Below are 54,685 nucleotides of genomic sequence, written 5' to 3' on the forward strand. Positions count from 1 at the left end.
GCCGGGTCTGCAAAGGGTACCTGGCTAGGGATAGCGGGCAGGGCGCGGGGAGTGTTGAGGCTCGCGTCCAACTCGCCCGGTTCCAGGCCGCAGAGCAGGTTCAACTGGTCAATCGCCTCGACGATTGACGCTTGCAGCGGCAGGCGTTGGGCCCGGGTGTTTTCGGCCTGTGTCAGGACCTGCTCCAGCTGTAACTGCGAGGCCACGCCACGGCTGCGTCGCTGCTGGGTCAGGTCCAGCGCCTGTTCCTCAATCTCGACACTGGCGTCCACCAGTGCCAGTCGCGCCTGCTGGTCACGCACGTCGGCATAGGTCTGCACCACCTCGGCTGCCAGTTGCACCTGGGCATCGGCCAGTTGCGCCTGCGAGGCGTCGTTTTCCGCCTGGGCCGCCTCGATTGCACGCCGGGTGCCGCCGAACAGGTCGGCCTCCCAGCTGGCATCAAACCCGGCGAGGTAAAGGCTCAATGGCCCGCGACCACCGCCACTGCTGCCACCCAGCGCCGAGGTGTCGGGGGAGCGCAGCTTCAGCATCGCTGCATCGCCGGTGATCTTGGGCAGGGCGTTGGCGTTGGCGCCACTCAGACTGGCTCGCGATTGCTTGAGGCGCGCCTGGGCGGTCGCCATGTCCGGACTGTTTTGCAGGGCCTGGGCCACCAATTGGTTGAGCTGCGGATCGCCCAGGGCTTGCCACCACTGGGCGACCGCGGGCGTACGCGGCAGGCCTATGTCGGCGTGGGGCAAGTGCCCGGCCGCGAGGGTCTTTGGCGAGGCATCCGGCGCGCCCTGGTAGTCCGGCCCCACGGTACACGCCGTCAGCAGGCCGACGGTGAAGAGCAAGGGAAGTGAGCGATAACTCATGTTCGTTGGCCTGCCTGCGCCGCGCGCTTTTTCAGGATGAAGATCAGGGGAAGGCACGCCAGCATGGCGAGTCCCAGCACGTAGAACGCGTCGTTGTAGGCCATCACCGCCGCTTGTTGGGCGATGTCGTTGGCCAGATGACTGAGGGCCTGCAGCGAGGCGGTGGACGGGTCGCCGGTTTGCGCCAGGTAGCTGGCGGTATCGCTCGCCATTTGATCCTGGGTCAACTGGGTGTTGGCCTGGATGCCTTCGCGCAACATGTCGTCGTGGAAGTGGCTGCGCCGGTCCATCAGTACGCCGAGCAGCGCCAGCCCCAAGGTACCGCCGAGGTTGCGTGACATGTTGTAGAGCCCGGCCGCGTCACCCGCATCGCGGGTTTCCACCGAGCGCATCGACAGTTGGCTGAGGGGCATCATCACCAGGATCTGCCCGAAGCCCCGCAGGATCTGCGACCAGTAGAAATCATGGCCGACGCTCTGGGCGGTGAGCTGGGTGTCGAGAAAGCAGCTGGCCCAGTACATCAACAAACCCACGCCGACCATCATCCGCAGGTCCAGGCGGCCAAGCATTCGCGGCAGGATCGGCATCAGCAGGAACGCCGGAATCCCCGACAGCAACATGATCGAACCCGACTGTTGCGCGTTATAGCCCGACAGGATGCCGAGGAACTGCGGCACCAGGTACGCCGTGCCATAGAGCCCGGCGCCGACCGCCGTGGCGATCAGCAGCACGCTGCCGAAGCTGCGGTTGAGCACCAGTTGCAGGCGCAGGATCGGCGTACTCGAGCGGACTTGCCCGACGGCAATCAGGAAGAAGCCGATCACCATCGTGATGCTCAACCAGATGATCAACTGCGAATCGAACCAGTGTTCGCGCTGGCCTTCTTCCAGCACCACGGTGAGTGAACTCAGGCCCATGGCCAGGCCAATGATGCCCAGCCAGTCGGCCTTGATGAATTGCTGGAGGTTCATGCGGTCGCTGGGCAGGCCGGTGATCAGCAAGGTGATCAAGGTGATGCTGACGGGCAGGTTGATGAAGAAGCACCAGCGCCAGTTGATATTTTCCGTGAGCCATCCGCCAATCACCGGGCCCAGCAGCGGACCGAGGATCACCGTCATGCCGAACATCGTGGTGCCGATTGCCAACTGATGGGCAGGCAGGCGGGTGCGCACGATGGTCTGCGCGGTCGGGATCATCGCGCCGCCGGCAAAACCCTGGCCGATACGCCCGGCGATCATCGCGCCGAGGCTTGAGGAGAGCCCGCAGAACATCGAGAAAAACGTGAACATCAACGCGGTGCCGATCAGGAACCGGCGCAGGCCGAATACCCGGGTCAGCCAGGCGGCGAGGGGAATCATGACGATTTCCGACATCAGGTAACCGGTGGCGATCCACGTGCCCTCGGTACCGGTCGCGCCGATCTGGCCCTGGATCTGCGGCAGCGCCGAGTTGGTGATCGAGATGTCCAGGGTCGCCAGCAAGGCGCCCAGCGAGCCGGCGGCAACCGCGATCCAGTCGGTCAGCGAAGCGTTGCGCGGTTTGTCCGCGGGCACTTCGGTCAAGATGGCTTCAGCCATGGTTGGCGTCTGCCTTGTGGGTGCGGGTGTCGACTTCCACGGTGGCGGACAAGCCGGGCACCAGTGCCTGGCGCACGTCGTCATCCGGTACATCCAGGGAAATCCGCACCGGCACGCGCTGCACGATCTTGGTGAAGTTGCCGGTGGCGTTGGACGGCGGCAGCAACGCGAACTGTGCGCCGGTGCCGGGGGACAGGCTGTCGATATGGCCCTGAATATCATGGCCTGGCAGTGCGTCCACATGCACGGTGACGGTCTGCCCGGCGCGCATCTCGCCGATCTGGGTTTCCTTGTAGTTGGCGGTCAGGTAGATCGCGCTCACCGGCACCACTGTCAACAAGCGTGTGCCCGGCTGCACGTATTGGCCGACGCGTACACCGCGATCAGCGACGCGGCCATCGAGCGGGCTGCGAATCACCGCGTCGTCCACGTCCAGCTGGCTCTGGGCTTCGCTGGCCTTGGCCACGCCGAGTTGCGCCTGGGCTTGCTTGAGCTGGGCTTCGAGGGTGCCGTAGCGGGTCTGGCTGGAGCGCAACGCGGCCTGCTTGGCGGCCACGGTGCTGCGGGCCTGGGCGAGCTGGTTGTTGAGCTGCGCCAGGCGTTCTTCCGGCTCGGCCCCGGAACGCGCCAGCGGCGCATAACGTGCGACTTCGGTTTGCGCGTGCTGGGCGTCGGCCTGGGCGCCTTGCAGTTGGGCCCGTGCTTCGGCGATGGTCGAGTCCTGTTGCACCAGGTCGGCCTGGGCCTTGGCAAAGTCAGCCTCGCGGGCCGCAATCGTCGCCGAGGCTTCGTCACTCACTGCCTGGTATTTGCGCGCATCCAGGCGCACCAGCACGTCGCCACGCTTCACGTTCTGGTTGTCGGCCACCAGCACCTCGGCGACGTAGCCGTTGATTTTCGGCGCCACGCTGATGCTGTCGGCTTGCAGATAGGCGTCGTCGGTGGTCTCGATAAAGCGCCCGGTGAGCCACCACCAGGCGCCCCACGCCAGCCCGGCCAACAGCGCCACGCCGGCGAGTGACAGTAGAATCCGTCGGGCTTTGCCACGTTGGCCGTTGACGGTGGTTTCAGGAATGACCTGAGGAGAGGGAGGTGCAGCGGACATCAAGTCACTCCAGTTTTATATCAGTTGGAATAAATTCGTTTTTTCGCGAATTTTTGTCAACTGGTATATTTTGGTTACGTTAAAAAAATGGAGTGGCACATGGCACGACACAAACCGGCCGCCGAAGGGGGTTATCAGCGGGGTGAAGAAACCCGCGCACGCATTATCGAGGCGGCTGTCGAGGTATTTGGCGAGCGTGGCTACGACGGCGCGTCCACGCGAGACATCGCGAATGCTGCCGGCGTCAATGCGCCCGCGATCCAGTACTACTTCGATGGCAAGGAAGGCGTGTACCTGGAATGCGTCGAGCACTTGATCACGCTGTTGTGGCAAAAGATGGCGCCTACCGTTGAAGCCGCAGAAGGTGCGCTGGCCGATCCCGGGGTCGACGATCAGAGGTTGATCGACGCCTCACTGGGCATTCTCGGCGCGGTGGTTTCAACGATCCAGGACAGTCCCCAGACCACCGCGTGGCGAGCGTTTCTTGATCGCCATCAAGCCGGGCTCTGCCCTGAAAGCGCGACCATGGCGTTCGAGGAACGCTTCAAGGCGCGCATCGCCAACGTGATCCGCCTGCTGATCGCGCGCGTTGCCGGCCTTGCCGTTGACGACGAGCGCACGGTGATCCACTCGATGGCGCTGTTCACCCAGGGCCTGGCGTTTCGGGTGCAGAAACCCAAGCTGCTCTCCGCCTTGAACTGGACCGAAGTGAGCCAGAAGGAAATGGAACTGGTGCGGGATGTGGTGCTGATGCAGGCGCGGTTTACCCTGGAAGGCCTGGTACGGCATCGGGACCGGCGCTGACTTCAGCGCTTGCTGAAGGCCAGCCGGGCCGCGAACAGCACGAATATCATGCCGGTGGTGCGGTCCATCCACTTGATCACCTTTTCACGCCGCAGCACACCGGCCAATGGCTGCGTGGCACCGATCAGTATCAGTGACCAGGCCAGGCTGATCACCACGTGGATGCTCACCAGCCCGAACGTCCACGCCACCAGCGGATGCCCCTGGGGAATGAACTGCGGCAGGAAAGACACGTAGAAAATCCCGATCTTGGGGTTGAGGACGTTGCCCATCATGCCTTTCAGGAACCAGTTGGCGCCGGGCTTTCCATCGGCCTCGACGGACGCCAGCGAACTGCGCGGACGCACCAGCATGTTCAAGCCCAGCCACGCCAGGTAAGCCGCGCCGCAGTACTTCAAGACGTTAAAGGCCACCTCGGACACGGCAATCAACGCGCCCAGCCCAAAGGCCACCGCTGCACCCCACAGCAGGCAGCCGGCATTGATACCCAGGGTGGCGCGCAAGGCTTGTTGCTTGCCCTCCACCGTTGCAGTGCGCAATACCAGGGCCGTGTCCAGTCCGGGCGTTAACGTGAGCAACGTGGCGGCGAAGGTGAAGGCGAGCAGGTTATCGGTGATGGACATGGGCAGGCGACGCCGAAACAGGAAAGGGCCTTAGCATAAGCCTGCCAGGCTTTAAGGTGGTGTACAACTTTACAGGGCGGACCGACTAATACTTCGCACACTTCAACGGTAACGGCTTGCCAACGCTGGGGTACCACACATCGCGGGTGCTACGGCGATCTGCGTAGAGCACGAATGCGGTCAGGTACTTCGTGATGGTCTCTTCAAAGATTGTCTTGTAGTGGACTTTAATGACTATCGGGACTCTTACTATGTGTGAGTAGGTGCCTGCATCAGGGCTGTTCGGTGTGGAAGGCTCGTCCGGCGCTTCTTGTGCAACCAAGCTTCCATCAAAAGGGCAGAAGTGCTCGATATCGACGCTGGAGTGGACTTTTGCAACAAGTTGCTCTAGCGAGACAAAAGGAAAGTCCATGCTTGAATGCCTTGGGATTGTCCATTTTCGAGTCCCCAGCTGGGCGGCCACTTTGCTTTGGCTCAATTTGAACGGCTTGAGCGCTGAGTAAGTACCGGCGGAGGATGGATCCATCAAATCAACCGTCACGTCACGAGCGGGGATTTCAGATATGTTTTTTAGCGCGAGCGAAAGATAAGATCTGCCGTTATCCTCAAACATATTCAGAAAGTGGACCTTTTCTGCTTCGACAAGCGTGGGGTGAGTTGCGATCAGGTACACGTCCTGCGGAGAGTTTTTGTTGAAGTAACAGCTGATGTTTACGGTGCCTCCCTGTTGGATGTTTTCGATATTCGAACTGCAGTCTCTATGGGTGGTCTGGTCAGCATAGGCGTTAGAGAAAATGCCCAGAACCAATACTCCGGCATACCGCCTGGTTTTATTTCGCATTTATATTTACTACGCCTCCGGATACGTTTTGAATATTATGACTGCCGTTTCCGTGGGTGGTTTGGTTATTGCTCGTAGTGGGCGGCTGTTTGGCGCGTGTGCGCGACTGATTAGTATCGTTTAATAATGAGTGGAACACGTCGAGCCGGCACGAGTTGGACTCTTTGATTGCATCAAGGACTTGGTCTTTTAAAACGCCTTGATGCTGTTGTGTGTCGTAGTCAGCCTTGAGGTTCAGCCCGAGGTCAGCCAGTGCGCGTGATAGTTTTGACAGCTGCGCATTAACTCCGCCTGCCACCTTCAACTCGCTGCTTTCGCCTTTGTCCGAAAAGCTAGCGCAAATCGTGGCGGCTGTGTCGGTTATTAACTTGATCTTTTTATCGTTCAGGTCAGATGTACTTGTTTCGCCCCCCAGGCAGGTGGTAACAACAGCAATACATGTCAATCCGATCAAACCAGTTGTTTTTTTCATAGAGCATAAGCGTCCCGATACGTGTCTGTAGTAGGTCGGCCAGGTCGCTTGAAACTTTAAGCCGTCAACGAGATGATTCAACAAGTCGCCACGGAAGCCGTGGCGTGCCATCGACGCTCGATTCCTGTGAGGCGCCCTCAGCGTTATGCAGCCAGCAGATACAACTCGTGTTTCGCCTGCTGGATCAAGCCATGATGATGATGGTTCATGTCTTCGATACTCTCCTCAAACGCCAGGGTGTTGTACAAGAACGTGACCCTGGAGTCTTCCACGCCGGAGTATTTGGCGATGCCATCGTTGAGCAGGTCTTGCATGTAGGCATCTTTTTTATGCGACTCGAACTTGCCCTGCGCGCCGCCCACAAGGGCAATCCAGCGGATGGAAGAGTAGGGCAGTTGCTTGCCGTTGCCGTAGGTCAAACCGTAGTTCCAGACCCGGTCAACGTAGCCTTTCAAAATCGCTGGCATGGAATACCACCAGACCGGAAACACGACAAAGGCCATGTCTGATCCGGCCATCTGGTCAAACAACTGATAAACCTGCTCGCTGTATGGCTTATCCGAGTTGCTGAAGTCGGGTTCGTCTTCCTCGCGCAGTACCGGGTCGAAACCGGCGCGGTACAGGTCCAGTTCGCGCACGTTGATTTCCTTTTCGGCAGCGGCGGCTTTAAGTGCGGTCACGACTTGCGAGGTGAGTGAATTTTCCCGTGGGTGAGCCCAGATAATGTGTGCTGTTTTCATGATGTCGCCTCTGTTCAAGTTGCTGAAGTGCAGAGACTAATGCAAGATTATTGTTCTGATAATGGCTGTAAAAATAACTCAGTATTGAAGAGTATTCATCAATGAAGCCAAGGCTTGCCGACCTCATTACGTTCTCTGCCGTGGCCAGGCACCAGAGTTTCAAGAAGGCCAGCGTCGAACTGGGCGTCTCGCCATCGGCCATCAGTCATTCGATTCGTCAGTTGGAGGAGCAACTGCAATTACGTCTGGTCAACCGCACTACCCGCAGCGTTTCATTGACGCAAGTGGGGCTTAAGCTGTTTGAAAATCTTGCACCGGCCATCAAGGGCATCGATGAAGCGGTTGAGGGAATTATGCCCTTTCGGGAGTCCCCGACCGGGTCGTTAAAAATAACCGCAGCACGCCAGGCCGCCAGGCTGTTTTTATCGAAGCTATGTACTGACTTCGTGCGCGAGTATCCGAATATCAGTGTCGAACTGTTTGCTGAAGACCGTCTGCTGAACATCACCCAGGATGGGATGGACGCTGGGGTGAGACTCGGTCATGTGGTCTCGGAAAATATGATCGCGGTGCCGGTCAGCCCGAGCCTCAGGTTTGCCGTCGTTGCCAGCCCTGACTACTTGCAACGATCCGGGCACTCCGCGCCGCGTAAGCCCCAGGACTTACTGAAGCATGACTGCGTTGCCTTTCGTTTTCCGACATCCGAGCGCGCCTACTCGTGGGAGTTCGAGAAGAACGCCGATGTGATACGGATCGACGTCAACAGCAATATGGCCGTCGATGACATGGACGTGGCGCTGGACGCCGTGTTGAACAGCGCCGGTATTGGCTACTTCCATGAGGAGCAGATCCAAGCGCTCGTTCAAGCCGGCAAGCTGGTGCGGTTGTTGGAGGACTGGCTCCCGGAGCGGCCCGGTTTTTTCCTGTATTACCCCAGCACCAGAAATCGCTCGTTCGCCTTCAAGACCTTTCTCGCGTTCTTGAAGGCAAACGTTCAGTCAAAGTGACTCACGCCACCTGGTTACGCCCCGACGACTTGGCCCGATACAACTGCTGATCCGCACGCTTGATCAGCACTGTGGTGTCGCTGTCCGAAGCTTCAACGAGCCCGACGCCAATACTCACCGTGACCTGCCCAACGGTCTCGAAATGCGCTCCGGCAATTGCCGCGCGAATCTTCTCGGCCACCACGTCCGGGCTGTCCGGCGCTTCGACTTCCGGCAACAGCACCGCAAACTCTTCACCGCCGTAACGGGCGACGAAGTCGGTGGCGCGGGTGGCGTCCTGAATCAGCTGCGCGAGCTGGCGCAGTACATCGTCCCCGACGGCATGCCCATGGGTATCGTTGATCCGCTTGAAATGATCAACGTCGATCAGCAGCAAGGCAAATGCGCGCCCGCTGCGCTGGAACAGCAGGCTGTACTCCGCCAGTTTTTCATCGAAGCGCCGACGGTTGTAGACGCCTGTGAGGGCGTCATGGCTGGCGAGGTTCAACAGCTCGGCATTGGCCTGGGTGAGGGCGGCAGTGCGCTGGGCGACGGTGGCTTCCAGGGACGCATTGGTGTCCTGCAGCTCGCGCTCCTTGCCAAGCAGCGATTGGGTCATGCCCTTGATGGAGCGCCCGAGCTGGGCGATTTCCAGTACGAAATGGTCTTGAGGGAAATACGCGCCAGGCTGTTGGTTTTGGACCTGCTTGGCTGAGCGCGCGAGTTCTTCGATGGGCCGGCTGAGGTACGACGCCAGGTAATACGCCACGAGGCCGAAAATCACCGCGGCAATGACGCCCAACAGCAGCAGTTTGTAGAGCAATACGCGGGCAGGGTGCAGGGCGATTTCCAGCGGCTGGCGCATCACGATGTACCAGGTCACGCTGGAATTCGACGGGCTGGGCACCGCCACGGCGCTGGTCACGTAGCCGTTGTCGACCGACCAGCCGGTGTCATTGGCCAGGCGGTCCTGGGGCAGTTGCTGGCCGGCCAGTTGTTCCGGGTAGAGCACCTTGCCGTCGTTGTCGATGATCAGCGCCTCGATGTCCGGCGTATTGCCTTTGGCCGCTTCGACAATTTGTGTCACCCACGTCCAGTGGGCGTGAGCCCCCAGTACGCCGATCACCTGGCCCCCGGCATTGCGAATCGGTGCGGCAAAGTCGATGAAGCGCCAGGGCTCACCGTTGGAGCCCGGCAGCAGCTTGGCAAGCAGTACCGCCTCGTGGGGATCGCCGGTGTAGTTGCCCTGCAAACCCGCCTGGAACCAGGGCCGTGCCGTTACGGATTGGTTGACCAGCAGCCCATTCACCGCCTGGCGCACACGCCCGTCGGTGTCGGCGACGCCCATCCATGCGTACTCGGCGCGGGACTGGGTGCGCTGTTCCATGGAGGTCAGTATGTCCGGATCGTCCAGGTTGCCCCGTCTGAACAGCGGTGCGCGGCTGAGCAGCGACACTTCGAGCTGGCGTTCACGCAGCTGCACCGCCAGTAGCGCGGCGGTGGAGCGGGCAGTGCTCAACAAGGCATTGCCACTGGCCAGTTTCAGTTGCTCGGTAGCGATGTGCCCAACGTAGAACCCTACGCTCACCAGGGTGAGCAGCGACAAACCGGCAAACCAGAGGGTCAGGTGACTACGCAGGCTGGCTTTGATCATTGGGGGCTATCTGAAAGGAGTGTGACTACATGGTAGTCGTACCATTCGGATAGTTGCCATAGCCTGATGATTTATACGCGCATTGATTTCCCACCTGCTTTCCCATGACGGCCATGCCAGAATATGGCGCTTAGCCACTTAGGGAACTCAAGGATGAAAACGCTGTGTGCTGCGCTGTTGTTGACGGTTGTAACCGGTCTGGCCCAGGCCAATGAGGTTCGGATCGGCTTCCAGGAAATAGTGATTCCCGACGCGGAGCACGGCAGGCCGTTGCAGGTGGCGGTGTGGTACCCGACCCATGCTTCCGGCACACCAGAACTGATTGCTGACAATCCGGTGTTTGTCGGCGCGCCGGCCTTGAAGGACGCCGCACCGGCCGCCGGCGAGCATCCGTTGGTGGTGATCTCCCACGGCATCTTCGGCAACTGGATCAACCAGTCCTGGCTCGCCAGTGCGTTGGCCGGGCAGGGTTATATCGTCGCCTCGCCCAACCACCCCGGCACCACCAGCAAGGACCGCACACAGCCGGCCGCTTCCGAGCTGTGGAAACGGCCCCTCGATATCCATCGGGTGATTGATGCCGTGATTGCCCAGCCGAAACGCTTCGGCGCGGTGGCCCAACGCAAGATCGCCGTCGTCGGGCACTCCCTCGGTGGCTGGACCGCACTCGAAGTCGGCGGTGCCCGCTTTGATCCGCAGCGCTTTACCGAGGACTGCAAGTTGCATCCGGAAATTGCCCCTTGCAAGGCCTACGAACAACTTGAGGTTGGTCGCACCGAGCAGGCGAGGCAGCGACTGGCCGGTGACTTGAGCGACCCGCGCGTGGCGGCCATTGTTTCCCTGGACCTGGGATTCGCCCGCGGCTTCAGCGATGCCAGCCTCGCGGCGCTGAACCGCCCCACGCTGGTGATTGCGGCGGGCACACCGTCGCCGGAATTGCCCGCCGCACTCGAGTCGGCCGACTTGGCCAAGCGCCTGCCGCAGAAGACTTCGCGCTACGTGGAAATCAGCGACGCCACGCACTTCAGCTTCCTGCCCATCTGCAAGCCGGGCGCGGTGGAGCGGATTGAACAGAGCGACCCCGGCGAAGGCTTTATCTGCCTGGATGCCAAGGGTGCTCGTCCCAAGCCGCAGATCCAGCAGCAGGTGCTCAGCCTGATCAGCGAGTTCCTGCAGCAGTCCCTGCGCTAGCCGTCAGATATCTTCGGACAACACACAGCCTGTGGCGAGGGAGCTTGCTCCCGCTGGGGTGCGCAGCAGCCCCGGCAATCCGCCAAACGCCACTGCTCTGTCAGAAAACCACTAACCCGTGGCGAGGGAGCTTGCTCCCGCTGGGGTGTGAAGCGCCTCCAACGACAGGACCGCTACGCAGTCCAACGGGAGCAAGCTCCCTCGCCACAATGGTATTTGCATCGGATCACTTCCCAACCCGCCCCGGAATCGCCACCCGACTTGTCGCCTTCACCTCCCGCAACGCCAGGCTCGACTGAATCGACGCAATCCCCAACTGCCGCCGCAACACGCTCTCCACAAAATCGCTGTAGGCGTCCAGATCCTCCGCCAGCACCTGCAGCAGATAATCCGCATCCCCGGTGATCTTGTGGCAGGACTGCACCTGCGGCAGCTCCTTGATCACGGCCTCAAAGTCCTCTGGCGTATGGTCGGAATGCACGGCAAACCGCACATGCACAAACGCCATGATCTCCAGGCCCAGCATCTTGCGATCGAGGTTGGCCTGGTAGTCCTTGATCACGCCTTCTTCCTCCAGCCGCTTGCGCCGTCGCCAGCATGGAGTGAGGCTCAATGACAGGCGCTCGCTGAGTTCTGCGTTGGAAATACTCGCGTCTTCCTGCAGCAAGGCGAGGATGGCGAGATCGGTGTCGTCAAGTGCGACCTGTCTGGTTTTATTTTTCTTCATGGCAGCTCTTTGGGGTAAAAATTCCCGATTACGCTAGCATCGGCGCACGTAAAAGCAAAGAAAGCCCACCGCAGCCAGAACAAAATAATCACCTGTCTTTCACGGGTGGATGTCTTTCATGTTGACTGTTTTCAGCGACTCTCATCGTTTGCACCATGGCACCGAACTCAAGGATGGCGTGCTCAAGCCGTCCTTCGAACAACCCAGCCGCGCCGACACGGTGCGTGACCGGGTCAAGCACGTGGGCCTGGGCGATATCATCGTCCCGCGCACCTTCGACCGGGCCTGTTACGTCAATGCCCACAGCGAACGCTACGTGTCCTTCCTGGAAACCGCCTGGGCCGAATGGACGGCGATTGGCCGTGCCCATGACGCCTTGCCGCTGGTGTGGCCGGTGCGGGACCTGGCCAATGAGCAGGTGCCGGAATTCATCGACGGCAAGCTCGGGTTTTTCGCGATGGATGCCGGTTCACCGATCACCAGCACCACCTGGGAAGCGGTGAAGACCAGCGCCGATATCGCGCTCACCGGCCTGGCATTGATTGATGAAGGCCACGACAGCGCCTTCGCCCTGTGCCGGCCACCGGGCCACCATGCGGCGCGGGAATACATGGGTGGTTATTGCTACCTGAATAACGCAGCCATTGCCGCGCAACAGGCGATCACCCAAGGCGCCAAACGGGTCGCGGTGCTGGACGTGGATTTCCACCACGGCAACGGCACGCAGAACATCTTCTACAACCGCAATGACGTGATGTTCGTCTCGCTGCATGGCGATCCGTCCGTGTCGTATCCCTACTATTCGGGCTTCAGTGCCGAGCGCGGTGCCGGGGCGGGCGAGGGGTTCAACCTGAACTACCCGCTGGCGAAAAACACCGGGTGGAGCACCTACAAAGAAGCGTTGCTCGACGCCTGCAATCAACTCAGAAAGTTCTCGCCGCAAGTGCTGGTGATTTCCCTCGGCGTCGACACCTTCAAGGACGATCCCATCAGTCATTTCCTGCTGGAAAGCCGCGACTTCCTCGGCATCGGCGAGATCATCGCCAGCGTCGGCGTGCCCACGCTGTTTGTGATGGAAGGCGGCTACATGGTCGATGAAATCGGCATCAACGCGGTCAACGTGCTGCACGGTTTCGAGAACAAACACGCCTGACCCCAATGCCATTCCAACAATAAACAACGCCTGACTTTTTTCTGCCAAAACTCAAAAACATAACAAGAGGTTTTGTGATGAAAACAACCGTGCCCGGGCTGATTGAAAAGCCCGCTTTGCAACGCACCCTCAACAACCGCCATATCCAACTGATGGCCATGGGCGGTGCGATCGGCACCGGCCTGTTCATGGGCTCGGGCAAGATCATCGCGCTGTCCGGCACCTCGATCATCCTGATCTACATGATCATCGGGCTGTTTGTGTATTTCGTGATGCGCGCCATGGGTGAGCTGCTGCTGTCCAACCTGAACTTCAAGAGCTTCGCCGACTTTGCCGGTGCCTACCTGGGGCCGCGTGCGGCGTTTTTTCTCGGCTGGTCGTACTGGCTGAGCTGGAGCGTGGCGGTGGTGGGGGATGCGGTGGTGGTCGGGGGCTTTTTCCAGTACTGGTTCCCGCACGTGCCGGCCTGGATACCGGCGATTGCAATGCTGCTGACCCTGTTTGCCCTGAATGTGCTGACGGTGCGGCTGTTCGGCGAGGTGGAGTTCTGGTTTGCGATCATCAAGATCATCGCCGTGGTGACCCTGATCAGTGTGAGCGTGGTGTTGATTGCCAGCTCGTTTGTGTCGCCCACCGGCGTCACGGCTTCCCTGAATCATTTGCTGGATAAACAGGCGGCGTTTCCCAATGGCGTGTTCGGCTTCTTTGCCGGGTTCCAGATGGCGATCTTCTCGTTTGCCGGTACCGAGTTGATCGGCACGGCGGCGGCCGAAACCCGTTCGCCGGAGAAGACACTGCCCAAGGCAATCAACTCGATTCCGCTGCGGATCATCCTGTTCTACGTGCTGGCCTTGGCCTGCATCATTGCGGTGACATCCTGGGAGCAGGTGTCGCCCAGCAAGAGCCCCTTTGTCGAGCTGTTCCTGGTGGCCGGCTTTCCCGCCGCCGCCGGGATTGTGAATTTCGTGGTACTGACCTCAGCGGCTTCTTCGGCCAACAGCGGGGTGTTTTCGGCGAGTCGCATGTTGTTCGGCCTGGCGGACCTGGGAGACGCACCCGGGATATTCCGACGACTGTCGAAAAACAGCGTGCCGTTTATCAGCCTGGCGTTTACCACCTTCCTGATGCTGCTGGGCTTGTTGCTGCTGTTTATAGTCCCGGAAGTGATGACGGCCTTTACCATCGTCTCCACCGTTTCGGCGATCCTGGTGATCTTTACCTGGTCGACCATCCTGGCGTCCTACATCGCCTATCGGAAAAAGTGCCCGGAGCTACATGAAAAATCCCTCTACAAAATGCCCGGTGGCGTGCCGTTGGCGTGGGTTTCACTTGGCTTCATGGCGTTCGTACTTTGCCTGCTGGCACTTCGCCCAGATACCCGCCTGGCCCTTTGCGTGATGCCTGCATGGTTTATATGGCTGGCGGTTGCCTACCATTTCTCGCATTTTCGCCACCGACTTCGGCCTGATCAGCGCACGGCGCAGTAGCGGTTGTCGTACAACCGCAGGCCATTCAACCCTCGAACAAGGCCGGCTTGTACGGCCTTTTCATGACGGTTTTTTCATCGGTACATGACAAAAATTTCACAATCTGCGCCATCGGCCCCATGCCACAATCCGCAGCGTTTGCAGGGCCGCAACGGTATTCGCTCGAAGGACAGTAAAAAAATAATGTTCACAGGGGCGCAGTAAATGAAACTCTCTACATTAGCGTTGGCCATCACGGCGGCTGTCCTTGCACAACACGCCAGCGCGGACGGCTTTGGTCTTGGCTCACTCGGCACGGGTGACGGCCATAGCGGCTTCCTCGAAGACAGTCATTCTTCGATCAGTTCGCGCACCATGTACTACAACGCCGACGTTCACTCCGGCACGGCGAACGACCTGCGGGAAGCGGCTCAAGTACTGCGTTTCGACTATAAATCCGGTTACACCCAGGGCACCGTCGGCGTAGGTTTCGACGTGATGGCTTTCGGCGCGTTGCGTCTGGACGGTGGCGATGGCCACGCAGCGGGCAATGGCCTGTCGGGTAACGGCAACAGCTTCTTCCCGGTGAAGAACAATGGCACCGAGCCTGCTGACAGCTTCGGTCGCGCAGCCGGCAACGTTAAATTCCGTATTTCCCAGACTGAATTGCACGTGGGCGGTGGTTTGGCGCCGATCCTGCCGATCCTGGTGTCCAACGACAGCCGTGCCGCGCCGCAGACCTTTGACGGCGGTATCCTGACCTCCAAGGACATTCCCAACGTCACCTTCACCGGCGGCGAGCTGAACAAGGCTGAAGGTCGTGCATCGAGCAACTCCACGGGCTTGAGCGTGGCCGGTGCCACTCGCGACAGCGACAGCTTCCGTTTCGGTGGTGTCGACTACCAGCCGTTTGGTTCTTCTGACAACGTCATCGCTAAAAACCTGACGTTGCAGTACTACTACGCCAACCTGGAAGACTTCTACAAACAGAACTATTTCGGCCTGGTCCACGTATTGCCGTTGGGCAATGACCAGTCGTTCAAGACTGACCTGCGTTATTTCGACAGCACCAGCGACGGCAAAAACGGTTCGGCCGGCTATGCGTTCAACAACAACGGCGGCTATGCCAAGCACGCCGGTGAAGTCGACAACAAAACCTACAGTGCTGCCTTCACCTATCAGTTGGGCGGCAGCCAGTTGATGCTCGGCCATATCGGCGTGAGTGATGACGGTGGCTTCGTCTGGGTCAACCAGGGCAGCATCGCCGATCCAACCGCCCAAGGCGCGGCCGGTTCCGACTTCTACCTGTTCACCGACGCGGTGGTTGGCCAGTTCTCCCGTGCGGGCGAGCAGGTCAATTTCGGTCAGTACCTGTATGACTTCAGAACCCTGGTGCCGGGCCTGAAAGCCTCGATTGCCTACCTCAACGGCAGCGACATCAAGGCCAAGGTTGCCGGTGGCAGCGATCAGTCGGAACGCGAAACCGATTTCCGTCTTGATTACGTCGTGCAGGAAGGCCCGCTGAAAGGCTTCGGTACTACGTTCCGTACCGGCAGCTACCACGGCCATAACACCGGCACCGCCGACCAGGATCAGACTCGCCTGATCTTCAACTACACCTACGCGCTGTTTTAATCAGTCTTCGGTAACTGCTCCAGATGAAGGCCGCCCATTGGGCGGCCTTCTTTATTGGCGTGGGGTTCCAGCCAGAGCAGGGCGCTACAGTTGTTTTTACACAAGGCAACGTTTAACCATGCGCGGCAATTCCCAACCTACAAGTCAAGACAAGAACCGTTTCCATGAAAGTCAGTGCACGCAACGTATCCAAAGGCCAGGTCAGCCAGGTCCAGCACGGCGCGGTCAATGCCGAAGTGGTGTTGACCCTGCCCGGCGGCGAGCAGTTGGCGGGCGGTTCGAAGGTGTTTTCCATCGTGACCCGCGACGCGGTGGCCGAGTTGGGCCTGAAGCCGGGCGTGAGCGCTACGGCGTTTGTTGTTGAAAAGGGCTATTGCGCTAAGGCGCCAGCCGGGTGAACACATAATCGTGGTTCTTCACCAGCGCCTGATGGCAGGCAAAGCACGTCTCATGCTGCGCCTGGTCTACCGGCTTGCCATTGATGAACCGTCCAAAGCCCCAGCCTCCGGTCGCTGCGTATTTCTTCGAGTCCTTGACCATGAACTGCACGGTGGTCGCCGCGCCGGGAATCGACGCGGTCTTGAACTCGGGCGATTGCACGTGCTTCCAGGCCAGTTTCGCCAGCACGGTGCCGTCGGGGAAGGGCAGCGTGCCGTCGCGGTACGCCTTGAGCGCCACTTTATTGCCCAGCACCACTCGCAGTTCATTCAGCGGGTCGGCTTCCAGGGCCGGCGCGATCAGCTCCCATTGACGGTAGCCGTCGGGAATGGTCACGCCGTAGATCGGCGAAGGCTCGCTGATGGCCGGGCCGCCAAAGGCGAACCCGGTAGCGGTGGCCACCACGGCAGCTGTTGCAGCGACGAGTGCAGCAAGATGCAGGCGCTTCATCACAGGTGGTCCGCATCGATCACAGCCTTGGCAAAGGCTTGCGGTGCTTCCTGCGGCAGGTTGTGGCCGATGCCGCCGCTGATCAGCCGGTATTCGTACTTGCCGGTAAAGCGTTTGGCATAGTCCTCTGCGGCCGGGTGCGGCGCGCCGTTGGCGTCGCCTTCCATGGTGATGGTGGGTACGTTGATGGAGGGTGCAGTGGCCAGTTTCTGTTCCAGCGCAGCGTATTTTTTCTCGCCCTGCACCAGCCCCAGGCGCCAGCGGTAGTTGAAGATCGATACGGCGACGTGGTCGGGGTTGTCCAGGCCCTTGGCGCTGCGGTCGAAGGTGGCGTCGTCGAATGCCCATTTTGGCGAGGCGATCTGCCAGATCAACTTGGCAAAGTCGTGGGTGTTTTTCGCATAGCCGGCGGCGCCGCGATCGGTGGCGAAGTAGAACTGGTACCACCATTGCAACTCGGCCTTGGGCGGCAATGGGTTCTTGCCCGCGGCCTGGTTGCCGATCAGGTAGCCGCTGACCGATACCAGCGCCTTGACCCGCTCAGGCCACAACGCCGAGACGATGTCGGCGGTGCGCGCCCCCCAGTCATAGCCGCCGAGCACGGCCTGCTTGATCTTCAGCGCGTCCATGAAGTCGATCAGGTCGACGGCGAGGGCGGCCGGCTGGCCGTTGCGCAGGGTCTTTGCCGACAGGAAATGGGTATCGCCATAGCCGCGGGCGTAAGGCACCAGCACCCGGTAGCCCTGGGCAGCCAGCAGCGGCGCTACCTCGGAGTAGCTGTCAATGTCGTAGGGCCAGCCATGCAGCAGGATCACCACCGGGCCATCGGCCGGGCCGACTTCGGCGTAGGCCACATCCAGCAAGCCGGCTTTCACATGCTTCAACGGGCCGAGCGCGCTGTGGGCAGTTGCGCTGGCAGCCGCCGGTGCTTGCGCGTCCTGTGCACTGGCGACGCCGAGGGCACCGAACTGCAACAGCGCAAAGGCCAGCAGCGACGCGCCCATCAGGCGGCGGGGTGGGATGTTCAACTGTGTGTGCATGGTGAGTCTCCGGCGGCGGGTGGTGTGCCTGGCTCACAGTTGAACGTAGTTGTGTATCCCGTCTGTTTCGAGAAAACCCGTGGGTTAAAGGTTTTGTATCGCAGCGGTGTTTGGACACACTGCGATACAAAGGTCAGAGGGCCCGCCGGGCCACATACACCAGGCTCGGCGCCTGACCGGGTACATCGTCCAGCTCATCGATGTACTGCATGCCGATTTTCTCCAGCACCTTGATCGACGCTGTATGCGCCGGACGCACCACGCCGTACACCTGCGGCTGGTCCAGTTCGACAAAGGCAAACTGCAACGCCGCCCTGGCAATCTCGGTTGCAAAGCCCTGGCCCCAGGCGTTGACCGCAAAGCGGTAGCCCAGGTTGATCCGCTCAACGTCGTTGTAGGGGTACAAGGTGATGCCACCAAAGCCGATCACGCGGTCCGGCGCCTCTTGTGTGGCAATCGCCCATTGGCCGAAACCATGTTCTGTCCAGTGCAGCAGCCAGCGAGCCAGGGCGGCCTCGGCTTGGCCCAGGTCCGTCAAGGGGCCCGCCGGGTTGTAGCGGTTGGTCTCGGGATCGCCATAAATGGCAAATACACTGGCCACATCGTCGGCCGCTGCGGGCCTGAGAATCAGGCGTTCGGTGGTAATCGGGTGGGTATTCATGGGTGGACTCTGATCCTTGGAGCGAGCGAGAAGGTGTTCACCTATATTTATCCTGCTTTCGGCGCTCTAGCACGCTTGATTCAGTTGTTAGGGCTACTGGCAGGATGCCACAATGGCACTTTGTCGCGGCAGTAAGATCAGGCGGACCAAATGAATGGCCTTGGGCGTGGGCAGGACCAGGATTGCTTCATCGAGGAGCAGGTACGAACAGATCGATTGCACCAGCTGTTTCGCCAGTCATTCTCTGCAGTGTTCGGCAGTTATATGGCGGCCGCCATGCTGTGCTGGCTGTGCTGGGAACGTTTTGATCACCGGGTAATGCTGGTCTGGCTGGTGGTATTGGCGGGGACGTCGTTGCTGCGGGTGTGGATGTTCATGGACTGGTTTCGCTGCCCCAACAGTGAACGCACCCCCGCGCGCTGGGAGCGGCGCTACTGGGTAACGCTGATGTTGTCGGCCGGGGTGTGGGGCATCGGCGCATTCGCCCTGATGCCCACCGACGACCGCCTGTCCCAGGCCCTGGTGATGTTGTTCACCGTGGGCATGTCGGTCAGCGCAGTCTCGTGTTATTCAGCCTATCGCTACATGACCCTGGTCTCCATGGGCCTGGTGCTGCTGCCGTGCACCCTGTGGCTGCTGTTTCAACCGTCGTCGATGCAAGTCGGCATGGCCCTGGCGGTGCTGGTGTTCTCTTCGTTTGTCGGTGGCGCCACGCGCAAGCTGTCGGATGCCCTGGAAAAAGCCTTTCGCCTGACCCGGCAAATGGAACGAGCCCACAACATCTCCGCCCGCGCCGCGCAAACCGACGAACTCACCGGCCTGATGAACCGCCGGGCGTTTTTCGAGCATGCGCAGTTGCTCTACGAACAGTGCCGGCATAACCAGCAGCCGTTGTGCGCGCTGATGATGGACATGGACCACTTCAAGGACATCAATGACACCTACGGCCACCAGGCCGGGGACCAGGTGCTGCGCCAGATCGGCGGGGTGATCAGCGCGTCGTTTCGCCAGGCCGATGTGTACGGGCGGCTGGGGGGCGAGGAGTTTGCGGTGTTGCTGCCGGATACGTCGCTGGAGACCGGGCGGGACATCGCCGAGCAGTTGATCAAGGCCATTGCCGGGCTGACCAGCGAGCCGGTCAAGGGGTTGACCGCAAGCCTCGGCGTGGCCTGGGCTCGCGCGGTGGACCAGGACCTGCACGGCCTGATGAACACCGCAGACAAGGCGCTGTACCGCGCCAAGGCCCTCGGGCGTAACCAGGTGGCCGTCGCGGAATAGGCCTCAGCCCTTGAGCAGCGCCTTGGCCAGCACCTGTGAGACCTGGTCGGCCGAGTAGGGCTTGGGCAGGAACACCAGGCCTTCATAGCCGCTTTCCGCCAGTTCCTCGCTGTAGCCCGAGGTCAGTACCACCGGCAGGCCGGGCCGGCGGCGTCGCAGCTCCCTGGCCAGGGCCACCCCGGTGATGCCGGGCATCACCACGTCGGAAAACACCGCATCGAACCCCAACGCGTCTGCGCCGGCCAGTTCCAGCGCCTGTTCGGCATTGGTTGCCCAGGTGGTCTGGTAGCCGAGGTCCTGGAGGATCTGATTGGCAAAGCGGCCCACTTCCAGGTTGTCTTCCACCACCAGGATATGGCGCTGGGCGCATTCGGTGATCAGCCCGCAGGTGTCCGGGGTGTCACGTTGGAAGCTCTCTTCAGGTACCACTTGCGGCAAGTACAGGGTAAACACCGTGCCCTGGCCAACCTGGCTGGCCACATCGACGTTGCCGCCCGATTGCTTGGCGAAGCCGAACACCTGGGACAGTCCCAGGCCGGTGCCCTTGCCGACTTCCTTGGTGGTGAAGAAGGGTTCGAAGATGCGCTCGAACGTCTCCCCGGGAATCCCGCTGCCGGTGTCGGTGAGTGAAATGGCGATGAACGCCTGGCGTGAACCGGCGTCACCACGGATGCTCGGCAGTGCTTGATCGGCGTCCAGTCGCAGGGTCAGGCTACCCTGGCCGTTCATCGCGTCCCTGGCGTTGAGGGCGATGTTGATCAGGGCGGTTTCAAACTGGCTGGAGTCGGCGCGGATGTAGCACGGCTGCCCGGGCAGTTCGACGTGCACATGAATCCGCGCGCCAGTCACCGTCTCGAGCATCTCGCCGATGTTTTTCACCCGCAGGCCTGCATCGAACACTTCCGGGTTCAGCGGCTGGCGCCGGGCAAATGCGAGCAACTGGCTGGTCAATTTGCCGGCCCGGTCCACGGTGTCGGTGACCGCGCTCATGTAGCGCTGGCGACGCTCTTCGGACAGGCTCGGCATCCGCAGGAAGTCGACGGATGAGCGAATGATGGTCAGCAGGTTGTTGAAGTCGTGGGCCACGCCACCGGTCAACTGGCCGATGGCTTCAAGCTTTTGCGATTGACGCAAGGCGGCTTCGGTCTGGGTCAGCAGGGTGGTCCTTTCGGTGACGCGCTGCTCCAGGCTTGCATTCAGCTCGGCCAGGCGCTGGGACAAAACCACGGTGGCGGTGGTTTCGGTCACGGTGTCGAGCATGCCGACCACCTTGCCCTGTACGTCGCGGATCGGGCTGTAGCAGAAGGTGAAGTACGCCTGCTCCGGCGCGCCGCCGCGTTCGATCGTCAGCGGGAAGTTTTCGATAAAGGTGGCTTCACCTGCGAAGGCGGCATCCGCGATCGGACTGATCTCGGGCCAGGCTTCCTGCCAGATCTCGTTGAATGGCCGCCCGAGGGCATCAGGCTTGTCGCCGAGAATCGGGATAAACCCGTCGTTGTAAAGCGTGATCAGCGCAGGCCCCCAGACGATCGCCTGGGGGAAACTGGAGGCAAGGCACAGGGCGACGGTGGTCTTCAGTACGTCCGGCCAGTGTTCCAAAGGCCCCAATGGCGTATTGGCCCAGTTGTGATGCCGGACCCGTTCGGCCATTTCGCCGCCGCCTTGCAGCCAGTTTGTCATTCGGTGAACGCCTTCTTGCCACGGTTCGCTGAGGTAGGGATGCCAAGCTACAGACATCCCGGGACTCAGCCAGTTCAGCGGGATTATCCACTAGATGGCACTTTAGTGTCTCGGCCGGATAATGCTTCGCTGAGCTCCCTTCAGGCCACCGTAATCGTTACCGCGATATTGCCGCGGGTGGCCTTGGAATACGGACACGTCTGGTGGGCACGGTCCACCAGTGCCTGCGCCGCCGAGTGTTCGATACCCGGCAGGCTGACCCGCAGGCGCGCCTGCAGGTAATAGCCATCTTCCGGGCTGTTCACCAGGTCCACTTCGGCACTCACCGCCGTGTCGGCGGGCAGGCGGATGTGAAGGGTTTGTGCGGCTTTGCCCATTGCGCCGATAAAGCAGGCGGACCAGCCGGCACCAAACAGTTGCTCGGGGTTGGTGCCGGCCGCCTTGGAGCCGGGCGGCGACAGCTTGATGTCCAGGTGCAGGTCATCGCTGTGGGACGCGCCTTCACGCCCGCCGGTGGTGTGGGTTTTGCCGGTGTAGAGCACGGTGCTGTTCTGGGACATGACGGTTTCCTCGCAAGTGGCCCGGGGTGGGCCGGTGTGCACAGGAAACCGCGCCGGCGTATCCGCAATGTGTCATCGCCGGGGCCCTGCACCTCGCAGTGTGTCGCCTCGCCGGGAAGATACGTTGGGATACAAACCGTTATTGCTGCTGCACGCCAAACAAACCGGTCCAGTAGATGCCGGCATCACTTTTCGGGTCCATGGCGTAGGCGGCGCCCATTTCGCGGAACTGCGGGTTCATCAGGTTGGCACAGTGCCCGGGGCTGGCCAGCCAGCCGTCGACCACCTTGCGTGGGGTGTCCATGCCGGCAGCGATGTTCTCGCCGATCTGCTGGCCGATGTAGCCTGCCAGTTCAGCCCGGTCACCCGGGGTGCGGCCATCGTGGTCCAGGTGATCGAAGAAGTTGCCGTTGGCCATGTTGCGCGCGTGGCCGGCGGCGGCGTTGGCGAGTGCTTCGTTCCAGCTCAGGGGCGTGGTGGCGGCAAAGGCCTGGGCGCCACATTGGCGTGGTTGCTGGCGGGCGGTGTTGATCAGGTCGAGCACCTTCTTGCCTTCGGTCTGGGTCTCGCCCAGGCCGCTGGTCAGCAGCGGGCGGGCCAGCACGATGCGCCAGTCCTGGCCGCTGTTGCTCACGCCGATATCAATGAACTGCGGGTCGAGCACCACCCGGCAAAAACTTTCGCGCACGGCTTTCATCGCGGCTTCGGCGTTCCTGGGCCCGGACAGGCTGATGGCCTGGACGTTGACCATCGGGTACGCCGCCCGCGCCAGCGCCTGCTGCAAGTCGCCGACACTGTTGACCGGCAACACCAGCCGCGTGTCGCTGGCCAGCGGTGGCAATTCCTGGGAACCCTGGTTGCCGCAGCGCTGGACCTGGCTGCGGTATTGATTGATCGAGTCGACCAACAGGCTTTCTTCACCCGCCTGCGCCTGGGCGGTAAACACCAGACTGGCGGCCAGCGTCGTAAGACCCATCATCAATGACAGAACGCGCATGGACGTTTCCCTTGAGCTTGAAAGTGCCCATGATGCGCGATGAAGGGGCATCCATGCACCCGTTGGTCCGAACTTTTTGCCTCAGTTCTTGAATGCCGAGTGTTTACGGCCCTGATCGCACAAGGCGAACACCACCACCAGCAGGGACGAGATCGCGAGGATTATCACAACGCCATCAGTGGAGTGAGTGGCCGACGCCGCCACCATCGACAACGCCCCTAATGGCGCCAGGCCACCTGCGATCGCAGTGCCGATTTCCCGCCCGGTGCCAAAGCCCGAGGAGCGGGTCTGGGTCGGGAACTGGCGGCTCAGGAATGAACCCTGCGGCGCAAACATCATCGGCGCGAGGATGCCGGTGCCCACGCCAATGGCGACGTAGATCATCAGGCTTTCACCGGTATTGAGCAGCGCAAGGAACGGGTAGGCAAACAGCAGCGACAGCAGGCCGCCGAGCATCAGCACGGTCTTGCTGCTCCACTTGTCGCACAACCAGCCGAAGCATGGCACGGCGACGATGGCGATCAGGCTGGCAATGGTCACCGACAGCGACGTGACGTGCACATCGACACCCTTGAACTGGGTGAGGTAAGCCAGGGAAAAGGTCTTGAAGATGTAGCTCAACGCGTTGTAGCCAATCGCCACGAAGAACACCACGGCCAGGCCCTTGAGGTCGTTCTTGAACAGCGCCTTGAGCGGCGACGCCTTGGCCTTTGCGGTTTCCTTGCTCAGTTCCTTGAATTCCGGGGTTTCCGGGATGCTGTTGCGCACCCACAGGCCCACACCCACCAGCGCGATGCTGCAAATGAACGGAATCCGCCAGCCGCCGGCCAGCAGGAATTCATTGCCGTTGATGGTCAGCAGGTACACGGTCAGCGAAGACAGCAGCAAACCCAGGTTCAGCCCCAGCGCCGGCCATGCACCCTGGCTGCCGCGCTTGCCTTCCGAGGCGTGCTCGTAGGAAGTGACCGCCGCGCCGGACAATTCGGCCCCGGCGCCCAGACCCTGGATGATACGGATAAACACCAGCACGATCGGCGCCCAGATGCCGATGGAGGCGTAGCTGGGGATCAGCCCGATCAGTGTGGTGCACACGCCCATCATGCAGAAGGTCAGCACCAGCACTTGTTTACGCCCGAACTTGTCGCCCAGGTAGCCGAACAGAATGCCGCCGAACGGGCGCGCGATGAAGCCGATGGCAAAGGTGGAAAACGCCATCAGCGTAGCGGCTTTCGGGTCGCTGTTATCGAAGAAAATCTTCGAGAACACAATCGCCGCCATGGTGGCGTACAGGTAAAAGTCATACCACTCCAGCATCGAACCGAAGATCGTCGCGGCCGCGACTTTGCGCAGGCGTTTCCTGGTTTGCTCGGGGGTTTCAACGTCCGGGGTGCGGGCTGTAGCCGTCATTCTGTACTTCCTTATGAGTCATTATATTTATTGTCAAAGTGAGGCGTGGTGCGGTGCGTCAGTGGGGCTTGAACATGCGGTCGGCGATCATCGAGCCGATGGGAATCGCGGAGGTGGCAGCGGGTGAGGGTGCATTGCACACGTGGAGCATTCGCGGGGTCTGGGCGAACAGGAAGTCGTGCACCAGGGTGCCGTCGCGCATCACGGCCTGGGCGCGGATGCCGGCTTCATAAGGCAGCAGGTCTTCGATGTTGAGCGATGGGCAGTACTTGCGGCACTGCTCCAGGTAGCCGGACTTGAACAGCGAGTTTTTCATCTCGACGCTGCCCGAACCGAGGTTCTGCCAGATGGTTTTCCAGAAACCCGGGAAGCTCGCGTACTGCGCCACGTCGCGCCAGTTCACCGAGAATTTGCGGTAGTTCTCGCGACCCAGACCGAGTACGGCATTCGGGCCAACGGTGACGCTGCCGTCGATCATGCGGGTCAGGTGCACGCCGAGGAAGGGCAGCTCCGGGTCGGGAATCGGGTAGATCAGGTGGTTGACGATGGTGTTCTTCGATTCCGGCAAGCGGAAGTATTCGCCACGGAACGGGATGATCTGGTGGTCGATCTTGACGCCGGCCATCACGGCCAGGCGGTCCGATTGCAAACCTGCACACACCACCAGATGCCTGGCCTGCCAGCTTTCGCCCCGGGTGCTGACGGTGACTTTGTCGGTGTCCTCGACGATCGCAGTGACGGTGCGTTCCAGGCAGATTTCCCCGCCGGCGCGACGAATCACCCGGGCCATGGTTTCGCAGACTTCGCGGTAATCGACAATGCCGGTGGCGTCGAGAAACAGCCCGCCCAGCCCGACGATGTTCGGTTCGCGCTGGCGCAACTGGTCGGCGTCCAGGCGTTCGACTTTCATGCCGTTGAGCTGCGAGCGGGCGTACAGCGCTTCCATCCGTTGTACTTCCAGATCAGTCGAAGCCACCAGCAACTTGCCGCACACCTCGAACTTGATCCCGTGCTCGGTGCAAAACTGCTTGGTGGCTTCGGCGCCACGTTTGCACAAGTCGGCCTTGAGGCTGCCCGGCGCGTAGTAGATGCCGGCATGGATCACGCCGCTGTTATGGCCGGTCTGGTGTTTGGCCAACAGGCTCTCCTTCTCCAGGATCACCAGCGAGGCGTTGGGCTGGCGCTTGAGCAACTCCATCGCGGTGGCCAAACCGACGATGCCGCCGCCGATGATGCAAAAGTCATAAATCATTGTTTTGGGTACCTACGCATTTCAGTCTGCTTATCAGGTTGTCAGACTAATGGTTCTGTTAAAAAAACAGCGCGCCATCGGCACGCTTTAAACGGGTTCGGATCGGTCAATTGATAGCGGGCAGTTCCAGATGCAGGCGCCTTGCTGCGGCGCGCAAGTGAGCCTCGGCACAGGCGGCAGCGCCTTGGGCATCACCGTCGACGATGGCCTGGTAGAGCGCAGTGTGTTCCTGGGTGGCATCGGCCGAGCCGCTGACAAAGCGGGTGGCGGAGTTTTCCCAGGCGGTCTTGCGGGCGCTGGCCAGTTGGCTTCTGAGGAAGTCATGGAAGGCCACGAAATAGTCGTTCTTGCTGGCCTCGGCGATGGCGCGATGGAATTCCACATCGGCCAGGGCGGCGGCGTCGAAGTCGGCGCGCTTGTCGTGCATTTCCTGCAGGGCGGTCTTCATGCGCTGCAGGTCGGCGGCGTCGCGGCGTTGGGCGGCAATCGAGGCGGCCTGGGTTTCGATCCACAGGCGCACTTCGAACATTTGCGCCAGGTCCGGGCGGCGACCGTTTTTTTCCGGGAAGCGGAACACGGTGCCGGCCGGGGTTTGCGAGATAAATGAGCCCAGGCCACGCCGTGCGGTCAGTACGCCGTCGGCCTTGAGCTGGGCAATCGCTTCGCGCACCACCGAACGGCTGACATTGAGTTGTTCAGCCAGTTGCTGTTCGGTGGGCAGGCGCGCTTCGGGCGCCAGTTGGCCGGAGTCGATTTCTGCACGAATGGCGCTGACAACGCGCATAACGAGCGAATCAGGGCGCTGGAGCTCAAGCATAAGAAAACCTTGGTAATCAGGTTGTCAGACAATAGTCGTTACGATTTTACCTTGTCAAGACAGGTGTTACGCGGAACCGGGCGCGTAGGGCCAGGAAAAGACCTACACCAATCAGTGCCAATGCCACGCCGAACGTGGCTTGCATCCCACTTCCCACATCGCCGGGAGTGGCTGTGGAGAGGTCACCTGAAACGTGCGCAAAGACAGCACCCAATGCCGAGGCGCCCGCGATCAGCCCCACATTGCGCGACAGGTTGAGCAAGCCGGCGACTACGCCACGGCGGTCTGCCAGTACGTCGCTCATCACGGCGGTGTTGTTGGCGGCTTGAAACTGGGCGTAGCCGAGGGTGAGGATGATCAGCGGGGCGACGTACCCGGCAACCCCAAGGTTCAGCGGCGCCAGGGAGAGCAGCAGGCACCCCGCCAGCATCGCCAGCAGCCCGGCGATGGTCATCGGGCCGCAGCCGAAACGGTCGGTCAAACGTCCCGCAGGGATGCCCGTCAATGCCGAAACGCAGGGCCCGACTGCCATTGTCAGGCCCATCCAGGCAGGGTCGAGGCCTGCACCGTGGGTCAGGTAGAAGGGCCCGACCACCAAGGTCGCCATCATCACCGCCGATACCAGCGCGCTCATGGCCAGGCCAGCGCTTAGCGTTGAATCCCGTAAAGTCGACAAGAAACTGAACCCGGATTGCGCGGGCTGTAGCCCATGGCGGTCGACGCGCAGATAGCGCCGGGCGAGGGCAAATGTCAGCAAACCCAGCGGCACGGTGATGAAAAACAGCGCGCGCCAGCCAAACCCCGCGATCAACACCCCGCCAAGGCTTGGCCCCAGCGCGGTACCCATGGCCGACATCGTGCCCAGCAACCCCATGGCGCGGCCGGTGCGTTCCTTGGCCACGGTCTCGCCCACCAGCGCCATGGTCATCGCCATCATGATCGCCGCGCCCAGGCCTTGCAGGGCGCGGGCCGCAATCAACAGCCCGAGGGACGGAGCCATGCCGCACAGGGCCGAGGCAACGGTGAAGAGCAATAACCCGGCCAAGAGCAGGCGGCTGCGGCCCATCAGGTCGCCCAGGCGCCCGACGCTGACGATCACCGCAGTAATCGCCAGCAAGTAGGCGAGCACCACCCACTGCGCCGCCTGGAACGATGCATCAAACGCCTGCACCAGGCTCGGCAGGCCGACGTTGGCGATGCTGGTGCCCAAGGACGCCAGCAACATGGACAGTGACAGGGCGACGAGAGCGCCATGGGGTGCAGGTGATTTCATCAAGAGGCTCCAGGGTTTGACCGCTGTCAGAAATCTACGCCGTCACCTAACATGGCGGAAGGCGCAGCATTTGCACTTTATACGTGCGCCAAACGCCCTATGAGGTTTGCCGTGTCGACACCTGATTTCAATCTGCTGGTCACCCTGGATGTGTTGCTCGCCGAAGGCAGCGTCGCCCGTGCTGCTCAACGCTTGCGCCTGAGCCCGTCGGCGATGAGCCGGGCGCTGGCGCGACTGCGGGAAACCACCGGCGATCCGTTATTGGTCCGTGCCGGCCGCGGCCTGGTACCCACGCCGCGCGCTCTGGCGTTGCGCGAACAGGTCAGCCAGTTGGTGCAGGACGCCGAAGCGGTGTTGCGACCCGCTGCGACGCTGGATGTGAGCCAACTGGTACGCACCTTCACCTTGCGCACCAGCGACGGATTTGTTGAAAACTTCGGCCCGGCGCTGTTGACGCGGATCGCCCGGGAAGCGCCTGGCGTGCGGTTGCGCTTCGTGCACAAGCCGGACAAAGGCAGTACGCCGCTGCGCGATGGCAGTGTCGACCTGGAAACCGGCGTGGTCGACAGCAGCGCCAGCCCCGAGGTGCTGACCCAGGCGCTGTTCCGCGACCGGTTTATCGGCGTGGTGCGCAAGGGCCATCCGCTCAGCCAGGGCGAAGTCACGCCGCAGCGCTTCGCCGAAGGCCAGCACATCTACGTGTCCCGGCGCGGCCGTGATCAGGGCCAGATCCATCAAGCCCTTGAAGCGCTCGGGCTGACCCGGGACGTGGTGACCATCGTCGCCGGCTTCTCTACCGCCCTGGCCCTGGCCCGCAGCACCGACCTGATCGCCAGCGTGCCGGAGCGGCATACCGCCAACCTGCACAGCGACCTCTACCGCTTTGCGCTGCCGTTCGTGTTCCCGGACTTCACTGTATCGATGCTCTGGCACCCGCGCCTGGACGCCGACCTGGCCCATCGCTGGCTGCGCGGTTGCCTGCGGGAGGTATGTGCGCAATGAGCCGAGCCCGGACATCCAGCTCCCCTGTGGCGAGGGAGCTTGCTCCCGCTGGGCTGCGAAGCAGCCCCAAAACCTGCATCCTGTTTCCCGCGAAAAGAACGCGGCGCGCTTAATGGGGCTGCTACGCAGCCCAGCGGGAGCAAGCTCCCTCGCCACAATGGGTGCTTGCGGGTCCACGGCGGCCCTTCAGCAGGTACAATCCGCCGGGCCTTAAAATGAAACACCAGGAATTCAAATGTTCAGCCTTACCCATTACGAAACCCCATGCCCCGAGCCGATCAACGCGCAGATCCTGCAGATGGTGGTCGACTACCTGACGGACATCAGCATGGTCGCCATCCCGCCAAGCAACCTGCTGTACAACGTCTACCAGTACGCCATCGGCTACGAGGTGCACCTGTACCTGGAAGCGCTGGGCGGGTCCAAGGGCATTGCGGTGGAATTGATCGTCGCGCTGGACGCGCAGGAGCAGGTGATCGGCTTCCTGCTGTACCTGCCGGTGAAGGACGATCCCGAGGCGTGCGGCGTGGCTTACATGGCGGTGCACGCCAGCCATCGGCGCAAAGGCGTGGCGCGGGCGATGATGCAGGACATGCTTGCCCGCTACCCCCATGCCGAACTGACCTGCGCAGTGGAGAAGGTCCCGGCGTTCGAGTCCATGGGCTTTCAACTGCGCGGTGTGCGCGGTACCCAGGTGTTGATGAACACCCGCGACTACAGCACTGACGGCTTGATGGGGTTGCTGGATGTGGCGTCGATCTACAGCTCGCTGGAGGTGCGGCAGATCCACACCTACCTCCTGCAAAAGCACGGCAAGCGGGCGATGGTCGATGCCGAAAAACAGCGTGATCGTCACTTCGACCAGATGACCCACAAGGCTCGGATGTTCGTGCACGCAAGGCTGGGCTAACGCGCTCCTCGACTCACCATCGACTTGATGCTCGCAAACAGCTCCTCTTGCGCCTCCAGCGGGCTGATCTCCCCGCTGGCCGCAGCATGGGACAAGGCGTCCGCCGCGCCCAGCATTGCGCGTAAACCGGGCTGGCCAATCACACCGTCCACGGCAAAGGGGGCGAGGGCATCGCGACACTTGCCGAGGAAAATCACGTCGTACTCGCGTTTGATGGTTTCCAGTTCCGGGCTGCCGGCCAGGGCCGCAATCACTCCCGGAATTTCCCGCCCCTGCAACAACACACAGTCGACATAGCACGAGGCAATCACCCGGGCGCGATCATCCAGGGTGGGTTCGCTGGCCTCGATTGCAGCGGCAAACACCTGGTTCTGCCGCGCGTCGAAATCTTCATACAGCGCGGCCAGCAGCCCCGCGCGATCGCCGAAATGGTCATACACCACCGGCTTTGTAACGCCGGCCAATTCGGCCAGATGCCCGAGGGTCAGCGCGTCGGTGCCTTCTTCGCGCACCAGTTGCCAGGCCACGTCGAGCAACTGGCGTAGCCGGTCATCCCGGGACAGGCGACGGCGAGGGGCAGGGGATTGATCGCTTGACATGCTTATATACCAAAAGTAACTTACCAACGGTAACTTAGCTCAAGCCTACTCAATTTGCCTGCTCATCGCCACCCCCCGAAGGAGTCATTGCCATGCATGCGCTGATCGTTGTTGCCCATCACGACCCACAATCCCTCACCCACAGCCTCGCCAAACAGGCTGCTGCCGGCATCACTGCCGCAGGGCACACCTTCGAGATCGCCGACCTCGCCGCTGAAGGTTTCGACCCGCGTTACAACGCCGCCGACCATAAAGTGCACCGCACCCGCGCCACGCCGCCGGCCGACGTACTGGCCGAACAGGCCCGACTCGACCGCGCCGACGCCTTGGTGCTGGTGTTCCCGATCTTCTGGTGGTCGATGCCGGCCTTGCTCAAGGGCTGGATCGACCGGGTATTCGTCAACGGTTGGGCGATCGACTACAGCCTTGAAACCAAGGTGGTGAAAAAACTCGGCCACTTGCAGGTGCACTTACTGGGCGTTGGCGGGGCGGACGAAGGGGTGTTTGAACGCCACGGCTATGCCGACGCCATGCGCACGCAAATCGACCATGGGATCTTTGATTACTGCGGTGCGAAAGTGCTGACATCCGAGCTGCTGCTGGACTCGGAAAGCGGCGCTGCCGAACAGCATCTGGAGACGGCGACGAAGTTGGGGCGACAGCTGTTCGTCACCCTGGAGCCTTGCGAATATGAAGCCAATTAAATGTCGCGCTGCAAGGAACTGTTGTTTGATTTATGCCACGCAGAGTGAGCTGGCTGCATTGGTAAGCTCAAATAACCTGCAGTGAGAAATGATTATGACAGTTTCAATATTCCCAATTTGGCAATGAACGCCCCGTATGTCCCGAAGGATGACCCAAAGCAGGACGAATTCACGGGCCTGAATGAAGAACAACAACAGCGGCACACCAAGTATCTCGAAATGAGCTTGCGTGACCTGTTGGCCGGGCACGGAACGGAAATGAAGCTGGTAGGCGGTGGCAGGCTTATCTGGTAGCCGACACCTGCGGCGGGGTCGGGCTGGATCGCCAGGTTGCTTCACTGTTGGCGAAACAAGTCATGAGCATCCAGCAATCGATACGCAATCTCCGGGCGCTTCTCCATGCCCTTGCGAATCGCCGCTGGAATCGACTGCCGGGTCTTGCGACACAACCCCGGCAAGTCATCGATAACGATCTGAATCCCGCGCATCGTCTTCACTTCCGTATGGCCCGGCGCGATATGCACGCGAATGCCCAGTTGCTGATACATCAGCTGTTGCATGCGCTCAAGATCGTGCAGGCTTTGCAGGTTTTCGAGGCGTTCGAGCAGGCGTTTTTCTTCCTGGCGCGTCAGGTGCAGGATGCGTGCATCGGCGCCGGGAAGGTCGAGCAGTTGCTCACGATTGCAGTCGCAGACGCCGGGTGGGCAGGGTTGGCGAATCGTCATGCAGTCTCCCTCCCGTTACCGGCGCCGGCGGCTTACCAGGTCAGATGGACCCCAAGGCTTTCCAGCTCTTTCCAGTACTCAGGATAGGTCTTACCGACGCAGTCCGGGTCCTGAATCCTGATCCCCGAGACCTTCAAGCCCGCCAAGGCAAAGCACATCGCGATGCGGTGGTCGGCGTGGGTGTCGATCAGCGCGTTGCACGTGGTGCCCGCCAGGGCCGGATCGCTGGCCACCAGCAAATCATCACCTTCAATGGTCGCCAGGCCTGGGCGGATTTCATTCAGACCGTCATGCAGGGCCTGCACCCGGTCACATTCCTTGACCCGCAGGTTGGCCAGTTCGGTGAAGCGTACCGGCGTGTTGTTGAACGCGGCCAGTACGGCGAGGGTTGGAATGGCATCCTGCATCTGCGAGCCAATGACCACCGGCTGCATCTGCGGAAATTGCGCGATCACTGCCTGGGCCTTGGCGTCGGGCTGGGTGAAATCCTGTGGGGCGACACCGAGGTCGATGCGGCCACCGGTCAGCACTTCGGCAGCCCACAGATAGGTGGCGGCGGAAGCGTCAGGCTCGATCAGGTAGTCGTGTGCGGTGTAGCCGGTCGGGGCCACGCGCCAGGTGCTTTCATCGACGATGTCTACCTGGGCACCGAAGGCGCGCATGCAGTCCAGGGTCAGGTCGACATAGCCACGGGCGCCAATGTCCTTGCCGGTCAGTGCCACTTCAATCGGGGCTTCGCCGCACGCCGCCAGCATCAGCAGCGCCGACACGTACTGGCTCGACAGGCCGCCGTCGATCTCGAAACGCTTGGCTTGCACGCGGCCAGTGCCATGGACGGTCACGGGTGGGCAACCGGTAGGGCTGTCGACCTGGATGCCATTCTGGCCGAGGGTCGCCAGCAGCGGGCCGATCGGGCGTTTTTGCATGTAGGCGTCGCCGTCCAGCACCACGGTGCCTTGTACAGTGGCCACGGCAGCGGTGAGGAAGCGCATCGCCGTGCCGGCGTTGCCGAGGAACAGCGGCTGCGCCGGCAATTGCAGCTTGCCCAGGCTGGTGACGACGAACGTGGTGTCGTCCGGTTCATCGATCACCACGCCCATCTGCCGAAGGGCCACCGACATGTGGCGAGTGTCATCGCTTTTCAGCGCGCCGCTCAGGCGGCTGGTGCCCTTGGCCAGGGCCGCCAGCAGCAGGGCACGGTTGGTAATGGATTTGGAGCCGGGGGGCGCTACCTTGCCGTTCAATGGAAAGTTGGGCGGTGTAACGGTCACGGTTTTCTGCGAACTCAAGGTACAAGGCTCCTGCTTCAAGGCGGGTGGCGTTTGGCGGACACGAATAATCGGCCAAACACGCTACCGTTGTCGAGCGGGGATCGTTGAGAGTCGCGGGTTATGGCGCCATGCGGCCATTCATGTCGCCATAGGTGAACGCCTTGAGCGCGTGCGTATCCAGTTGCCCGCTACGCAGGAAACCTTCGGCCAGGCTGTGCATGGCGCCATACAGGAATTCGGCGATGCTCGAGCCGGCCGTGAGGCGGCGTACGCCCAAGGCTTGCAGCGTCTCGGGCGCGGGCAGGCCGGCCCAGGCCAGCACGTTGACTGGCAAGTTGGTCGCCTGGCAGAGCTGCTGGATTTCGTGCTCCAGGTGGATGCCGGCGGCAAACAGCCCGTCGGCGCCTGCGCCCTGGTACAACGCGGCGCGCTTGAGGAGTTCTTCAAGGCCCTGTGGCTCCGGGGCCAATCCTTTCAAATACACGTCGCTGCGGGCATTGATAAACAGCTTCACGCCACAGTTGTCCGCCACACGACGGGCGACTTCGATCTTGCGGGCCAGCAGTTCAGGCGTGCCGGCACTGTCCTCGATGTTAATCCCGACGGCACCGGCGTCGATCACCGCCTTGATCACCCGGCCCACGTGCTCCGGGTCGTCGGAATAACCGGCCTCGATGTCCACGCTCAGCGGCACGTCAATCACCCGGGCGATGGATTGCACGGTGCTGACCAGCAGCGGCAGCGGCAGCTGATTGCCGTCCTTGTAGCCATGGGTCCAGGCGACTGCGGCGCTGCTGGTGGCGACGGCCTGGCTGCCCAGTTGCGCCACCAGGCGCGCACCGCCGGCATCGGCAACGTTGGGCAGGATCAGCAATTGGGCGTGGTGCAGGGCGTGGAAGGCGGTGGCGTGGGCGGTCATGGCGGGTCAGTCCTTTGAGTGGGCTTTGTTGTTGAAGGCGCCTGTCATATCAAGAATCGGCCCGGCATCGCAATCGATAACACACCACTGGTCGACATTTCCCACGTTGATGTCGATTGAGCGCCTGATGGATCGACTACAAGCACAACAACCCGTCGAATCAGGAGAGTGATCATGTCTTACGTAGATGGCTGTGTGATCGCGGTGCCCACCGCAAACCGCGAACAATTCACCCGGCATGCCAAGGCCGCCGCCGTGGTGTTCAAGGAACATGGTGCGCTGAATATCATCGAGTGCTGGGGCGATGACGTGCCCCAGGGGCAGGTGACCTCGTTTCCCATGGCGGTCAAGCTCAAGGAGGATGAAACCGTGGTGTTTTCCTGGATCGTCTGGCCGTCGCGGCAGGTGCGTGACGCCGGGATGAGCAAGGTGATGGAAGACCCGCGCCTGAAGGCAGACGTCAATCCGATGCCGTTTGATGGGCAACGGATGATCTATGGCGGGTTTGAGATGATCCTGAACACCTGAGGCCAGGCGTTCATGGACGGCGGCTGTAGTCCGATCGCCTGTCGCAGGGTAGGACCGACGATAACTCTGGTGCAAGACCAGTGCGAAAGCTACGCAAAAACAAGGACATGACGCGATTTGTCTGACAGAACCGTCGGGTAGACAACCCGGTGAGGTGGGCTAAGTTCAAGGCGCTTCCCATGAGGGGAAGTCTTCAATCAAGGAGTGACTGAAATGAACAAACCCCAGACTCAACTCAGGCATGGTCGCGTTGTGACACCCGCCAGCCGTGGTTCGGTGGCGGTAGAGCGTGGCCTGCTGGAAAACTGGCAAGTCAACGAAATGGAAGGCGGCAAGAACTTCCCGGCCCTCAACGCCGGGCCGTTTCCGGCACCTTACGAAACTGACGATCAGAGCGTCACGCCCCCCGCCGACGGGCACATCCTCAGCGGCGGCAAGACCGATGCCCGCGACTGTGTGAACTTCACCGACGAAGAAATGGGTAAGAAGCTCAACACCCCGTTTAACTGGCCGTTGTTGAATGTTGAAGCCGGCCAGGTATTCAAGGTGCAGTGGGCTTACACCGCCGCGCACGTGACCCGTGGCTATCGCTGGTTGATCACCAAGGACGGTTGGGACCCCAAGCAGCGCATCAGCCGCGCTCAACTGGAGCCCAAACCGTTCTTCGAGGACTTCTATACCCAGGTGCCATATTACCAGCACTCGGCTGAACTGAAGGCCAAGGTTGAACATCAGGTGACATTGCCCAAGGGCAAGAAGGGCCGGCATGTGCTGGTGTTGATGTGGATCGTGGCCAACACCGGCAATGCGTTCTATCAGGCGTTTGACGTCGATTTCAACTAGCGGCAACTGAACCCGGAGGCAAAACAAAAAAAATGTGGCGAGGGAGCTTGCTCCCGCTGGGCTGCGGAGCAGCCCTAAAAATCTAGGGCGCTTCGCACCCCAGCGGGAGCAAGCTCCCTCGCCACAGGTGTTGCGTTCAGCGCTGGGCCAACCAGTAGTCGTGCAACGCACGGGCGGCCGGTTCGATAGCGGCTACCCGTTGCTGATGGGCATTTACATCCAGGTCTGCCGGCAGTTCAAAGTTGTCCTGCTCGGCGCACCAGGAAATCTTCTCCAGTTGCCCGGCCTGTTCGGCAGGCAGCTCTGGCCAGTTGCCGATAGCGGCGCCACGGATATAACCAAAGCACCATTCTTCCGCCAGGGTCAGTGGCTGGTCCTGATGCTCGGTTTCCTCGAAACGTGCCTTGAAACCCTGGGCGTCGGTCGCCAGTTGCGTGGCAATGGCGTTCATATGGCGCACGCACAATTCAAGGAACTGGCCAGCTTCTTCCGGGCTTTCCCAATCCGGGTTCTGCCCACCAAAGATACCGGGGAACCATTCGGCAACCTCCACCTGCGCGGGGCTTGAAACCAGGGCGGTGAAGTAACCGTCGAGCTCGGCCAGGTTCAGCACCGAGTGGTCGTCGCCGTACTTGAGCAGGGTGTCGTCGATGAACTCGAAATCGGCGGGGGCGAGGGGTTGGTCGTGCATGGGCATATCCTTTGTGCGTGGAACGCCGCTGATGGGGCGGCTTAAAGCGCGGAGGATGGCGCGTGTCGGGGTTTTAATCCAGCTTCTTCAACGCTTTTCCCACAGGACGCACAGCTTGCTCATGCACATCGAACCTGCCACCGCGAGAATGATCGGCACCAGGAAGTCATGGTCGATGCGGGTGAATTCCGCCACCAGCACGATTGCCGTCAACGGCATGCTCATGCTCGATGCCAGGAACGCCGCCGCACCGATGATCGCGAACGCCCCCAGCGGCACGCCGGGCCACAGCAGGCTCCAGGCGCCGCCGAGGATGATGGCGAGCAGGGCGCCGTTGGCCAGCGCCGGGGTCAGCAAACCGCCTTCGGCACCGGCGCGCAGGCTGCTCGCAGTGATCAGTACCTTGACCACCAGCAGCACCGCGGCGAGGCCGATGGTCAGCTCATTGTCAAAGCCCAGTTGCGCCGGGCCCTTGCCGTTGCCGAGGATCTGCGGCAGGAAAATCGCCAGGCCCCCGATGATCGTGAAGTTGATCAACGACAGTACCGGCAACCGCCAGCCACGGGCGGCGTTGCTGCGGGCCGCGCCGGTCAGCCGGTTGAATCCGTAGGCGGCCAGGCCAAACACCGGCCCGCAGGCCAGCGCCCAGGCGATCAAGCCAGGGCTGAGCACAAAGTGCGGCACCACGTATTGCGCCTCTGCGCCCAAGCCAATCCAGGCCACCGACGCGCCGATGGCCGAGGTGGCCAACGCAATCACTGCCGCCGGCCAACTGAACACACCCACCAACACTTCGAGCACAAACACCGCGCCGCCCAACGGCACGTTGTACACCGCCGCCAGCCCGGCGCCCGCACCGCAGGCGACGATCAGCCGGTGCATGTCCGGCGCCAGTCGCGCCCGCTGTGACAACCAGGTGGCGGCCAGCGCGCCGACTTCCCGTGGCGCCACTTCACGGCCCAATGGCGAGCCGAGGGCCACAGTGATGATTTGCAGCACGGCGTGGGCGAGGGTGGTCTTGGGCGGCATGATCGGTGCCTGGGCGGAGACCGCTTGCTTGATGCTCACCAGTGGCCGGCCATAGCGGTAGATCAACCACCAGCCCACACCGGCCACCAGGCCACAGGTGATCAGCACCAGCACCCGGCGTTCGGGCGCGGCGGCGGTGACGCCGAGCAAAAAGGTTTCATGGCTGATCAGGCTGTCGAGGCTGTAGCCGTAGGCCAGATGCTGGATGCCGTGCAGCAGCAAGGCGAGGAGCATGCCGCCCAGGCCGGCGCCGATGCCGGTGAAGATGACGACGAGTGCGAGAATCAGCAGCGAACGGGTTTTTGAGGGCATGAAGGGTCCAGGGAGCCGGGTTTCCGAGCCCGATTCTATAGCGCAATGGTGACGCGATAGCCCCGAGATGTAATGCATATGCGCGAACTGGCCTTCCACAACATTGCATTACGTTCAGATTACTTTAACGGCCCGGCCAATTGCCTGAATCGGACCTGTCGGCTTGCCGGTTTTCGACCCGCCGGGATTTTCCAGGGTCAGCTCAAACAGCTGGTTCGGCGCCAGTGGCGGGAGTTTGTCCAGTGGCACAGACAAGGTCTGCCCAGGCTTGACCAATCCCAGCGACACCGGGCCTTGCCAGTCTTCGCCCTTGGTCCAGAACTGCAGCGTCTTGTCTGCCGGTACTTCCATGATGCCCAGGGGAATCAGCTGGATTTCCTGGGTATTGCTCGCCTGGATTACCCAGCCCGGCGCCTGGTTTTGCGGGGCTACCAGCACCACTACATAAGCGGTCGGGTTGATGGCGGCCGTACGGGTCAACAGCAGTGTCGCCAATATCAGGCTCGCCGCTATGCCGGCACCGGCCAGTCCGCGCCACAACGCCAGCCTGTTCCACCATGAGACCGGCGAGTCCCGGGTGGCTGAATGCCCCAGGCTGCGCTCGATGCGTCGCCATAAATACACCGAAGGCGTTGCCGGGGCGGCCTGTTCAGTCAGTGGCAGCAGGCGCTGTTCCCAGGCGTCCACTGCCGCACGCAAGTCGGCATCGGTGGCCAGGCGCTGTTCCACCTCGGTGCGTTGCCCGGTGGGCAAGGTGCCCAGCACATATTCGCTGGCCAGTTCGTCGATGCTGTTCATGCCATGCACTCACGCAATGCCGCGAGGCTGCGTTTGATCCACGCTTTCACGGTACCCAGCGGGGTGCCGAGTTTGTGCGCGATTTCACTGTGGGAATAACCATCTACATACGCATGCAGGATGCAGTTGCGGCGGGCCGGGTCGAGTTGTTCGAGGCAGCTGTAGATCCGCGCCGAGTGCGCCTGATAGTCGAAGGTGTCAGCGCGCTCTGCGCTTTCATGCTCTTCGCTGAGGGGCACTTCGCGTCCATTGCTGCGCACGGCATTTAGCGCCAGGTGCCGGGTCACGCTGTATACCCAGCCGCGGGCCGAGCCTCTGTGCGGGTCAAAACTGGCCGCGCCGTTCCAGACCTTGATGAAGGCGTCATGCACGATATCTTCGGCCACCGCCTTGTCACGCACGATGCGCAACGCGACCCCCAGCAGCCGGCTGCTTTCCTGTTGATACAGCCGGCGCAAGGCCGGTTGTTCGCCACGGGCGCAGGCCAGCAGGCAGGCTTGATAGTCAAAATCGGCTTCAGGCAAAGACAGGTTTCCAGGTGGAGGCCCCGGCGGTGAGCCCGGGGCGCTTTCGCAGCAGCGTAGACGAATCTGGTCAGTTGGCCGCCCAGAAGATGTAATCGGCCTGGTACTTGACCACTTCCTGCTTGCCCTTGTTGGCCGCCGTGCATTCCGTGCCTGGCGCAACGCCGCCCTTGAGGGCCACCCGCTGGATATACGCGACGCCACTCATCGCGCCCTTGCCTTCGGCGGGGTTGGCCTTGACCAGTTGATAAGGCAGGTTGCCAGGGCTGGACGGCGCCACGGCCAACTGGGTGCCGGTGACTTTCGAACCGTCCTTGGCCTGCCAGGTGGCCGGCGGGCCGAAGTAGCTACCGACCTGCTGGCCGCTGCGGTCATTGAGCACCGCCTTGGGACCGACGAAAAACCATTCGGTCTGGCCGGCAGCATTGGCCTTGTCCCGGCATTCGTAGGTGATTTCGCCGACTCCGGTGGTTTCCATGGTCACCTTGTGGCCGTCCGGCACCTTGATGCTGTCGGGTAAACCGGTCTGGGCAAAGGCAGTCGGTGCAGCGGCGAACAGGCAGGTCACGCAGAACAGGGCTTTGGCGTTCATCGGTGTCTCTCCATAAGGGCAGCAAGGCGCTGCTACCTGTACTACCCACGACACGCGCAAACGGATGCAGCGATTAGAAAATAAATCTTCAAGGGCGCACACTGTGGGCCCCCGCACTACCAGAGGAGAGATTGACGATGACCGGTGTTCACAAGTCTGCTCAACAGGGTTTCTCTACTCAGGCCGTCACGTACGCCCAAGGCCGGCCGGACTATCCACGGCAACTCACGGGTTGGCTCACCGACGCCCTGCAGATCAATCCCCACTCCACGGTCATCGACCTGGGCGCCGGCACCGGCAAGTTCACCCGCTTGCTCAGCACTGTGGCGCCGACGTTGATCGCAGTGGAGCCGGTGGAGGCAATGGGCGCGCAGTTGCACAAACTGCTGCCCCAGGTGCGCCTGCTGTCGGGCACCGCTGAAGCCATCCCCCTGGAGGCGGCCACCGCTGATGCCCTGGTGTGTGCCCAGGCCTTCCATTGGTTTTCCACGGAAGCGGCCCTGGCGGAAATTCACCGGGTGCTCAAGCCGGACGGTCGCCTTGGGTTGATCTGGAATGTGCGGGATGAGTCGGTGGATTGGGTCGCGGCCATCACCGAAATCATCACGCCCTACGAGGGCGACACACCGCGCTTTCATACCGGACGTTGGCGCGAGGCCTTTACCGGCGAGTATTTTTCCGCCCCCGAAATGACCTGCTTCCCCTACAGCCATGTCGGCAGCCCCCAGGAAGTGATCATGGACCGCTTCCTTTCCGTGAGCTTTATCGCCGCATTGCCACCGGCAGAAAAGGCGCAGGTGACTGAGCAGTTGCAGTCGCTGATCAACACGCATCCGGCCTTGCGCGGCCGTGAGACGGTTGCGTTTCCGTACCAGACCCAGGCTTATCGCAGCCAGCGGCTGATCAGAAAGGCATAAAGTCAGATCGTTTTGATATAAGTAGTTATAAGAAAAATCGCTATGCTGCGGCCAGAATTTTATAAGGCCGCAGGTAGTGGTAATGGATGTAGGTAATTTTGGTTTCTCGATTGCTGGCCTGATTGTTGGATTTATCGTGGGAATGACCGGTGTAGGCGGGGGCTCGTTGATGACGCCGATCCTGCTCTGGTTCGGCATCAACCCGGCAACCGCCGTGGGCACCGACCTGTTGTACGCCGCCATCACCAAGTCCGGCGGGGTGCTGGTTCACAGCAAGAATCGCAACATCGACTGGACCGTCACCGGCTGGCTGACCCTGGGCAGCGTGCCCGCCGTGTTGCTGACCTTGTGGTTTCTCAAGAGCCTGGACACCGACCCCGCCGCCTTGAACGCGGTGATCAAGCAGTCCCTGGGCGTGGTCTTGCTGCTGACGGCCACGGCGATCCTGTTCAAGAACAAGCTGTTGGCCTTTGCCCAGCGGCATGCCGGCGACGACTACAAGATGGCGCCGCGCAACCTCAATGCGCTGACCATCATCACCGGCGCTGTCCTCGGTACCATGGTGGCCCTGACCTCCATCGGCGCCGGTGCCCTGGGCACGGTGGCGCTGTTTATCCTGTACCCGTTCCTGGCCACCAAGCGCCTGGTGGGTACCGAAATCGCCCACGCCGTGCCGCTGACCCTGGTCGCCGGCCTCGGCCACGCCAGCATGGGCAACATGGACTGGACCCTGCTGGGCTTCCTGTTGCTGGGCTCGCTGCCGGGGATTTATGTCGGCAGCCACATGGCCGGCAAGGTCCCGGACGGGATATTGCGTCCTTGCCTGGCGTTCATGCTGGTGATGATCGGCTTCAAGCTGGCGTTTTAACGCGCCGGCCCATTGCCGATCTGCCACACAAACGGCGGCTCGGTGCGGTTGATCACCCAGTCGCCGACAATCCGCGCCTTGTAGATCACCGGGTTGTGGGACGACACGGTGCGGGCGTTGCGCCAGTGCCGGTCGAGGGCTTTGCCCTGGCGTACATCCGAAGCCCCCAGTGCGTTGAACAGTTCAGTGGTGGCGCGCTGGATCAGTTCCGAGACCACCACCTGCGCCGTGGCTGATTCGATTTCGGCGGCCACATTGGCTTCGTGCTCCACGGCATCGTCCCCACTGAACCGCGCCACATAAGCCCGCTGCGCTGGAACTGCGGCTTTCAATGCGCTGGCTTCGGCGGCGTATACCAGCGCTGCAACTTCACCCACCACCTGCTGAATCTGCGAGTCCTGGCTCACATGGGCGGCATTGCCATGGCTGTAGATCCGTTTACGGCTGCGCACCTGATGCGCCACATCCTTGAGGGCCGCGCGGCCGATGCCGGCGAGGGTGGCGAGCAGCACCAACTGATAGAACGCAGTCTGGTATTTGAAGCGCGTGGCAAAGTCGATGACGTTTTCCGCCTCCACCACCGCATCGGTAAAACGCGAGGTGCCGCTGCCGGTGGTGCGTTGGCCAAAGCCGTCCCAGTCATCGCTTTGCACCACGCCGGGCTGGCGGGTGCGGGTGGCGGCAATCACATCGCCGCCGGTGTCGCTGCGTTGGGCGTAGACGTCGATCCAGTCGGAAAACAGGCTGCCGGTGCTGTAGAACTTTTCACCGTTGAGTTTCCATTTGTCGCCGTCGGGGCTGACTTTAGTGACGACATCGCCGATGGCCACGCTGCCGATTTCGGTCCAGGCGCAGCCCACGATCTCACCGTCGACAAAGCGTTTGAACCAGAGGTCTCGCGCCGCGCCGGGTGCGGCATTCAGGCGGTCTTCGGCAAACGCGAAGTGCCCGCGCAGGGCCTGGGGCACGTTGGAGTCGGCTTCGGCCAGTTCGATCAGCAGTTCGAATAGCTGGGGCAGGGAGGCGCCGCCACCGCCGTATTCCACCGGGACGCGCACGGCGCCAAAGCCGGCTTGCTTGAGCCATTGGATCGGCTCGTAGGGCAGGGCGCGGGTTTGTTCGCGCTCTACGGCACCCTCGGCGATGCGCTGGAAAATCGGCCGGAAGCGTTCGGCCAGGGCGTGATAATCGACGCCGGTGGACAGTGGATTGATCACGTGATGTTCGGTCATGGGGACGGTTCCTGGGCAGTGAGATAGGTGAGCTATTGCACGGTCCATGCCGGGCGCGAAGGCACGTATTTACGGGACGGGTGACGATTCAACTGTTGTTCCTGCAACAGCAAAACGACAAACCGCTGCAATCCACGACAGCTCGGAACAGGCTGCTTTTCGCCTGTTTCCGCGCTCGAAGGCCGGTAGTGCGGGCCTCTCACGGCCACTGGCATAGTTGCTGCTCCACACCTCGTACATGCCAATCCGCGAGGTACAGTCCAATGAGTCAGCAAGCCGTCAAATTTGCCTACTGGGTGCCCAACGTCAGCGGAGGGCTGGTGGTCAGCAAGATCGAACAGCGCACCCACTGGGGCATCGACTACAACCGCAAGCTGGCGCAGTTGGCTGAAGAAGCCGGCTTTGAATACGCCCTGACACAGATTCGTTTCACCGCCGGTTATGGCGCCGAATACCAGCATGAGTCGGTCGCGTTCAGCCACGCGTTGCTGGCGGCCACCACTAAGCTCAAGGTGATCGCGGCAATCCTGCCAGGCCCCTGGCAACCTGCGCTGGCGGCCAAGCAACTGGCAACCATCGACCAACTCACTAACGGCCGCGTTGCCGTCAATATCGTCAGCGGCTGGTTCAAGGGCGAGTTCCAGGCCATCGGCGAACACTGGCTGGAGCATGACGAGCGTTATCGCCGCTCCGAGGAATTCATCCGCGCCCTGAAAGGCATCTGGACCCAGGACAACTTCACCTTCCGGGGTGATTTCTACCGCTTCGACAACTACAGCCTCAAGCCCAAGCCACTGGGCGAGCCCCACCCGGAAATCTTCCAGGGTGGCAGTTCGCGGGCCGCGCGGGACATGGCGGCACGGGTGTCGGACTGGTACTTCACCAACGGCAATACCCCGGAAGGCATCAAGGCCCAGGTCGATGACATTCGCGCCAAGGCGGCGGCCAATAACCATTCGGTGAAAGTCGGTGTGAATGCGTTTGTGATCGCTCGCGACACCGAGGAAGAAGCCCGCGCCGTGCTCGCGCAAATCATCGAGCAGGCCGACCCGGAAGCCGTCAACGCGTTTGGCGATGCGGCGAAACAGGCGGGCAAGGCGTCACCGGAAGGTGAGGGCAACTGGGCCAAGTCGACCTTCGAGGATCTGGTGCAATACAACGACGGCTTCAAGACCAACCTGATCGGCACCCCGCAGCAGATTGCCGAGCGCATCGTCGCCTTGAAGGCGGTCGGCGTGGACCTGATACTGGCCGGCTTCCTGCACTTTCAGGAAGAAGTGGAATACTTCGGCAAGCGTGTATTACCGCTGGTGCGCGAACTGGAAGCCAAGGCCGGGATCAAGCAAGTCGCCTGAACACCACCACCGCTGCCCGCAATTTGTTATTGCCGAACCGGCACATTCGCTCGAACTCCCCATGGCTGACCGGCAGATGCTGGCAGTCCATGGGCTGGCGGTGCTGGCTGTGATCCACGTCCGGGTCGTGCAGGTACACGAAGTCTTCGTCGCAGTCGGTGACGATTACCCAGTGGGGCGACTTGGAGCGGGTCAGGCGGTAGCTGCTGATCAACACCAGCGGCTGGCCGCCTTCGCGCAGCACCTGGGGTAAATCCAGCGGGCCGCCGAGCACTTGCTCAACGTCGCTCAAGGCCAACTCTTCCTCGAAGGCGTCATGCACCAAACGCATGACGTCTTTTTTATGCTGATCACGTACCCCGTCGAGAAACAACGGTCCGCTGACATTGACCTGCATGCGCACGCGAAAGCCCCGGCGCCAGGCGGCCAGCGCCAAACCCTGGGGGCTGCAGCCGCCATGTCCGGCGGTCATGAATACGGTGGTTGCCTCGCGCCAGATCTGCAGTTCTTCCCGGCGCTGGGCCACCCGCGCAGGTTCCAGGGCACCCATGGCCATCAGCAGGCTGGCGGCGCCGCAGGTGAAGTCGGTGGTTTGCTGGTAATAGGGCACGCTCAAGGCGCGCGCGTCCTGGTGCTGGAGGATGCGTTTCTCCAGGCGCAGGGCAGGGGCGTGGTCTTCGTAGTAGTCGTTGACCAGGGCAAAGCGCCGGTAGCCGTTGCGCTCATACAGGGCGATGGCGCCGGGGTTGTCGGTACGCACTTCCAGGCGCAGGTAGGCGCAGTCATGCTCCACCGCACAGGCTTCGATGCGCGTCAGCAGTTGTTTGCCCAGGCCCAGGCCCCGGGAAGACTCGGCGATGGCGATGGAGTACAGGCGCGCCAGCGAGGTGCCACGGTGGAACAACACCAGGGCGTAGCCCAGCAATTCGCCGTGTTTTTCTGCCACCAGCAGTTGCCCGTGGGCGCGACTGACCATCCACTGGAAGCTGCGGGTGGAGAGCCGGTCCGTGGTGAAACAGTGCTGTTCCAATGCCACCAATGCAGGCACGTCATCGGGTGTTGCAACGCGAAAGGAAAGAGCCATGTGACCGCCGTAAAAGTTGCGTAACGAAACGGGACTTCTCTAAAAGATCGTGCTTAATAGAAAAGGTCTAGTTCTCTAAAGCGGATCAATCAATATGTCAGCGGTACAAGGTCATTGGCGTGAAGTATCCGAGCAAACAGTGGCGGCGACAATAACTTCCAACGGTTATTTTTCCAGCCCTCCCAAGAGTGCAAGTCAAGTCGTGATCATTGTCGAGCGCAAGGAAGACTGGGCCTCGTACTTCCCCAGCGAAGACATCGTCACCGCCCAGGAATACCTTGAGCAAACCCGGGAAAACGAGACGGGCAAGCGCGTGCAGGTGATCAACCTGTGCCGCAGCTACAAGTACCTGGGGCACGGCTATTACTGCTCGCTGCTGGCCGAGGCGCGGGGGCACAAGGTGATTCCGTCGGTGCGCACCATCAGCGAACTGACGAAAAAGTCCCTGTACGGCCTGGCCCTGGATGACCTGGATAAAACCCTCGATAAAGCCTTGAGTCATCATCTCTACAGCAACACTGAAGGCTTTACCCTGACACTTTACTTTGGCCGGACCAATATTGAACCCTTGCAGGATCTGGCCCGCCAATTGTTTGAAGCGTTTCCCTGCCCGATCCTGTTAGTTGAGTTTCGCAAGAATAACGGCTGGCACATCGAAGGCATCAAGTCTGGCGTATTGCACAAGTTGCGTGATGACCAGGAAGACCAATTCGCGAATGCCCTGGACAACTTCAGCCGCAAGATCTGGCGTCAACCGCGCTCCCGCCGTCTGGCCCGCTATGACCTGGCGATCCTGCACGACCCGCAGGAACAACTGCCGCCGTCCAACGCCCGCGCCCTGGAAAATTTCGTCCGGGTCGGCAAGGGGCTCGGCATCGACGTGGAACTGATCGAACGCAAGGACTACGCCCGCCTGGCCGAATACGACGCCCTGCTGATCCGCGAGACCACCAGCGTCGACAACCACACCTACCGCTTCGCGAAAAAGGCCGAAAGCGAAGGGCTGGTGGTGATGGACGACCCGGCCTCGATCCTGCGCTGTACCAACAAGGTCTACCTCACGGACCTGCTGAAAAGCCATCAACTGGGCATGCCCGCCACCGAAATTCTCTACAAGGAGCGACCCGAAGATTTCGAAAGGGTGGGTGAGCGCCTCGGCTTCCCGCTGGTGCTGAAGATCCCCGACGGGTGTTTCTCCCGCGGCGTGATCAAGGTCGAAAGCCAGCAAGCGCTGCTGACCGCCACCGCCGAACTGTTCGAGCATTCCGTGTTGCTGCTGGCCCAGGAATTTTTCTACACCGAGTACGACTGGCGCATCGGCGTCCTCAACCGCAAACCGATCTTTGCCTGCCAGTACTTCATGTCCAAGGGGCATTGGCAGATCTACAACCACAAGGCCATCGGCCAGGACATCAACGGCGAGTGCCGCACCCTGGCGGTTCACGAAGCCCCCAAGGCGGTGGTGGAACTGGCGGTAAAAACCGCCAACCTGATCGGCGACGGCCTGTACGGCGTAGACCTCAAGCAGTGCGGCGACAAGGTGGTGGTAATCGAGGTCAACGACAACCCCAACATGGACGCCGGCATCGAAGATGCCTACCTGCAAGACGACTTGTATTCCCTGGTACTGGAAGAGTTCGTGCGACGCCTGGAGTTGAAGCGTCAAGGCCAGGTGTGGTGACGCGCGATGATCCAGCGCTTTGAATTAACCGATGGCAAGTTGTACAACAGCCTGGGGGACGGCGGGGATGTCTTGCTGTTCAGCAATCCTGACCCCCACGAGCGCAAGTACCTGCGCGACTGCTACAAGCTCGATGAACATGCCCTGGCCTCGGCGCTGGACCCGGACGAAGTGTCGCGCATCGAGTTCCACCCCGATAACCTGTTCCTGATCTGGAAGCGCCCGGAGAACTATTCGGGCGGCGGCAACCTGGTGTTTGAAGTGGCGTCCTGCGGCCTGCTGTTTTCCGGGGACCAACTCCTGGTGATCGCCACCGACGACAGCCAGCTCTCCGGGCTGGGTGCGCGCCGGCCATTGCGCACGCCGCTTGATGTGTTGCTGGACTTGCTGCTCAACAACATCCATCACTACCTGGGCCACCTCAAGGTGATCAAGATGGTCGCCCGGGAACTGCAGCAGCAGTTCAATGCATCGATGAGCAATCGCCACCTGATGCAGATGTTCAACCTCAGCGAAAGCCTGATCTATTACATCAACGCCCTGCACAGCAACGGCGCGGTGCTGACGCGCCTGCGCAACCATGGGGAAAAGGAACATTTCAGCGCTGAAACACTGGGCCTGATCGATGACCTGATTATCGAGAACAACCAGTGCTACAAGCAGGCGGAGATTTACTCCAACGTGTTCTCCGGGCTGATCGACGCCCGGGGCAACCTGATGAACAACAGCATGAACAACCTGCTGCGCAAGCTGACGCTGATCAACGTGGTGTTCCTGCCGTTGAACCTGATCGCCAGCGTGGGCGGGATGTCGGAGTTCAGCATGATGACGGCGGGCACGCCGTGGTGGATTTCGTACCCGTTGTTCATGGCAGCGATGGGACTCGGGGCGGGGTTGATGGTGCTGGGGTTGAAGCGGATTGCGGGGAGTGGCGACAAGGCAGTATGACTAAAATCCTGAATATCACTGAGGTCTAAATGTGGGAGCGGGCTTGCTCGCGAAAGCGGTGGATCAGTCACTGTAGATGGCGACTGTCACACCGCTTTCGCGAGCAAGCCCGCTCCCACAGGGGATGTGCGCCATTCAGACGTCCGGCTGCAACGTCAGCACCTCAAACCCATCCTGCGTCACCGCCACCGTATGTTCCCACTGTGCCGACAAGCTGTTGTCCCGCGTCACCACCGTCCAGCCATCCTTCAAGCTGCGCACCTTGGCGCTGCCCTGGTTGAGCATCGGCTCAATGGTAAACACCATGCCTTCACGCAGTTCGAGCCCGGTACCGGGGCGGCCGAAGTGCAGGACCTGTGGGTCCTCGTGCATCTCGCGGCCAATGCCATGCCCGCAATATTCACGCACCACGCTGTAGCCGTTGCTCTGGGCATGGTTCTGGATGGCGTAGCCGATATCCCCCAGGCGTGCGCCGGGCTTGACCTGGCGGATGCCGGCCCACATCGCTTCAAAGGTCATTTCCACCAGGCGCCGGGCCTTGGGCGAGACATTGCCGATCATGTACATCTTGCTGGAGTCGGCGATATAGCCGCCTTTCTCCAGGGTGATGTCGATGTTGACGATGTCGCCGTCCTTGAGCACGGCCTTGGCGCTGGGCATGCCATGGCACACCACCTCGTTGATCGAGGTATTGATGCAGAAGGGATAGTCGTACTGGCCCAGGCTCGCCGGTCGCGATTGCAGGTCATTGCGGATGAAGGCTTCCACCGCGCTGTCGATCTCCAGGGTCGACTGGCCGGCGGCGACAAAACCGTCGAGCATGGTAAACACCTGGGCCAACAGGCGGCCGGATTCGCGCATCACGGCAAGTTGTTCGGTGGTCTTGATCATTCGCTGCGCCCCCGGATCAGGTCGGGCTTGTCCAGCAACAGTTTGTTGATCAGGTCGTTATAGGCCAGGTGTGGATTGAGTTCGGCGAGCAGGCCGATCTTGATCCAGAACTCGGCCTGGGCGTTGATGGAACGGTCCATGGTGGCGCTGGCCAGACGGAGTTGTTCGTGCAATTGGTCGGTGATCTTGACGATGCCCATGAGCTTCACTGTGTCGAGTTGATATACAAAGCGTATACGTTTCGTATGCTCTACGTAAAGCCTGGCGTTTCGCCATTGACTTGCCCGGTGGCGCCGGTTAATTTTGATTCATGACATTTCAAACCTTTCGTTGCCAGCCAAGCATTATTACCGCCATTCCTCATTTGGCGGGATAGCGCTCGGCTGTACCCAAACCCGCCCTAGAGGCGGGTTTTGTTTTTCCGTCTTCAGGGCCCTGCAAACACCCAGGAGACATCCATGAGTACCCGCCCCGCGAGCCAGCCCCAGGATTCGGGATTGCTTGAGCACTACGTGAAGAAGATCCTGGCCGCCCCGGTCTACGACCTGGCGGTGCGTACGCCGTTGCAGGTGGCGCCGGCGCTGTCGGCATTGCTGGGCAATCAGATCCTGCTCAAGCGCGAAGACCTGCAACCGACCTTTTCCTTCAAGATTCGAGGCGCCTACAACAAACTGATGCAGCTCAGTACCGAGCAAAAGGCGCGGGGCGTGATCACTGCTTCTGCGGGTAATCATGCCCAGGGCGTGGCATTGGCGGCGCGGGAGTTGGGGATCAAGGCGACGATTGTCATGCCGTGCACCACCCCGGAGTTGAAAGTGTTGGGTGTGCGCTCCCGAGGCGGCGAGGCGGTGTTGCACGGGGCGAGCTTTCCATTTGCCCTGGCCCACGCGTTGCAACTGGCCGAGGCCACCGGCAGTACCTTTGTCTCGCCATTCGACGACCCGGACGTGATTGCCGGGCAGGGCACCGTGGGCATGGAAGTGCTGCGCCAACAGCAGGGCCCGCTGGACGCGATCTTTGTCCCCGTGGGCGGCGGCGGATTGATCGCCGGTATCGCGGCCTACGTCAAATACCTGCGCCCCGAAGTGCACATCGTCGGCGTCGAGCCCGAAGGCTCCAGTTGCCTGCTGGCAGCCTTGCGCGCAGGGAGCCGGGTGGTGCTGCCAAGTGTCGACAGCTTCGCCGACGGGACTGCCGTGGCCCAGATAGGCGCCCATGGTTTTGAAATCTGCCGACACCACGTGGATGAGGTGATCACCGTCAGCAATGACGAACTGTGCAGCGCCATCAAGCTGATCTACGACGATACGCGATCAATTACCGAACCTTCGGGGGCGCTGGCGGTGGCGGGTATCCGCAAGCATGTCGCGAAGACCGGGATCCAGGGACAAACATGGGTGGCGATCAACTCGGGGGCCAATATTAACTTTGATAGTTTGCGACATGTTGCCGAACGAGTGGCGGCTCAAGCAGATTAAACGTTTAATCTAATGAAAATTTAATGTTAGTCGCAGCCACCCGTTTGGAGGGTGTTTATTTCCGCTGGAAATAGTTTCGGGAAGGCGCTTGTTTTTACAGTCTTTCAATTTGCATGACGCCAACCGGTGCTTGTTGCAGGATGCATGAGTCGGCGGCAGGTACTTTGTTCGAATATGCCGATTTTCCTGGGCCTTGGTAGGCCATGCCCGACGGCATGTTTAATGCTTCATAAGATCCTGTTACAACTCTGAATGAGCAACAAATGTCGCTGTTGATCCCCAAACGAACGGGTTAATGGCGGTCTGCCACGTAACTTATATAAGTAACGTTGTCGCTTATGAGGAAAGGATCCAACGCAACTCTGAACGGCCTAGTAGGCTGGGTACGTGAAGCCGTCTGCCAGGGCTGGCAAGGCGCAAAAAGGTGAACGTCTCATCACGGTCGCCAGCAATAAGAATATTGATAACAATCGATTGGCAATCTCATAAAAGGAGAGGTCGGCCATGCTTTCGGATCTGGAACTACGCGGCATCATTGAAGGAAGTTTTCTGCCCAAGCGCTGTGAAGTCACCAAGGCGTCGGACGCCTCGCTGACGGTCAAGGTCTATCACGAGATCGATCATGACCGGGTCGACCTGGTGGTCACCGGCATTTGCGCCAACAAGCTCGACAGCAGTCGGGCGATCTGCAACTTGATTACCGAGTTGCGTGAAGACCTCAAGCATACCCACACCCAGGCCCCGGCCCTCAAACGAGCCGGCGCACGTCCTTTCTATTAAACGGACGGTTGAGCTTCAGTCAGTGAAGACTTGCGGGCCTGGATAAATGCCAGGCCCAACGCCGTTTCCTTGATCCTTTCGGCCGTGAAGCGGCCGGCAAGGGTAACGCCTGGCGACCGCAGGAGCGAGCTCGCTCACCCCTGCAACGGCGCTGCAATCACATCAGTTCTGGAAATCACACGCCTCGGACATTTTGCGATAACCCACGTCCTGGACTTTCCCTTGGCTGTCCACGAACTTGATATCGGCATTGATCACTTTGCAGACATTGGTGTCGGGTTCGTGCATGGCAAGTACCTTCTGCACATCCATCTTCTCGCCGTAGTGGTAAGGCGTGATGACGGGTGCGGTGTCAGCCTGCGCCATCCCCGTTACAGCCGTCAGGGCCAGTGCAGCGCCGAGCATTAACGTACGCAGTTTCATGGTGTTTCTCCGCAAGTCGTTCGCAGGCTCAACAACGTGATGAGCCGCGGCCGCTTGGGCAACGGCTGGAGCCGTGCGAGTGCGGTCGATTCAACTGTCGTCCCGGGGGATTAACCATCGATTAAGTGAGGCTTTACTGACAAAAGCTTCATCTTCAGCACCGTCGATATCTCGCGCGCTTTAACCGGAAAAGTCTGATACGAGCCGGTTAACCCCGCTTGCTAACGTCGCCGCCGGGTCCATCAATCGGATGGCGTTGGCATTGGGTGGAGTTGGTTTGCAAAAGAAAATCGCAGCAGAATTTCTTGGGACGTTCTGGTTGACCTTCGGCGGGTGCGGCAGCGCGATACTGGCCGCGGCGTTTCCGGAGCTTGGGATCGGCTTTGCCGGTGTCGCCCTGGCCTTTGGCTTGACGGTGCTGACCATGGCCTACGCGGTGGGCAGTATTTCCGGTGCGCACTTCAACCCGGCGGTGACTATCGGCTTGTGGGTGGGACGCCGGATGCCGGGGGGGGACGTGGTGCCGTACATCATTGCCCAGGTGGCCGGTGCGATTGTCGCCGCCGCCGTGTTGGCGCTGATCGCCAGTGGCCGCCCGGGGTTTGAAGTGGGTGCTTTCGCCGCCAACGGCTATGGCCAATTGAGCCCCGGGCAGTACAGCCTGCTGGCCGCGTTGGTGGTCGAGGCGGTGGCGACGTTCTTTTTTGTGTTCATCATCATGCGTGTCACCGGCCCGGGTGCGGCTGTCGGGTTTGCGCCGATTGCCATTGGCCTGACCCTGACGCTGATTCACCTGGTGGCCATCCCCGTCACCAACACCTCGGTCAACCCGGCGCGCAGCACCGGGCCGGCATTGTTTGCCGGCGGGGAATACCTGATGCAGTTGTGGCTATTCTGGGCGGCACCGATAGCGGGTGCGGTGGTGGGCGCCATCGTTGCCCGCGCGGTTACCTGCCCCCGGGAGGCGTGAGCCTACCAGCTCATGCGTACCCCGGCGTTACCGCTGAAACCCTCCAGCGTGTTGCTGTCCAGTTGGGTGTTGTAGTCCGCCGCCAGGTACACGCTGACAGTGGACGACAACTTGGCGACAACGCCCACACCGAGGTCGGCAGTGGATGACTTGTGATCGGTTTTAATCCGGTCCACGTCGTCGTAGGTCACCGTGTCACTGCCACCGAAGGTGCGCCAGGCGTTGGCTCGTACATACGGTTCGATCGGGGTGTTCTGCACCAGGTAACGCCCCTTCAGGCGTGCACCGAGGCGGCCGGTCCAGTAGTCCTGGGAGTCGAATGAAACCTTGGAGATGCCGTCATTCTGGTGGTCCATGTCAATCTGCTGGTTGATCACCTGCACCTGGGGTTCCACCACCCAGTGTTCGGAGACGGTAATCGGGTAGCCGGCTTCCGCCGAGAGGGCCAGGGCGTGGCCCTTGTTGTCGATCTTCACGTCACGGTCGGACTTGCTGTCACCGTCGAAGCGCGTGCCCATGGCCACCAGGTCAACGTACCAGCCCTTGGGATCGGTGAGGGTCCAGTAGGCGCCGAAGTTATCGCCATCCAGCTTGACCCGCCCGGAGCGGTTGTCCTGGAAGCCCATTGAAAAGCCCTTGATGTCACCTTGCAGGCGGCTTTGGCCGATGAACAGGCCGAAACGCTGGAGCTGTCCGCCGCTGGTCTCGGAGGCGTAGAGGTCATGGCCCACTTGATAGCCCTTGATGGAACCGTCGAAGCTCGGCGATACCGTACCCGACCAGCTCTTGTTGAAGTCACTGCCATAGGCACGGCCCCAGCCCGCCGGAACCGGTCCGGTCTCGCTGAGCAGGCTTTGTTCGCCCTGGCGGTCGTGGAAGGTGCCGAGGGCTTGCAGGGTCATCAACTGCGCGGCCGGGACGACCACCGAGTACACCGGCACCTCCAGGCGATACAACGGGATCGGCTCGGCCCCGGCGATGGCGGCAGGCAACACCGGGTTGCTCGCTGCCGACTCCGGCGAGGTGGCAGCCGCGACCTGGCTGGGCGGTGGAGCAGGGGGCTCGACCGGTGCGACGGGTTGCGCGGTCGGTGGCTCCACGGGCGGTTCATCCGGCGCGACCACGGGCGGCACTGGCGGGATCGGCGGCACGGGCACCACCACCGGTGGCGTCGGCGGGACAGGTGGCACCACCGGTGGCTGCACGGCGACCACCGACGAACGCAAGTACCAGTTATTTTCCGTGCCGGCGGTGACACCCCCTTTGAACAGCAGATACTCATAAGCTCCGGCGGATACCGAGCCTTTCAGGGCAAACGCATCGGTGCTGCTGGTGGCGCCGTTGAGGGCTTGCACCACTTCGATCCCGCTGTTTTGCGTGAGACCGCCCAGGCCGCCGAGATTGCTCACGGTCATTTGTGTGTGCCCGCTGATGGTCCCGTCAGACACAACCAGTTTGTCGGTGGCCGAGTTCTCGTCGCCCAGTACGGTTTGCAACCAAAGCTGCCCATTGTTGCCGACGTAGTTGCCGTACACCGTCAACGTATCGGTGGCGCTGTTGCTGCGGCTGGTCATGTCGATGGTGCCGGCATTATTCAGGGTGGCCAGTGCGCCTGCGGTGTAGGGGCGGATACTGCCTTGCGTCACGCCCAGGGTGCTGCTGCCATCGATGTTGAAGGTGCCGGTATTGCTGGCACTGTCGCCGAGGAAAAAGTCGCCGGCCAGGTCGAAACGCGAGTTGTTGTTGAGGTTGACCGTTTCCCAGCCGATATAGCGGGCGGCGGTGCTGGAAGTGGTGTTGTCGAAGGTCAGTTGGTCGTTGCCCAGGCCGCCGTCAATCGAAGGCGTAGTGCCGAGCAGGTTTTCGTTGAGGCCGCTGAGCAGCGCGGTGTCGTCGCCATCGCCCATCAGCACCGCGGACCTGATCTGGCCGCCATTGAGCCAGTTGAGTGTGTCGTTGCCGACACTGGCGCGGATCTCGCCGTTGATCACGCCGCCACTGACGGTAATGCTGTCGTTGCCGCCACTGGTGCTGATATTGCCGCCGATGCTGCCGCCGGAGACGATGATGGTATCCGTGCCGAAACCGGTCACCAGGTTGCCGAGGATCGACCCGCCGGACATGTCGTAGATGTTGTTGTCGAGCTTCATGTCGACCCGGCCGATGGTGCCTGCGGTTTGCCGGGCCACGTCGCCATCCTCGAAGGCGCCGACGATGGTGCCGCCGGTCATCAGGAACGTGTCGCGGCCATCGCCCTGGGCCAGGGACTGGATCTGCCCGCCGCTCATCACGAAATCATCGATGCCGTTGCCCTGGGAAACCGCACCGGTCACGGTGCCGGCGCTGATTTGGAAGCGATCGGCACCGTCGCCCTGGGTGATACTCCCGACAATGCGCCCGGAGTTCATGTCGACGAAATCAGTGCCGGCGCCGAAAGTGATATTGCCGTTGATGGTGCCCGTGCCGCCTGCGGGCAGGGTCAGGGTGTTATTGCCGGCAAGGTCCGTAAGCCCAGTCGGACTGCTCCCGCTGTCGCAGGTGTAGGCATCGTTGCCAGGACCCGGGGTGAGCACGCAAGCCGCCAGGGCTTGTTGGGGGGCCAGGTAATGCAGTGAGAGGATGCCGACAGCCAACACGGCGCGAGGCTGAAAAGGCCGTTTATTGCGCATGGATCCTGCCCTGTTTTTGTTATAAAAACTGCACATGTTTCTTGGGTTTAGTACAGTTTTCTACACAATGCAGAATTTTCGGACAGATAACCGCAGGGCTGTAAGCCACGTGATACGTGGCTTACATAGTGGCATATTGATTTTTTTGCCGCGTATTTGTCAGTCCAACTGACGACGATAGGGCAGGTCCGGACCGGTCTTGCTGCAGGTGAGTGCCGCGGCGCGGATAGCGAAGGTGAGCATGCTGCTGATCTG

56 protein-coding genes (2 of these 56 cut by a window edge) are annotated in these 54,685 nt (G+C 61.3%); 21 read left to right on the top strand and 35 right to left on the bottom strand.

Annotated features, from left to right (window positions below; all coding sequences use genetic code 11):
• The 3 genes in view from HYE77_RS27985 to HYE77_RS27995 are tightly spaced (each overlapping or abutting the next) and all read right to left on the bottom strand, a layout consistent with a single transcriptional unit that may run on beyond the window.
• Window positions 1–860 carry the 5' portion of an efflux transporter outer membrane subunit gene (locus HYE77_RS27985; RefSeq protein WP_177070043.1) on the bottom strand. 562 nt of this gene lie to the left of the window's left edge, so the window shows 860 of its 1,422 coding nt (coding positions 1–860); it begins with the start codon at window positions 858–860; its stop codon lies off the left edge, out of view.
• Window positions 857–2,437, bottom strand: coding sequence for a DHA2 family efflux MFS transporter permease subunit (locus HYE77_RS27990; RefSeq protein ID WP_003215162.1), 1,581 nt, complete (start codon window positions 2,435–2,437; stop codon window positions 857–859). Before HYE77_RS27990 ends, HYE77_RS27985 begins: the two co-directional genes overlap by 4 nt.
• On the bottom strand, window positions 2,430–3,542 hold the full coding sequence (locus tag HYE77_RS27995; protein ID WP_008436342.1) for an HlyD family secretion protein: 1,113 nt from the start codon (window positions 3,540–3,542) through the stop codon (window positions 2,430–2,432). Before HYE77_RS27995 ends, HYE77_RS27990 begins: the two co-directional genes overlap by 8 nt.
• 99 nt (window positions 3,543–3,641) lie before the next feature.
• Here HYE77_RS27995 and HYE77_RS28000 point away from each other — a divergent pair, with 99 nt between their 5' ends.
• Window positions 3,642–4,346, top strand: a complete 705-nt coding sequence (locus tag HYE77_RS28000; RefSeq protein ID WP_177009446.1) for a CerR family C-terminal domain-containing protein — start codon at window positions 3,642–3,644, stop codon at window positions 4,344–4,346.
• A 2-nt stretch (window positions 4,347–4,348) separates the two neighbouring features.
• On the opposite strand, the gene HYE77_RS28005 is transcribed toward HYE77_RS28000, so the two are convergent.
• The 4 genes from HYE77_RS28005 to HYE77_RS28020 all read right to left on the bottom strand — a co-directional run bounded on the left by HYE77_RS28005 (window position 4,349) and on the right by HYE77_RS28020 (window position 7,022).
• Window positions 4,349–4,969 (bottom strand): LysE family translocator, encoded by a 621-nt coding sequence (locus HYE77_RS28005; protein WP_177070044.1) that lies wholly within the window; start codon window positions 4,967–4,969, stop codon window positions 4,349–4,351.
• Window positions 4,970–5,054: 85 nt separating this feature from the next.
• A complete protein-coding gene (locus HYE77_RS28010) occupies window positions 5,055–5,810 on the bottom strand; it encodes a hypothetical protein (protein WP_177070045.1) in 756 nt (251 codons plus the stop codon).
• Window positions 5,800–6,393, bottom strand: a complete 594-nt coding sequence (locus tag HYE77_RS28015) for a hypothetical protein (protein ID WP_177070046.1) — start codon at window positions 6,391–6,393, stop codon at window positions 5,800–5,802. Before HYE77_RS28015 ends, HYE77_RS28010 begins: the two co-directional genes overlap by 11 nt.
• 32 nt (window positions 6,394–6,425) lie before the next feature.
• Window positions 6,426–7,022 carry an NAD(P)H oxidoreductase gene (locus HYE77_RS28020; protein WP_177068098.1) on the bottom strand — a complete coding sequence of 199 codons (597 nt, stop codon included), beginning with the start codon at window positions 7,020–7,022 and terminating at the stop codon, window positions 6,426–6,428.
• 101 nt (window positions 7,023–7,123) lie between these two features.
• Between HYE77_RS28020 and HYE77_RS28025 the strand changes: the two genes are divergently transcribed.
• Entirely contained in the window at window positions 7,124–8,029 is a 906-nt protein-coding gene (locus HYE77_RS28025; RefSeq protein WP_177070048.1) for a LysR family transcriptional regulator, read from the top strand.
• Window position 8,030: 1 nt separating this feature from the next.
• Here the strand turns inward: HYE77_RS28025 and HYE77_RS28030 are convergent, their stop codons facing one another.
• Entirely contained in the window at window positions 8,031–9,662 is a 1,632-nt protein-coding gene (locus HYE77_RS28030; RefSeq protein ID WP_177070056.1) for a sensor domain-containing diguanylate cyclase, read from the bottom strand.
• 153 nt (window positions 9,663–9,815) lie between these two features.
• Here HYE77_RS28030 and HYE77_RS28035 point away from each other — a divergent pair, with 153 nt between their 5' ends.
• On the top strand, window positions 9,816–10,853 hold the full coding sequence (locus HYE77_RS28035) for an alpha/beta fold hydrolase (RefSeq protein ID WP_003215174.1): 1,038 nt from the start codon (window positions 9,816–9,818) through the stop codon (window positions 10,851–10,853).
• A 226-nt stretch (window positions 10,854–11,079) separates the two neighbouring features.
• On the opposite strand, the gene HYE77_RS28040 is transcribed toward HYE77_RS28035, so the two are convergent.
• Window positions 11,080–11,580 (bottom strand): Lrp/AsnC family transcriptional regulator, encoded by a 501-nt coding sequence (locus tag HYE77_RS28040; protein WP_008436349.1) that lies wholly within the window; start codon window positions 11,578–11,580, stop codon window positions 11,080–11,082.
• Between the two features lie 118 nt (window positions 11,581–11,698).
• Between HYE77_RS28040 and HYE77_RS28045 the strand changes: the two genes are divergently transcribed.
• The 4 genes from HYE77_RS28045 (at window position 11,699) to HYE77_RS28060 (ending at window position 16,232) form a co-directional block, all read left to right on the top strand.
• A complete protein-coding gene (locus tag HYE77_RS28045; RefSeq protein ID WP_008436350.1) occupies window positions 11,699–12,733 on the top strand; it encodes a histone deacetylase family protein in 1,035 nt (344 codons plus the stop codon).
• Window positions 12,734–12,810: 77 nt separating this feature from the next.
• Window positions 12,811–14,220 carry an amino acid permease gene (locus tag HYE77_RS28050; protein WP_177070058.1) on the top strand — a complete coding sequence of 470 codons (1,410 nt, stop codon included), beginning with the start codon at window positions 12,811–12,813 and terminating at the stop codon, window positions 14,218–14,220.
• Window positions 14,221–14,424: 204 nt separating this feature from the next.
• Window positions 14,425–15,834, top strand: a complete 1,410-nt coding sequence (locus HYE77_RS28055; RefSeq protein WP_023658889.1) for an OprD family outer membrane porin — start codon at window positions 14,425–14,427, stop codon at window positions 15,832–15,834.
• Between the two features lie 164 nt (window positions 15,835–15,998).
• On the top strand, window positions 15,999–16,232 hold the full coding sequence (locus HYE77_RS28060) for a molybdopterin-binding protein (RefSeq protein ID WP_003215195.1): 234 nt from the start codon (window positions 15,999–16,001) through the stop codon (window positions 16,230–16,232).
• Here HYE77_RS28060 and HYE77_RS28065 read toward each other — a convergent pair.
• From HYE77_RS28065 to HYE77_RS28075, 3 genes are all read right to left on the bottom strand, one after another.
• Window positions 16,213–16,722, bottom strand: coding sequence for a cytochrome P460 family protein (locus HYE77_RS28065; protein WP_177047183.1), 510 nt, complete (start codon window positions 16,720–16,722; stop codon window positions 16,213–16,215). The genes HYE77_RS28060 and HYE77_RS28065 overlap by 20 nt on opposite strands.
• The gene (locus HYE77_RS28070) at window positions 16,722–17,762 is read right to left on the bottom strand and encodes an alpha/beta fold hydrolase (RefSeq protein ID WP_177070060.1); all 1,041 of its coding nucleotides are present in this window, start codon (window positions 17,760–17,762) and stop codon (window positions 16,722–16,724) included. The genes HYE77_RS28065 and HYE77_RS28070 overlap by 1 nt, the downstream gene beginning before the upstream one ends.
• A 133-nt stretch (window positions 17,763–17,895) precedes the next feature.
• Window positions 17,896–18,423 carry a GNAT family N-acetyltransferase gene (locus tag HYE77_RS28075; protein ID WP_177070062.1) on the bottom strand — a complete coding sequence of 176 codons (528 nt, stop codon included), beginning with the start codon at window positions 18,421–18,423 and terminating at the stop codon, window positions 17,896–17,898.
• Window positions 18,424–18,573: 150 nt separating this feature from the next.
• Between HYE77_RS28075 and HYE77_RS28080 the strand changes: the two genes are divergently transcribed.
• Entirely contained in the window at window positions 18,574–19,701 is a 1,128-nt protein-coding gene (locus HYE77_RS28080; protein WP_177009439.1) for a sensor domain-containing diguanylate cyclase, read from the top strand.
• Between the two features lie 3 nt (window positions 19,702–19,704).
• Here HYE77_RS28080 and HYE77_RS28085 read toward each other — a convergent pair whose 3' ends face one another.
• From HYE77_RS28085 to HYE77_RS28115, 7 genes are all read right to left on the bottom strand, one after another.
• Entirely contained in the window at window positions 19,705–21,381 is a 1,677-nt protein-coding gene (locus HYE77_RS28085; RefSeq protein ID WP_008436365.1) for an ATP-binding protein, read from the bottom strand.
• A 140-nt stretch (window positions 21,382–21,521) separates the two neighbouring features.
• Window positions 21,522–21,941, bottom strand: coding sequence for an organic hydroperoxide resistance protein (locus HYE77_RS28090; protein ID WP_177070063.1), 420 nt, complete (start codon window positions 21,939–21,941; stop codon window positions 21,522–21,524).
• Between the two features lie 139 nt (window positions 21,942–22,080).
• The gene (locus HYE77_RS28095) at window positions 22,081–22,938 is read right to left on the bottom strand and encodes a CAP domain-containing protein (protein ID WP_003215212.1); all 858 of its coding nucleotides are present in this window, start codon (window positions 22,936–22,938) and stop codon (window positions 22,081–22,083) included.
• Window positions 22,939–23,019: 81 nt separating this feature from the next.
• Window positions 23,020–24,345, bottom strand: coding sequence for an MFS transporter (locus HYE77_RS28100; RefSeq protein WP_008436370.1), 1,326 nt, complete (start codon window positions 24,343–24,345; stop codon window positions 23,020–23,022).
• Between the two features lie 58 nt (window positions 24,346–24,403).
• Complete coding sequence (gene lhgO, locus HYE77_RS28105; protein WP_003215216.1) at window positions 24,404–25,597, bottom strand: L-2-hydroxyglutarate oxidase; 1,194 nt, start codon at window positions 25,595–25,597, stop codon at window positions 24,404–24,406.
• Window positions 25,598–25,703: 106 nt separating this feature from the next.
• Window positions 25,704–26,414: a FadR/GntR family transcriptional regulator gene (locus HYE77_RS28110; protein ID WP_008436372.1), complete on the bottom strand. Its 711-nt coding sequence runs from the start codon at window positions 26,412–26,414 to the stop codon at window positions 25,704–25,706.
• A 46-nt stretch (window positions 26,415–26,460) separates the two neighbouring features.
• A complete protein-coding gene (locus HYE77_RS28115; protein WP_177070064.1) occupies window positions 26,461–27,687 on the bottom strand; it encodes an MFS transporter in 1,227 nt (408 codons plus the stop codon).
• A gap of 111 nt (window positions 27,688–27,798) precedes the next feature.
• On the opposite strand from HYE77_RS28115, the gene HYE77_RS28120 reads away from it, so the two are divergent.
• Both HYE77_RS28120 and HYE77_RS28125 read left to right on the top strand, forming a co-directional pair.
• Window positions 27,799–28,689, top strand: a complete 891-nt coding sequence (locus HYE77_RS28120) for a LysR family transcriptional regulator (protein ID WP_003215222.1) — start codon at window positions 27,799–27,801, stop codon at window positions 28,687–28,689.
• A gap of 235 nt (window positions 28,690–28,924) precedes the next feature.
• Window positions 28,925–29,599: a GNAT family N-acetyltransferase gene (locus HYE77_RS28125; protein ID WP_003215223.1), complete on the top strand. Its 675-nt coding sequence runs from the start codon at window positions 28,925–28,927 to the stop codon at window positions 29,597–29,599.
• Here HYE77_RS28125 and HYE77_RS28130 read toward each other — a convergent pair.
• Window positions 29,596–30,198, bottom strand: coding sequence for a TetR/AcrR family transcriptional regulator (locus HYE77_RS28130; protein ID WP_032899501.1), 603 nt, complete (start codon window positions 30,196–30,198; stop codon window positions 29,596–29,598). The two genes, HYE77_RS28125 and HYE77_RS28130, sit on opposite strands and share 4 nt — an antisense overlap.
• A 92-nt stretch (window positions 30,199–30,290) precedes the next feature.
• Here HYE77_RS28130 and HYE77_RS28135 point away from each other — a divergent pair, with 92 nt between their 5' ends.
• On the top strand, window positions 30,291–30,902 hold the full coding sequence (locus tag HYE77_RS28135; RefSeq protein WP_177070066.1) for an NAD(P)H-dependent oxidoreductase: 612 nt from the start codon (window positions 30,291–30,293) through the stop codon (window positions 30,900–30,902).
• 335 nt (window positions 30,903–31,237) lie between these two features.
• Here HYE77_RS28135 and HYE77_RS28140 read toward each other — a convergent pair whose 3' ends face one another.
• The 3 genes from HYE77_RS28140 to HYE77_RS28150 all read right to left on the bottom strand — a co-directional run bounded on the left by HYE77_RS28140 (window position 31,238) and on the right by HYE77_RS28150 (window position 33,817).
• Entirely contained in the window at window positions 31,238–31,627 is a 390-nt protein-coding gene (locus HYE77_RS28140; protein WP_177070068.1) for a hypothetical protein, read from the bottom strand.
• Window positions 31,628–31,659: 32 nt separating this feature from the next.
• Window positions 31,660–32,916: a 3-phosphoshikimate 1-carboxyvinyltransferase gene (gene aroA, locus HYE77_RS28145; RefSeq protein WP_167664687.1), complete on the bottom strand. Its 1,257-nt coding sequence runs from the start codon at window positions 32,914–32,916 to the stop codon at window positions 31,660–31,662.
• A gap of 100 nt (window positions 32,917–33,016) precedes the next feature.
• On the bottom strand, window positions 33,017–33,817 hold the full coding sequence (locus HYE77_RS28150; RefSeq protein ID WP_177070070.1) for an isocitrate lyase/phosphoenolpyruvate mutase family protein: 801 nt from the start codon (window positions 33,815–33,817) through the stop codon (window positions 33,017–33,019).
• Window positions 33,818–33,991: 174 nt separating this feature from the next.
• On the opposite strand from HYE77_RS28150, the gene HYE77_RS28155 reads away from it, so the two are divergent.
• Both HYE77_RS28155 and HYE77_RS28160 read left to right on the top strand, forming a co-directional pair.
• A complete protein-coding gene (locus HYE77_RS28155; RefSeq protein ID WP_177035597.1) occupies window positions 33,992–34,345 on the top strand; it encodes a DUF1428 domain-containing protein in 354 nt (117 codons plus the stop codon).
• A gap of 213 nt (window positions 34,346–34,558) precedes the next feature.
• A complete protein-coding gene (locus tag HYE77_RS28160) occupies window positions 34,559–35,188 on the top strand; it encodes a lytic polysaccharide monooxygenase auxiliary activity family 9 protein (RefSeq protein WP_102369181.1) in 630 nt (209 codons plus the stop codon).
• Window positions 35,189–35,324: 136 nt separating this feature from the next.
• Here HYE77_RS28160 and HYE77_RS28165 read toward each other — a convergent pair whose 3' ends face one another.
• From HYE77_RS28165 to HYE77_RS28185, 5 genes are all read right to left on the bottom strand, one after another.
• A complete protein-coding gene (locus HYE77_RS28165; protein ID WP_008430812.1) occupies window positions 35,325–35,879 on the bottom strand; it encodes a UPF0149 family protein in 555 nt (184 codons plus the stop codon).
• A gap of 87 nt (window positions 35,880–35,966) precedes the next feature.
• Window positions 35,967–37,220: a chloride channel protein gene (locus HYE77_RS28170; RefSeq protein WP_087692701.1), complete on the bottom strand. Its 1,254-nt coding sequence runs from the start codon at window positions 37,218–37,220 to the stop codon at window positions 35,967–35,969.
• 114 nt (window positions 37,221–37,334) lie between these two features.
• Window positions 37,335–38,018, bottom strand: a complete 684-nt coding sequence (locus HYE77_RS28175) for an anti-sigma factor domain-containing protein (protein ID WP_177070072.1) — start codon at window positions 38,016–38,018, stop codon at window positions 37,335–37,337.
• Window positions 38,015–38,542 carry a sigma-70 family RNA polymerase sigma factor gene (locus HYE77_RS28180; protein ID WP_102369177.1) on the bottom strand — a complete coding sequence of 176 codons (528 nt, stop codon included), beginning with the start codon at window positions 38,540–38,542 and terminating at the stop codon, window positions 38,015–38,017. The genes HYE77_RS28175 and HYE77_RS28180 overlap by 4 nt, the downstream gene beginning before the upstream one ends.
• 70 nt (window positions 38,543–38,612) lie before the next feature.
• Window positions 38,613–39,134, bottom strand: a complete 522-nt coding sequence (locus HYE77_RS28185; protein WP_003215266.1) for a DUF3455 domain-containing protein — start codon at window positions 39,132–39,134, stop codon at window positions 38,613–38,615.
• 137 nt (window positions 39,135–39,271) lie between these two features.
• Here HYE77_RS28185 and HYE77_RS28190 point away from each other — a divergent pair, with 137 nt between their 5' ends.
• Window positions 39,272–40,051, top strand: a complete 780-nt coding sequence (locus tag HYE77_RS28190; protein WP_003215268.1) for a class I SAM-dependent methyltransferase — start codon at window positions 39,272–39,274, stop codon at window positions 40,049–40,051.
• 82 nt (window positions 40,052–40,133) lie between these two features.
• Entirely contained in the window at window positions 40,134–40,919 is a 786-nt protein-coding gene (locus HYE77_RS28195; RefSeq protein ID WP_177050563.1) for a sulfite exporter TauE/SafE family protein, read from the top strand.
• On the opposite strand, the gene HYE77_RS28200 is transcribed toward HYE77_RS28195, so the two are convergent.
• On the bottom strand, window positions 40,916–42,151 hold the full coding sequence (locus tag HYE77_RS28200) for an acyl-CoA dehydrogenase family protein (RefSeq protein WP_003215272.1): 1,236 nt from the start codon (window positions 42,149–42,151) through the stop codon (window positions 40,916–40,918). The genes HYE77_RS28195 and HYE77_RS28200 overlap by 4 nt on opposite strands.
• A 263-nt stretch (window positions 42,152–42,414) precedes the next feature.
• Between HYE77_RS28200 and sfnG the strand changes: the two genes are divergently transcribed.
• Window positions 42,415–43,506, top strand: coding sequence for a dimethylsulfone monooxygenase SfnG (gene sfnG / locus HYE77_RS28205; protein ID WP_177070074.1), 1,092 nt, complete (start codon window positions 42,415–42,417; stop codon window positions 43,504–43,506).
• Here the strand turns inward: sfnG and HYE77_RS28210 are convergent.
• Window positions 43,490–44,590, bottom strand: coding sequence for a GNAT family N-acetyltransferase/peptidase C39 family protein (locus HYE77_RS28210; RefSeq protein ID WP_003215276.1), 1,101 nt, complete (start codon window positions 44,588–44,590; stop codon window positions 43,490–43,492). The two genes, sfnG and HYE77_RS28210, sit on opposite strands and share 17 nt — an antisense overlap.
• A gap of 94 nt (window positions 44,591–44,684) precedes the next feature.
• Here HYE77_RS28210 and HYE77_RS28215 point away from each other — a divergent pair, with 94 nt between their 5' ends.
• A complete protein-coding gene (locus HYE77_RS28215) occupies window positions 44,685–46,271 on the top strand; it encodes a RimK family protein (protein WP_218174611.1) in 1,587 nt (528 codons plus the stop codon).
• Between the two features lie 6 nt (window positions 46,272–46,277).
• On the top strand, window positions 46,278–47,219 hold the full coding sequence (locus HYE77_RS28220; protein ID WP_177022558.1) for a magnesium transporter CorA family protein: 942 nt from the start codon (window positions 46,278–46,280) through the stop codon (window positions 47,217–47,219).
• Between the two features lie 135 nt (window positions 47,220–47,354).
• On the opposite strand, the gene map is transcribed toward HYE77_RS28220, so the two are convergent.
• Window positions 47,355–48,110: a type I methionyl aminopeptidase gene (map, locus tag HYE77_RS28225; RefSeq protein WP_177022557.1), complete on the bottom strand. Its 756-nt coding sequence runs from the start codon at window positions 48,108–48,110 to the stop codon at window positions 47,355–47,357.
• Entirely contained in the window at window positions 48,107–48,310 is a 204-nt protein-coding gene (locus HYE77_RS28230; protein ID WP_003215288.1) for a ParD-like family protein, read from the bottom strand. Before HYE77_RS28230 ends, map begins: the two co-directional genes overlap by 4 nt.
• A 258-nt stretch (window positions 48,311–48,568) precedes the next feature.
• On the opposite strand from HYE77_RS28230, the gene ilvA reads away from it, so the two are divergent.
• Window positions 48,569–49,588: a threonine ammonia-lyase, biosynthetic gene (ilvA, locus tag HYE77_RS28235; RefSeq protein ID WP_177070076.1), complete on the top strand. Its 1,020-nt coding sequence runs from the start codon at window positions 48,569–48,571 to the stop codon at window positions 49,586–49,588.
• A 504-nt stretch (window positions 49,589–50,092) separates the two neighbouring features.
• Window positions 50,093–50,368, top strand: coding sequence for a DUF1652 domain-containing protein (locus HYE77_RS28240; protein ID WP_003215295.1), 276 nt, complete (start codon window positions 50,093–50,095; stop codon window positions 50,366–50,368).
• A 162-nt stretch (window positions 50,369–50,530) separates the two neighbouring features.
• Here the strand turns inward: HYE77_RS28240 and HYE77_RS28245 are convergent, their stop codons facing one another.
• Window positions 50,531–50,791: a DUF2790 domain-containing protein gene (locus HYE77_RS28245; protein ID WP_003215297.1), complete on the bottom strand. Its 261-nt coding sequence runs from the start codon at window positions 50,789–50,791 to the stop codon at window positions 50,531–50,533.
• A 277-nt stretch (window positions 50,792–51,068) separates the two neighbouring features.
• On the opposite strand from HYE77_RS28245, the gene aqpZ reads away from it, so the two are divergent.
• Window positions 51,069–51,761, top strand: a complete 693-nt coding sequence (gene aqpZ / locus HYE77_RS28250) for an aquaporin Z (RefSeq protein WP_177042236.1) — start codon at window positions 51,069–51,071, stop codon at window positions 51,759–51,761.
• Between the two features lie 2 nt (window positions 51,762–51,763).
• Here the strand turns inward: aqpZ and HYE77_RS28255 are convergent, their stop codons facing one another.
• The gene (locus tag HYE77_RS28255; protein ID WP_177070078.1) at window positions 51,764–54,430 is read right to left on the bottom strand and encodes an autotransporter outer membrane beta-barrel domain-containing protein; all 2,667 of its coding nucleotides are present in this window, start codon (window positions 54,428–54,430) and stop codon (window positions 51,764–51,766) included.
• A 159-nt stretch (window positions 54,431–54,589) separates the two neighbouring features.
• Window positions 54,590–54,685, bottom strand: the 3' end of a protein-coding gene (locus HYE77_RS28260) for a carbohydrate kinase (RefSeq protein WP_003215303.1). The gene runs 843 nt beyond the window's last position; only the last 96 of its 939 coding nucleotides appear in the window; its start codon lies beyond the right edge, outside the window; its stop codon occupies window positions 54,590–54,592.

Source organism: Pseudomonas sp. IPO3774 (genome assembly GCF_013386835.1).
Classification (GTDB): Bacteria; Pseudomonadota; Gammaproteobacteria; order Pseudomonadales; family Pseudomonadaceae; genus Aquipseudomonas.

What these genes read in the sequence shown, in the direction of transcription:
- HYE77_RS28255 (WP_177070078.1), bottom strand. Translation starts at nt 54,430, where the DNA reads ATGCGCAATAAACGGCCTTTTCAGCCTCGCGCCGTGTTGGCTGTCGGC.
- HYE77_RS28185 (WP_003215266.1), bottom strand. Translation starts at nt 39,134, where the DNA reads ATGAACGCCAAAGCCCTGTTCTGCGTGACCTGCCTGTTCGCCGCTGCA.
- HYE77_RS28055 (WP_023658889.1), top strand. Translation starts at nt 14,425, where the DNA reads ATGAAACTCTCTACATTAGCGTTGGCCATCACGGCGGCTGTCCTTGCA.
- HYE77_RS28155 (WP_177035597.1), top strand. Translation starts at nt 33,992, where the DNA reads ATGTCTTACGTAGATGGCTGTGTGATCGCGGTGCCCACCGCAAACCGC.
- HYE77_RS28085 (WP_008436365.1), bottom strand. Translation starts at nt 21,381, where the DNA reads ATGACAAACTGGCTGCAAGGCGGCGGCGAAATGGCCGAACGGGTCCGG.
- HYE77_RS28200 (WP_003215272.1), bottom strand. Translation starts at nt 42,151, where the DNA reads ATGACCGAACATCACGTGATCAATCCACTGTCCACCGGCGTCGATTAT.
- HYE77_RS28230 (WP_003215288.1), bottom strand. Translation starts at nt 48,310, where the DNA reads ATGGGCATCGTCAAGATCACCGACCAATTGCACGAACAACTCCGTCTG.
- HYE77_RS28020 (WP_177068098.1), bottom strand. Translation starts at nt 7,022, where the DNA reads ATGAAAACAGCACACATTATCTGGGCTCACCCACGGGAAAATTCACTC.
- HYE77_RS28050 (WP_177070058.1), top strand. Translation starts at nt 12,811, where the DNA reads ATGAAAACAACCGTGCCCGGGCTGATTGAAAAGCCCGCTTTGCAACGC.
- HYE77_RS28170 (WP_087692701.1), bottom strand. Translation starts at nt 37,220, where the DNA reads ATGCCCTCAAAAACCCGTTCGCTGCTGATTCTCGCACTCGTCGTCATC.
- HYE77_RS28220 (WP_177022558.1), top strand. Translation starts at nt 46,278, where the DNA reads ATGATCCAGCGCTTTGAATTAACCGATGGCAAGTTGTACAACAGCCTG.
- HYE77_RS28035 (WP_003215174.1), top strand. Translation starts at nt 9,816, where the DNA reads ATGAAAACGCTGTGTGCTGCGCTGTTGTTGACGGTTGTAACCGGTCTG.
- HYE77_RS28245 (WP_003215297.1), bottom strand. Translation starts at nt 50,791, where the DNA reads ATGAAACTGCGTACGTTAATGCTCGGCGCTGCACTGGCCCTGACGGCT.
- HYE77_RS27995 (WP_008436342.1), bottom strand. Translation starts at nt 3,542, where the DNA reads ATGTCCGCTGCACCTCCCTCTCCTCAGGTCATTCCTGAAACCACCGTC.
- HYE77_RS28100 (WP_008436370.1), bottom strand. Translation starts at nt 24,345, where the DNA reads ATGACGGCTACAGCCCGCACCCCGGACGTTGAAACCCCCGAGCAAACC.
- HYE77_RS28110 (WP_008436372.1), bottom strand. Translation starts at nt 26,414, where the DNA reads ATGCTTGAGCTCCAGCGCCCTGATTCGCTCGTTATGCGCGTTGTCAGC.
- HYE77_RS28210 (WP_003215276.1), bottom strand. Translation starts at nt 44,590, where the DNA reads ATGGCTCTTTCCTTTCGCGTTGCAACACCCGATGACGTGCCTGCATTG.
- HYE77_RS28030 (WP_177070056.1), bottom strand. Translation starts at nt 9,662, where the DNA reads ATGATCAAAGCCAGCCTGCGTAGTCACCTGACCCTCTGGTTTGCCGGT.
- ilvA (WP_177070076.1), top strand. Translation starts at nt 48,569, where the DNA reads ATGAGTACCCGCCCCGCGAGCCAGCCCCAGGATTCGGGATTGCTTGAG.
- sfnG (WP_177070074.1), top strand. Translation starts at nt 42,415, where the DNA reads ATGAGTCAGCAAGCCGTCAAATTTGCCTACTGGGTGCCCAACGTCAGC.
- HYE77_RS28135 (WP_177070066.1), top strand. Translation starts at nt 30,291, where the DNA reads ATGCATGCGCTGATCGTTGTTGCCCATCACGACCCACAATCCCTCACC.
- HYE77_RS28175 (WP_177070072.1), bottom strand. Translation starts at nt 38,018, where the DNA reads ATGAACAGCATCGACGAACTGGCCAGCGAATATGTGCTGGGCACCTTG.
- HYE77_RS28040 (WP_008436349.1), bottom strand. Translation starts at nt 11,580, where the DNA reads ATGAAGAAAAATAAAACCAGACAGGTCGCACTTGACGACACCGATCTC.
- HYE77_RS28045 (WP_008436350.1), top strand. Translation starts at nt 11,699, where the DNA reads ATGTTGACTGTTTTCAGCGACTCTCATCGTTTGCACCATGGCACCGAA.
- HYE77_RS28015 (WP_177070046.1), bottom strand. Translation starts at nt 6,393, where the DNA reads ATGGCACGCCACGGCTTCCGTGGCGACTTGTTGAATCATCTCGTTGAC.
- map (WP_177022557.1), bottom strand. Translation starts at nt 48,110, where the DNA reads ATGATCAAGACCACCGAACAACTTGCCGTGATGCGCGAATCCGGCCGC.
- HYE77_RS28065 (WP_177047183.1), bottom strand. Translation starts at nt 16,722, where the DNA reads ATGAAGCGCCTGCATCTTGCTGCACTCGTCGCTGCAACAGCTGCCGTG.
- HYE77_RS28240 (WP_003215295.1), top strand. Translation starts at nt 50,093, where the DNA reads ATGCTTTCGGATCTGGAACTACGCGGCATCATTGAAGGAAGTTTTCTG.
- HYE77_RS28025 (WP_177070048.1), top strand. Translation starts at nt 7,124, where the DNA reads ATGAAGCCAAGGCTTGCCGACCTCATTACGTTCTCTGCCGTGGCCAGG.
- HYE77_RS28075 (WP_177070062.1), bottom strand. Translation starts at nt 18,423, where the DNA reads ATGAATACCCACCCGATTACCACCGAACGCCTGATTCTCAGGCCCGCA.
- HYE77_RS28190 (WP_003215268.1), top strand. Translation starts at nt 39,272, where the DNA reads ATGACCGGTGTTCACAAGTCTGCTCAACAGGGTTTCTCTACTCAGGCC.
- HYE77_RS28090 (WP_177070063.1), bottom strand. Translation starts at nt 21,941, where the DNA reads ATGTCCCAGAACAGCACCGTGCTCTACACCGGCAAAACCCACACCACC.
- lhgO (WP_003215216.1), bottom strand. Translation starts at nt 25,597, where the DNA reads ATGATTTATGACTTTTGCATCATCGGCGGCGGCATCGTCGGTTTGGCC.
- HYE77_RS28010 (WP_177070045.1), bottom strand. Translation starts at nt 5,810, where the DNA reads ATGCGAAATAAAACCAGGCGGTATGCCGGAGTATTGGTTCTGGGCATT.
- HYE77_RS27990 (WP_003215162.1), bottom strand. Translation starts at nt 2,437, where the DNA reads ATGGCTGAAGCCATCTTGACCGAAGTGCCCGCGGACAAACCGCGCAAC.
- HYE77_RS28160 (WP_102369181.1), top strand. Translation starts at nt 34,559, where the DNA reads ATGAACAAACCCCAGACTCAACTCAGGCATGGTCGCGTTGTGACACCC.
- HYE77_RS28215 (WP_218174611.1), top strand. Translation starts at nt 44,685, where the DNA reads ATGTCAGCGGTACAAGGTCATTGGCGTGAAGTATCCGAGCAAACAGTG.
- HYE77_RS28165 (WP_008430812.1), bottom strand. Translation starts at nt 35,879, where the DNA reads ATGCACGACCAACCCCTCGCCCCCGCCGATTTCGAGTTCATCGACGAC.
- HYE77_RS28140 (WP_177070068.1), bottom strand. Translation starts at nt 31,627, where the DNA reads ATGACGATTCGCCAACCCTGCCCACCCGGCGTCTGCGACTGCAATCGT.
- HYE77_RS28125 (WP_003215223.1), top strand. Translation starts at nt 28,925, where the DNA reads ATGTTCAGCCTTACCCATTACGAAACCCCATGCCCCGAGCCGATCAAC.
- HYE77_RS28080 (WP_177009439.1), top strand. Translation starts at nt 18,574, where the DNA reads ATGAATGGCCTTGGGCGTGGGCAGGACCAGGATTGCTTCATCGAGGAG.
- HYE77_RS28095 (WP_003215212.1), bottom strand. Translation starts at nt 22,938, where the DNA reads ATGCGCGTTCTGTCATTGATGATGGGTCTTACGACGCTGGCCGCCAGT.
- HYE77_RS28150 (WP_177070070.1), bottom strand. Translation starts at nt 33,817, where the DNA reads ATGACCGCCCACGCCACCGCCTTCCACGCCCTGCACCACGCCCAATTG.
- HYE77_RS28005 (WP_177070044.1), bottom strand. Translation starts at nt 4,969, where the DNA reads ATGTCCATCACCGATAACCTGCTCGCCTTCACCTTCGCCGCCACGTTG.
- HYE77_RS28195 (WP_177050563.1), top strand. Translation starts at nt 40,134, where the DNA reads ATGGATGTAGGTAATTTTGGTTTCTCGATTGCTGGCCTGATTGTTGGA.
- HYE77_RS28130 (WP_032899501.1), bottom strand. Translation starts at nt 30,198, where the DNA reads ATGTCAAGCGATCAATCCCCTGCCCCTCGCCGTCGCCTGTCCCGGGAT.
- HYE77_RS28070 (WP_177070060.1), bottom strand. Translation starts at nt 17,762, where the DNA reads ATGCACACACAGTTGAACATCCCACCCCGCCGCCTGATGGGCGCGTCG.
- HYE77_RS28060 (WP_003215195.1), top strand. Translation starts at nt 15,999, where the DNA reads ATGAAAGTCAGTGCACGCAACGTATCCAAAGGCCAGGTCAGCCAGGTC.
- HYE77_RS28115 (WP_177070064.1), bottom strand. Translation starts at nt 27,687, where the DNA reads ATGAAATCACCTGCACCCCATGGCGCTCTCGTCGCCCTGTCACTGTCC.
- HYE77_RS28000 (WP_177009446.1), top strand. Translation starts at nt 3,642, where the DNA reads ATGGCACGACACAAACCGGCCGCCGAAGGGGGTTATCAGCGGGGTGAA.